We start from the raw sequence: 57,671 nt of genomic DNA on the forward strand, positions 1-57,671 counted from the left end.
GTTGATGGCGGACGATCTGGAAAAACTGGTTTACGCGCTCAGACTTGCCCGGCGCAATCAGCAGGTAGTTAATCAAAACCTTGTTCTGTCAGCAGTCGTCATTACGGTTCTAGTGATCGGTGCCGTGGGCGGTTTCTTCTCGCTTCCTGTCGCGGTGTTGGGCCATGAAATCAGTGAGTTTGTGGTTATTGGCAGCGGGCTTCGTATGCTGCGATTTTAACGTCCAGATTTGTGCCGGTGAGCTACCACTGACAATAGCCGCGTTAGCCACTCCGAAGGCGCCTCGAAGATCATTCGATTTAGGACCATTCGGTTCCGTTCGCACGTCGAGCTTTGGCTCTCAACTTAAGCGCGAGTTTTTCCACATCGGTTTCTACTTTGGGGCTTACAAAAGACTGTGATGCAGGGCGTCGCCGTCCGGCACAAGAGTTGCTCTCAATCAGGTTGGAACCATCCCCACAGGAGGAAATATGCAAGTACAACGTGCAAAGCACCAAAAATATGGTCTCAGCCGCAAAATCAATGCAACATTCGAGGAGGCGACTGAGCGTACTCGCATCGCCCTCGGAAAAGAGGGCTTCGGGATTCTTTCCGAGATACGGATCGACGAGAAGCTAAAGGAAAAGCTCGGTGTGGATTTTCGCCCTTATTTGATACTGGGCGCATGCAATCCGCCGCTTGCTTACCGGACGCTGCTCCAGGACATTGAAGTTGGGCTGCTGCTGCCCTGCAACATTATCGTTTACGAAGCGGACGATAAGAATAGCTCCGTGGTCTCGGCGATCGACCCCATAGAAATGATGTCGCTGATCGACAATCCAGCGATCCATGAGGTCGCTAACGAGGTGCACGAGCGCCTGCAAAAGGTGATCGCAATGGTCTAAGATCGGTCGCACCGTCCTAATAAACGCGATCTTCCTCTGGTGGTGGAGCGATTCTGCGTTCGCCCTTATCACAGTCCCGATTGTCGCACCTGAAGGCATCGAAGCCCATCGCGGCGAGAGACGCGACGATTGTCATTGACTTTTGTGAGAGCCAAGGAATATATTCAAACGTGATGGTAAAGCGGATCACATTGCTTTTCATACTCATCGCTCTGGTAGGTGGGGTTGTGTCGGGGACACCGCTGCATTCTCCAAACGATAAAATGATGAAATGCTGTGATAAGGCTCGAAGCAAGGATCATTCACCTGCGGCGGAGGCGACCCGTCTTTGCTGTGCCGTTAATTGTTCCGAGTCTATTCCGACCCCGTCAGGCATCTCATTCAGTTTTTACCCGTCAAGCAAGACTGTTTCGCAGTCTATTGCCGAGCAGATAGCGGCTCTGTTTCCAACGAGAACCGTTCAACCTTCTAAATCGCCGCTCTATTCGCGTCTAGCTCTAACGCGAACATTTCAACCCAGATACATCCAACATAATTCGTTTTTGATCTAGCTTAATAGGAGTAGTGCGCCGATTTTTGGTGAACTACGCCTTTTTTGCTGCGCAATACCGCGCCTTTTTGCGGCTTCCTTTGGAATACGCGAGGCTCGAAATCAAATTTACTTTTAGGAGAAAACAGTATGAAGAAGACTTTTTTAATTATTGGTTCAGTTACGCTTTTTTCCATCATCGTTTCTATTGCGGCCTGTGGTTCAGGTTCCAGTTCTGTTAGTGTCCCTTCGGGAAAGTCAATTGCTACCGGCCCGGCCGGAAACAATCTGACTGCTACGATCTCGAACGCAGACGGCTCATTGAAGAAAGGTCAACAGGAATTCACATTAACGTTCACGGACGCGTCTGGTAAGCCGGTAGATGTTGGCTCGGTAGCTCTTAACTATCGCATGGCTGCCATGGGCAGTATGGCCGAAATGAACAACGGCGCGACGTTTACAACCACCGGTACATTGGGGATGTATAAAGGCAAAGTAAACATTGATATGGCAGGCGCATGGCAGGCTCAGATTACATACGAAGGGCCAGCCGGAAAAGGAGCCTTCAGTTTGCCGGTAACCGCTAGGTAGCAAACCATGATCCACAAGATTATCGAGTGGTCGTTAAAAAATCGCGGCATCGTCATCGTGTTTTATCTTGCGGTGGCGGCGGCGGGATATTGGGCGCTTGTTCACACGCCGATAGATGCGATTCCTGATCTTTCAGACAATCAGGTAATTGTCTTTACCGACTGGACAGGACGTTCGCCACAGGAAGTCGAAGATCAGGTGACTTACCCGCTCGTTACCAATCTTCAGGGGCTTCCCGGCGTCCGCGTGATCCGCGCCAACTCAGCATTTAGCTTCTCGATGATAAATATCATCTTCGAGGATAATGTTGATCTTTACTGGGCCCGAACCAGAGTTCTGGAACGTCTGAATCTCGTTTCAAAGCAATTGCCTGAGGGTGTTGTTCCGACTCTAGGGCCTGACGCAACAGGCGTCGGACAGATATTTTGGTACACGCTTGAATCCGGTGATATGAATATGCGCGACCTGCGCACGGTTCAGGATTGGTTTGTGCGGTATCAACTTAATTCTGTTCCCGGCGTTGCCGAAGTCGCATCCGTTGGCGGTTATGTTCAGCAGTACCAGATAGACATTGACCCGAATAAACTGCGCGGGGTGAATTTGCCGGTTTCGACGGTTGTAGAGGCAGTTCAAAGATCGAATAACAATGTCGGTGGAAACGTGGTTGAGCAGGGTGGGCAGTGGGCAGTCGTTCGCGGCATCGGTTTGATCGGCTCGATGGAAGATGTCGAGAACATAATGATCGGCTCGTCGAATGGCACACCTATCTATGTCAAGAATGTCGCTGAGGTAAAGCTCGGCAGTGCTTTTCGCACGGGAGCACTCGATAAAAATGGAAAAGAAGCTGTCGGCGGAGTGGTCATCGCCCGCTACGGCGTTAATACTCTCGAAGTCATTGACGCTGTAAAACAAAAGATCGAAGCATTGCAACCCGGGTTGCCTCCGGGCGTTCGGATCATGCCGTTTTATGACCGAACGCAGCTTATCAATCGGGCGACAGACACGCTAAAGCGTTCACTGATCGAAGAACTACTCCTCGTTACTCTTGCACATATTATTTTCCTCGCACATTTCCGCTCGATCCTGATCGTCACGATTCCGCTTCCGCTTGCGGTGTTGATGTCCTTTCTTTTTATGTATTTCATGGGCATCAGTTCAAATCTGATGTCTCTGTCGGGAATTGCTATTGCTATTGGTGTCCTTGTCGATGCGGGAATTGTCGTTACGGAAAATGCCTTTCGGTTTATGGAGTTGCGTAATGTGGATCCAAAGGACCGAAAGGCCGTTTGGAAGATCGTTCTTGAATCGACCAAGCTTGTTGGGCGTCCCGTTTTCTTTTCAATGGCGATCATCATTCTCGCCTTTATCCCCGTTTTTGCTTTGATCGGACAGGAAGGAAAACTCTTTCACCCGCTTGCCTTTACAAAGACGTTTGCAATGGCCGGTGCAACACTGCTTGCGGTGACGCTAGTGCCCGTGCTTTGCACGTTTCTTATCGGAGGTAAGGTTCATTCCGAGGGACATAACCCCGTAATGCGATTCCTCAGGCGTCTTTATGAACCCGTTTTGACACTCGCCCTAAGACATCGTTTGATCGCCGTTTGTGGAGCCTTGACGTTATTTCTGGGAGCACTCCTGTTGGCTGCAGGAATAGGAAGTGAGTTTATGCCGCCCCTTAACGAGGGCGATGTTATGTTTATGCCCGTAACCGATCCGGCGATCTCAATCGACGAGGCACGCAATATCATGTCCAAACAGGATGAAATGCTAAAGGCATTTCCCGAAGTCGAATGGGCAGTGGGCAAGGCTGGTCGAGCAGAAACCTCAACCGACCCGTCGCCGATAAATATGAATGAAACCATCATTCATCTAAAGCCACAGGGCGAATGGCGTCCGGGAATGACGCGCGAATCTCTTGTCGCCGAAATGGACGACAAGCTGCGTATGCCCGGTGTCACGAATATTTGGACGCAGCCGATAATCAATCGCATTGAGATGTTGACCACAGGAATTCGGACCCAGGTTGGTATCAAGATATTCGGCCATGATCTGAAGCAGCTTGAAGCAATCTCGCGGCAGGTAGCGGAAGATGTCAAGAAGATACCAGGTGCAGTCGATGTCTATCCTGAACAGATCGGTGGTTCACCATACATCGACATAAAGATCAACCGTCCAGCGGCGGCAAGATACGGAATAGACGTTGCCGTCATACAGGACACGATAGAAAAAGGTATCGGCGAAACAAATCTATCTGTAACTATAGAAGGCCGGCGACGTTTTCCCGTCCGTGTTCGCTATGCGCCGCAATTTCGCGATACGCCCGATGCGTTGGGACAAATCCCGATCGCGATGGCAAATGGCGGCACAGTTCCGCTCGCCCAGGTCGCGGATGTTCGCAAGGTCGAAGGAGCAACCATGATTCAGAGCGAGAATGGCTTGCTTCGCGGCACGGTGCTGTTGAATGTCCGCGGCCGCGATGTCGGAAGTTTTGTTGACGAAGCGAAACAGTCCGTAGCAAAAAATATCCAGCTTCCAGCCGGTTATTACGTTGCGTGGAGTGGACAATATGAAAATCAGCAACGCGCAAAAAGCCGCCTGCTTTTCGTCGTCCCGATCGTATTGATAGTGATATTCGGATTGCTTTATTTAACTTATCACTCTGCACTCGAAGCGGCTCACGTTCTCATGGCCGTGCCGTTTGCCTTGACCGGCGGGGTTTATCTTGTCTGGCTTCTGGGCTATAACTTCTCAGTCGCGGTCTGGGTAGGCTTTATCGCCCTGTTTGGGACCGCAGTACAAACAGCGGTTGTGATGGTTATCTATCTCAATGAGGCCGTTCATAAAAAACGTGATCAGGCAGGGCGACAATTGACGCGCCAGGAACTTATGCAGGCCGTCATCGACGGAGCTTTGCTCAGGCTCAGGCCAAAGGTAATGACCGTTTCGACAGTCGTTGCTGGCCTTTTGCCGATCATGTGGAGCGCGAGCGCCGGTTCCGAGGTCATGAAGCCGCTTGCGGCACCGGTTTTGGGCGGGATGATTTCGAGCTTGCTTCATGTTTTGATAATCACGCCAGTGATTTTTTATTGGCTGCGTGAACGAGAACTAAAAAAGGAGAGCGAAATATGAAACTGAAACTTATCTATTTAACCGTTGCATTAGCCGCTGTATTCTTGACGGCTCTAACGGCCGTTGGCCACGATGACCACGATAAAAAATCGCCCTCGCCTACTCCTCAGATTGCAAACACGGAATCAAATTCGGCGCCGCCAGCCAGGACAACGAACGAACATGCCAACATGACAATGACCCCGATGAATATGGTTGAGGATTTTCCTAACTATCATCCGCTCGTCGTTCATTTCCCTATTGTTCTGCTGATCTTTGCCGGCTTGTTTCAGGCGCTCGCATTTTTTGTTTACAAAAAAGAACTTAGTTTTGCAGCGTTGCTGCTTTTATTTGCCGGGACAGTGACAGTTTGGCTCGCGTCAAACACCTTTCACGCTCATCCGACGAATTTGCCCGAACATGTCAATTCGATTTATGAGACGCACGAGTTAATGGCTGAATACACGTGGTGGCTTTCACTCGCGGCTCTGGTGGCAAAAGGCATTTCACATTTCTTTCTGAACAGGAAATTGTGGAGCGAAGCAGTCGTTCTGATCTTGCTCATTGGGGCATCGATAACAGTTTCAATAGTGGGTCATCATGGAGCACAGCTAGTACACATGGGTGGCGTTGGGCCTCAAGGAAAATATCTGGAATCACATTAAGTTGGAAGAGATAAAGGGAAACAAATTATGAAAACACTTCAAAAATTCGTCTTTGGGATTGTCACGGTGGGACTGTTGGTTTTTGTGTTTAATGCTCAGTCATACGCGCAGAAACGAACATCACAGGCCAAACCAAAAGCACAAACGGCGAAGGTTTTAATCAACGAACAAGGGTATTCGCGGACAAGCATTATTCTTCGTCGTGGTGTTCTGACACGAATTACATTTTTGAGACAGACGGATTCCACTTGCGCTACAGAACTCGTTATTTCTGAATATGGAATCACCCGAGCCTTGCCGTTAAATACGCCGGTTGTAGTTAGCTTTACCCCAAAGCGCTCAGGCGAGTTCGGCTTTACATGCGGGATGAATATGATGCGCGGCAAATTGATCGTGCAGTAACAGCATGTCTATAAAACGACTAAAAATAATTCTGCTTGTCGCGTTAGCGGTTGTGGCACATGTGTTTTCACAGACACAGCCTTTAGCCGATGGTGCGGCACGTTATCTCGATCAAGTGGCTGGAATGACGGCTGACCAAGCCGTTGCTCTTTCTCTGGAAAACAACGGAGAACTACAGGCGTTCCGTAAGGAGGTTGAAGCATCGAGGGCAATGGTAAAGCAGGCCGCTTTAAGACCAAATCCGAAGGTCACGACAAGCGGAGCAAAGCAGATCGGCGGTGCGGACAACAATCAGATGGCCGAAGTGATGCTGCCGCTTGAACTTGGGGGACGGCGTTCTGCAAGGATCGCGGTCGCTCAAAAGGAATTGGAAGCCCGCGAGTTGGAGCTTGCTAATCAAGAACGCCTCCTTGCGTCGGATGTTCGATTGAAATTTGGCGAAGCCCTCGCGGCTATCAAGAAACTTGAAGTTGCCGAAAAAACTCTTGCAGTTGCAAAACAAGGTTACGATCTCGTCACCACGAGAGTTACGGAAGGAAAGGTCGCTCCGCTGGAACAGAACATTTTTCTTGTCGAAGTCAATCGTTTGCAGTCGATCCGTGAATCTGCCGAGGGCAAAGCTGAGACTGCAATGTTCGAGCTTCGCAATATGATAGGAATGAAGCCCGAAGAACCGCTCAGGCTTCGAGGTGATTTTACAGACTTGATCGCACCATTGCCTTCGCTTACTACTTCGACCGACAACGCATTGCGTGATCGCCCAGATTTACAAGGTGCAAGGACAGTTGAGCAACTTGCCACGGCTAAGATCGAACAGGCAAAGTCAGAAGGCAAATTGGACGCTAGTGTTAAGACTGGCTACCAGCGAATGAATTCGAGCTTTCCATTGAGTGGTTATGATGACCACGGCGTTTTGCGGCCTATACAGGATGTCTTTCAGTTTTTCACGTTTGGTGTCGAGATCGACTTGCCTGTTCGCAATCGGAATCAGGGAGCGGTCGAAGCCGCGATTCTTGAGCAGGAAGCAGCGAAACGCCGCACCGAGTTTGGCGAGCTGACGATACGGCGTGAAGTCGCGACAGCCTTTGCAAGATACAATCGTGCCGCGCGCTCCCTGTTGATCTTTCAAAATGGTGTCCGCGATCAGGCGGACGCAAACTTAAAAGTCATTTGGCAGACTTACGAGCTCGGTGCGAGAAGCTTGCTTGAATACATTGCCGAACAGCGACGTTTCCTTGATATAGAGAATGAACTGATCGATGCCGAATTTGAGACCTATTCAGCGAATGTTGAAGTACTGCGGGCTATCAACTCACCGGAGCTAAAAAAGAAATGAACGAAGAAAATAACGACGAGATCATTACCGAAGAAACGCCGAATCGTAAGCCGCTTTATATTGCAATAGCGGTCATTGGAGTTTTAGTTATAGGTGCGTTAGGTTTTTGGTTTTTCCGCAATCGCGAAACTGGCCAGATCGTTCAACCACCGCGAAGTGTTACATTTGGCGATAACACCAACGGACAGGCCGATATGACCGGCGAAGAAACGATCACCATTGCACCCGATCAAATAGAAAAGATCGGACTCAAGATAGAGACGGTCGGTGAGACGCTTTCGAGCGAAGCAATGTCTGTCGCGGCAACCGGAGTTATTCAGCCGAACTCATACAAGGAAACTCCACTAATTTCTTTGCTTAATGGAGTTTTGCGCAGCGTGAAAGGTGAACTAGGCCAAAAGGTAGGCAAAGGTCAGGCGCTTGCGGTTATTTTCAGCGATGAACTCGCTGCCTCACAATCGCGTTATCTCGCTTTGCTGACCGAAGCTCAGACCGCACGGCAAAATTACGACAGAACAGCCAGACTCGTTAAGATCAGCCCGACAAGTAACGCAGAGCTAGATCAGGCATTGGCCGCATTGAAAACTTCCGAAGCTGAAATAGCAGAACATCACAAACATCACGAACGAACAGTAAAACTTCTTGAGATCGGCGCCGTCAGCCGCGAGGAACTTGAACAGACGACCACCAAGCTAAAAACAGCCGAGGCCAATTTAGTTGAGGCGAAGAAGCGTTATGACCGTGCTGTGCAGGTAGCAGAGATCAATCCAGTCAGCCGAGGCGAATTCGAACAGGCCGCCGTTAAGCGACAAGCTGCCGAGTCCGACCTTGCAACCGCAAAGCAACGTTTGCTTCTACTAGGCTTGTCGCCTCAGAAGGTAAATGCTCTCCATTCACCTTCGCAGATCACTTCTGAGATTGCGTTGACCGCTCCGGTATCGGGGACGATCACAAAGCGGGATGTAAATGCCGGCGAAGTTGTTGAGGCGAACAAGGAATTGATGCGTGTGACGAATCTTTCTTCCGTCTGGGCGATCGCCCAGGTATATGAAAAAGACCTCGGGTTGCTTCGCACGGGAAGCGGTGCAAGCGTCACGACCACCGCGTATGCGGAGCGGCTCTTTCGCGGCCACGTCACTTACATCGACCCGAACATCAATCCTGAAACGCGGACAGCACAGGTTCGAGTCGAACTCGATAATCCGGGCCAAATCTTGAAAATTGGCATGTATGTAGATGTCGCATTCGGTTCTACGGGCGCATCCGAGCGAACAATGCCGACGATCCCTTCAACCGCCGTGCAAAATATGAATGACAAACAAGTCGTCTTTGTCGCAACTGACAAACCAAACGTATTTCTGGTGAGACCGGTGCGTCTCGGCAAGGAACACAACAAACAATTCACCGTTATCGAAGGCTTAAACGTCGGTGACAAGATTGTAACTGACGGAGGTTTTCTACTCCGGGCCGAATTGCTAAAGCAAAACCCGACACATCACTAATGAAATGACCACATTACAGTTGGATGTGCTAGAAATATTTGGAGGATACGATGGTTAAAGATACAGTCTGCGAAATGGAGATCGATGAAACAGCCGCTCGATTTTCGTTGAATTTTGAAGGTCAAACGTATTTCTTTTGCTCGGAGGGATGCCGGGCAGAATTTCAACGTCATCCGCAGGATTATGTGAAATCGGCAGGCTCGGTTCGCGATGAGACTTTAGGAGATAACGACGATGTGTAGGTTTCTCGGTTATGTGGGACGCGAGATTTTACTCGCCGACTTGATTTCTCGCCCCGTGAATTCACTCATTCGTCAGAGTTACAAATCCAAAGAACGGAGCGAACCACTCAACGGCGATGGGTTTGGCGTTGGTTGGTACTCGCCCGAGATCTCCAACGAGGCGTGCGTTTTTACAAGCATTACTCCCGCGTGGAACAACCGGAATCTGCTGAACCTGGCGGAACACATCAAATCGGGTTGTTTTTTTGCACACATACGCGCTGCATCACCGGGATCGGCAGTCTCCGAAAGTAATTGTCACCCGTTTCGCTACGGGCGTTTCATGTGGATGCACAACGGTACGATCGAAGGCTTTAGCTCGATTAAACGCCGCCTGCGTCACTCTCTGCCCGACAGGATCTACCACGCCATCGAGGGCACGACCGATTCCGAACATGCTTTTGCGGTTTTCTTAAACTTTCTCGGTGACAAAAAGGAAAACATCGGCGCAAACGATCTATCAGACTCTTTGGTAAATACTATCGGGCAGCTTGAGGAATGGGTGCTGGAGACCGGCGTCAAAAAGCCTTCAATTTACAATTTCGCAGTCACCGATGGTCAAATTATAGTGACAGTGCGCTACGTTTCCGATCCACAAATTGAGCCAATTTCGCTCTATTTTTCAAAGCGAGGTAAATTCCAGTGCTGCAACGGCAAGTCGGAAATTATTGAGTGCTCCGACGATGAGAGCGGGGTCATCGTTGCGTCAGAAAGATTGACCGACGATCGCGAAAGTTGGACGCGGGTCGCTCCAAATCACATGTTAATCGTCGGCAGCGAATTAAAAACAGAGGTTCGTTTGATGCCGGGCTTCTAAAAACACAACTATGTCAGAAAAACTCGAAATTGCAACATTTCAATTGGCGGTCCTAAGGACAGAATTGTCTAATTCCAGAACATTGCTCTCCTACACGCAGGCATCGATCGCATTGTTGGTTTCGGCGATAGCTTTCATGAACCTGTTTAATTTGTCCCAAATCCTTCATCTTGGGTGTTGGCTGTTGATAATTTTGGCAGTCGTAGTTGTCGCTCGCGGGATATTTCTGTATCGGAAGGCGAAATCGTTGATTGAAAATCAAAGAACTTCTGTCAGCGGAACGTAGCCGAAACGCTAAAGTACATTTGCTAAGTTTTATCAGATTCTCCCCGGGCCGTGGAGGGTCAGGTTGGTGCCCTATGCGGTCCGGAGGAATTCAGTTATGCCTTCCGAATTCACGGTTTACACGCCCTTCGAGAACCCCAATTTTTTGAAGTTTGGAGCACATTTCTTTTAGACAAAGGATCTCGCATTCGTCTTGCGGGCGGCTCACGTCGTCCCGGTGCAGAAGTTGAATGGCTACGACGATTTCCTCGCGCCAGTTTCGCTTAGGTGCGAAGTGAAAGGCATTATCGAACGGCTCGATCTTGTACTGGGTTTCACGCTTTTCCTTGGGCATGATCCACTTCGCGACGCTTAACAAATCGAAGTATGTCTTTCGGCATGCCGCACAACCCGGAATTGGATGCGTGCCGGAATCGATGCCTGCGTCATGTTCGTCGTTGGAACCGTACAGTCGCAAAGAATAGCCCGTGGGGATTCTGACGCTATTCACCATTTCGTGATCGTTACTCCACTCATAACAAACGCGGTGCTTTTCAACAATGTCCTTTATCGCCTCTTCTGTCTGCGGTGCGCTACTAAGTGCTGTATTCATAACTTCTCACATTTTCAACAACTAACTCTTCGTATCCGCCAGGACCGTAATTCTAGCCATCCTGACCCCAAAAGGCTTTCAAGTATATAGTCCGCCCGTTATGACATAACAATTTGTTCAGCCCTTTTCGATCATTTGTGATATTACGTCGGCAAGATGTGCTTGGCTTTTTCGCCGCGAAACCAAACTTCAAGAGCAATGCGCTCATTTGCGGCATTTCGACGTACCAGGATCTTCGATTTTTTGTTTTGATCCTCAACCTGCCAGATAGTGCACTTTACACGGGCCACCTCGTCGCCAGGCTTTTGAACTCCCATGCCTTTACCGGAACTTACCATTGGAACCTTTCTAATAACGATGAAATGCTCTCCATTTACAAATACCTGAGAGATCCGATACATTCCCGAACTGATCATTTTACCGCCAACTTTTGTCTTCGAATCAAAGTGGAATTCTCCGTCGCGGTCAACCCCAATTGTCTTTTCGTTTTGGGCAATCACAGGGAACACGAATAAACCAATAACTGCGATAAAAATTACAAATTTTAGAAACACTGCTTTCCTCATCAATTCTACCTCCTTAATCGGATTAACCTACTTTTTAAAACTTCAGCTAACTCTGAATTGTCCCATCATTGCAAAATCTTCGTGCTCGAGAATGTGACAATGGAAAACGTAATCGCCGGTATTGTTGGTAAACTTCCCGATAACCCGAACTGTCCCGAGAGCCGGAACAAGAAAAGTATCTTTCCAACCCAAATCCCAAGCCGGCGGCGGCGTACCGTTAATATCAAGAATTTGCCAGGAAATATCGTGAATATGAATCGGATGATCCATTGAAGTTGTGCTACGGAAAACCCAGATTTCAGTTGCATTCAATTGCGGATTTGCATCTATTCGAGTTGGGCTGAAAGGTTGACCATTAAAGGAAAATGTAGGTCCTCCCATTCCCATCGTTTGGTTTAATGTAAAATCTCTGGTTACAGTTGCCGATGATGCCGGAATTCGGTCAACTTGCCGCAATACCGCCGGAATTCTCGAATTATCTTTACCATAGTGCCACGGCATTATCCGAAACTGCATTACTTCTGCGGTGGCTCCGGTTCCGCGAAGATTCTGCAAAGTTATGTTTGTTCCGTGATTTGCTTCAGCAAAATCAATGATTACATCGGCTCTTTCGGCGGGTGCGAGAACAATGCTCGAACGCGAAACCGGTGCGGAAAGCAATCCGGCATCCGACCCGATCTGGACAAACTGCTGGTTGTTGCTTAAAGCAAATTCGTAAATACGAGCATTTGAGCCGTTAAGCAGGCGGAAACGGTATCTTCGCCTTTCAACATAGTGATATGGCTGAGTCACGCCGTTTGTTAAAAGCTTGTTGCCTTGAAATCCGTTCATTCTGGTCATTCCGGAATTACTATAAAAGAGCGAGCCGTCAGCATTAAATGTTTTGTCCTGGATCACCAAAGGTATTTCATAACGTCCTTTAGGAAGCGGCAAGGCATCTTCAAAATCATCAGTCAAGATATAAAACCCTGCCAAGCCGTTATAAACATTTCGTCCGGTAAAATCCATCGTATGGTCGTGATACCACAAAGTTGCGGGAAGTTGATCATTCGGATAAACATAATCCCTAAAATTTCCCGGTGTGATTATGTCAGTAGGATGCCCGTCCGAATTCGCGGGCGTATGTCCGCCGTGAAGATGTACCGATGAATTTACCGCCAAATTATTGGTTTGCCGGACAACAACGCGGCGATTTCGCCGAGCCTTAATTGTCGGACCGGGATAAGTGCCATTGTAGCCCCAGATCGTTGTATTAAGGCCCGGAACAATTTGTTTAGTTCCCGCTTGCATTGAAACGTTGTAATAATCTGTGGATTCGTCCACCGAGGTTGGCGATAAAATAGACGGAAGAGCTAGAGGCTGGCTAAACGTAGATGTTTGCCCCTTAGCAGTTCCCGGCAGGATTAATGCCGCACTTCCCAACAACCCTATTTTTGTAAATTCTCTTCTGCATAATTTCGTAGCCATACTGTTACCCTTATTTCTGAAAAAAGAGGAAATATGCCACGACATCAAGACTCAATACAGCGACTACTGCCATTGCTGAATAATGTGTTGCCTCTTGATTCGTGATGCTCGGATCGTATATGTCCACCTCAACAGACTTTTTGAGCGCAAGTATCGTGCCATTCAAACAAGTAATTTTTGCTAGGTAGTAACGATACCGGGCCCATGTAATGTCTTTCGGTATGGAAAAGATCTCGCATTTGGCGCGAAAAATTTCTTACTACTTAATCGTGGGCATTCGTCGAAGATACGATCGCAACTGCGGGCAAGTTGCCTTCTTCGCTCTGAATTGCTAAAACAAGCACCCATAACCGTTAGTATGATGCTAAGTTTAGTTTGCCTCGCATCGATGAAGTTGCAGAAAACTCTAAATTAAGCGAGAATTAGACGAAAGCGAATGAAAGTTTTTTGTTTCAGTTTTATTGTCTATATCGTGTTGCTCCTGACCCAACCTTGTCAGGATTTTGCAGCGACGGTCAATGATTTTGTTTACAATAAGTCTCCTTATTCGCAACAACACAACCCCTCAAATCACAACTCTCAGTCGGATGAATGTTCGCCGTTTTGTAATTGTTCATGCTGCAGCCTTTCAGTGGCGGAGCATTCGACCCGCATTACGACACGGGTAGTGCAAGTGGCTCTCGCGACAACGCCCATAGACTACAAAACTCCCAACACGTCCACTTACCAAAACTCCATTTGGCAGCCGCCAAAATCCTAATCAAATAACCACAATTGCGCCTTTGTTTCGTCGTAGCCTTTCGTACGTCGTTTAGCGTTACTTGTTTTAGTTTTGATTAGGAATTTATGTACAGGTTTATTTCGTTTGTTGCCGTCGTTTTGATGGCACAAAGCAGCTTCGCACAGGCGGTGGCCACGCTTAGGCCACTTACGTCTGATGATCGGCGACTGCTCTATACATCGGTTGTCAATAGTTACCACAGTCAGGTTGAGGGACTTTCACTCGCAGAGATCGTCAAACGAGCGTTTGAGAATAATGGCGAAATTAAGATTGCTCGTCTCGAAGTCGAAAAGGCTCAGGCCCGTTTAATACAGGCACAGCTTCGGCCAAATCCAAACCTTGAGATCGAGCAAAGCACTGGAAGGCTCGTGGGTTCACCTGGGGACCGAGAGTTAAGCGTTGGCGTCTCTGTCCCATTAGATGTTTACGGACAGCGTAACCGTCGGATCGATTTGGCGAAAGCTGAGATCACGATTAAAGAAGCCGAAGTTGCGGCTCAACAACGGGAATTGGCGGGTCAAGTTTTCGAGACATATGCCGAAGCACTTGCAATGTTGCGAGAGGTTCAGGTTTTAGAGGAGCTTCTGGATCTTGATGGTCGAACTGTTCAGTTTGTTCAGATACGGGTTAACGAGGGAGATACGGCACCGCTCGAACTCAATCTTCTTCAAACCGAAGTTGAACGACTACGTTCTCGTCGTCAGTTAACCGAAGGGAAATTACAAGCGGCAATTACGAAACTAAAATTCTATGCCGGATTGCCTTACGAGCAGACATTAAAGCTCACTGAGGATATTTCAGTTGCTACGTTTCCGTTACTACCGACTTCAATCGAAACAAGCGTAGCTGTTGGATTAAAAAACAGGCCGGAGATTAGGCTTGCAGAACTTGACGAACAGCTTGCCAGCGCCGGACTTCGCCTTATACGTTCTCAATCTCGCCCGGACATATCCGCTACCGCACGATACACCCAAGGCCGAGCTGGATTAGACGATCCGCGAGGTGAATTCTTTCAAAGAGATCGAAGCCTAACTTTTGGAATTTCTATCGGACTGCCAGTTTTCAACCGAAATCAAGGAGCAAAGGCCGAGGCCGCCATCGCCATCCGACAGGCACAGGAACGACGAGCGTTCTCAGAGCAGATAGTTAAGAACGAGATCATAACTGCCTTCCAACGAATCGAGGCTGCGAGACGAGCGCTTTTGACGTTGGAAACAGCAGTTTTGCCGCGTTCACGCGAGAATATCGAAACCATTCAAAAAGTTTATGAGATCGGAGAACTAAAGATCACCGACCTTATCGCGGAACAGAGACGCCTACTCGAAGCAAATCGCGATCTAACCGAAACCATGACCGAACGATACCGCGCCCAAGCCGACTTGTTTATTGCTTTGGGTCTTATATTGGAGAAATAAGAAAATCATGTCCGAAAAATATATTGCAGAAGATACCAAGCATCACGAGGAAGATGCCTCAGAATTGGACCGGCTCGAATCAAATGCCGAACGGGACTCAAATAATGACACAGCGGAGACGCCCAAGAAGAACGCCGTACCGTGGATAATTGCTTTTGCCATCATAGGTCTAATTGCATTCGTTTCGCTGGCTCTAATCGTGTTCAAGCAAAGCGGAAAATCGGAGTTAAAGAAAGATGAGGAAGCGGCTACCGAGAAAGACAACGAGTCCAATGAAGTAAAACTTAGCCCCGAGGTCCTAGCTTCTGCGGGTATTACGACGGAATCAGTGACTCAGCGACCGGCTGTTGCATTGATCACGGTTGCTGGAACCGTCGAAACGAATCCGCAACAAACCCAGCAAGTGACTTCACTTGTAAACGGACGTGTTGAACAGGTTTTGGTTTCCATCGGCGACCGCGTGGCCGCAGGGGAAACTGTCGCCACCGTGATGAGCCCCGAAGTTGCAGAAATGTACGGGAAATGGCGCGATGCAGTTACACGAGTCGATCTTGCCCAGAACAGCCTCAATCGGGTAAAGCAAGCTGAAAACCAGTCGGCCATTCTTCAGGCAAAAGCCCGGCTTGACGAGGCGGACGCTACTTTGAAACGAACCAAACGGTTAATCGAACTAGGAGCCGGTGCGGGAAAAGACATGGTTTCTGCTGAAACCAATTACAGAACTGCGAAGGCTGAGTACGATTTCCAACGAAATATTCCGTTGAACAAAGAGATTCAGGAAGCCGAGTCCGCATTGAAATCGGCCAATGTAGATGCCGTTCAAACGAGACAGAGCCTTCAGGCGCTGGGTGTGAATGTCAGTTCTCCAAACGCGGAGGTCAAAAGCGTCGCTTCTGTCCCGCTACGTTCACCCGTTTCTGGGATTGTAACGGCGCGAATGGTGAGCGGCGGAGCGGGTGTTCAGACAGGCACTTCGCTTTTCACTATTTCAAACATCTCGACAGTATGGGTGATCGCAAACGTGCCGGAAAATCAGATGCCTTCGTTGCTTGAAGGAACACCCGCCGAGATTCGGATTGCGGCTTTTGGGAAGGGGGTTATCAACGGACGTGTCAGCTATATTGACCCGCAGCTTAATGAAGAAACTCGAACAGGCCGCGTTCGTATCGAGGTAGCTAATGCCAACGAACGGCTAAAGGCTGGTATGTTTGTCGAAGTTGGGTTTCAGGCCGGAACCGGTTCGGCTACAGGTGAGGAACTTGTTGTTCCTTCGAGCGCCGTTCATAAGATCGGAGAGAAAACCATAGTCTTTATTCCGAAGGCTGATGAGGCCGGAGCCTTTGAGGTTCGCGAGATCGAAATAGGCAGCGCCGTCGAGGGCTATCACCGCGTTCTTGGCGGCCTAAAACTTGGCGAAAAGGTTGTCACAAAAGGCAGCTTTACGCTAAAGACGCAGATGCAGAAGGGAGAATTGGGCGAGGAGTAACCAAACAGATTTATGATCAACGCAATTATCAAATTTGCGGTGACACAGCGTCTTTTGGTGATGCTGCTCGTTGCCATAATGGTCGGTACCGGACTCTACAGCCTTCAAGGACTGCCGATAGATGCCGTTCCCGATGTAACCAATGTTCAGGTTCAGGTTTTGACTGCCGCTCCGTCGCTTGCGCCGCTTGAGATCGAGCGACAAGTGACGTTTCCTGTTGAAACTGCTATGTCGGGCTTACCCGATCTGGTTGAGATTCGATCTATTTCAAGATTTGGGCTGTCAGCCGTGACGATCGTTTTTGACGATTCAGTGGACACATATTTTGCACGTCAGCTCGTTCTCGAAAGGCTGTCCGAGGCACGAGATACGATCCCAGAAAATATCGGTTCACCGGAGATGGGGCCGATCTCGACAGGATTAGGTGAGGTTTATCAGTATGAGTTAAGAGCAACGGACGGAAAATTCGACCAGACGCAGCTTCGAACGATTCAGGATTGGAGCGTTCGCCGACAGCTTCTTGGCGTTCCAGGCGTAACGGAGATCAATAGCTTTGGCGGGTTGGATAAACAGTACCAAGTTCGTCTCGACCCGGCGAAGCTACAATCCTACGGTCTCACTCTGAGGGATGTCCTGAAGTCAGTTACCGAAAATAACGCAAACGTCGGCGGTGGGTACATCGAACACGGTTCAGAGCAGTATCTTTTGCGCGGCATCGGTCTTGCCGAAAAACCGGACGATATTGCAAGCATTGTCGTAAAGACCGGAAAAGAAGGCGTGCCGATATACGTTCGCGATGTTGGCGAGGTTGTTCAAGGTGCGACGATACGTCAAGGTGCCGTAACCTCTGACGGTGAGGGCGAGATAGTGTCGGGTATCGCTCTGATGCTGAAAGGCGAAAATTCCCGAACAGTCGTCGAGGCCATCAAGGAGCGCGTTGAGTCCATCCGCAAGACCCTGCCAACGGGTGTCGAACTTATTCCTTTCTATGATCGGACGGAACTCGTTGCTCGCACAATTCACACAGTAGGAAAGAACCTGATCGAGGGTGCATTGCTGGTAGTGGTAGTGCTTATCTTACTTTTGGGAAATTGGCGCGGTGCGATGCTTGTAGCGTTAGTAATTCCGTTATCCATGCTTTTTGCGGCAATCCTGATGCGGATCTTCAACGTGTCGGGCAATCTTATGAGTTTAGGATCGCTCGACTTCGGATTGATCGTGGACGGAGCGGTGATCGTTGTAGAGAACACAGTCAGACGCCGGGCCGAAGCACAGCATGAAAACTCCCACGAACCACCCGAAAGAACCATTCTCGAAGCTTGTCAGGAAGTTGGCCGTCCAGTCGTGTTCGCGGTTGGCATTATCACAATAGTTTATCTTCCACTACTGAGTCTCACGGGCATCGAAGGCAAAATGTTTAAGCCGATGGCTCTCACCGTGGTATTTGCTTTGTTAGGTGCATTGGTTCTTTCGCTTACATTCGTTCCCGCCGCTTTGACCTTTATTTTGAGAGGCAAAGTTGCCGAGACAGAGAGCATTTTCATTCGTTGGGCTAAAAAACTCTATGTTCCCGCTCTCGATTTTATTTTGCGTTATCGCGGTCAGACTCTTGCCATCGTGACCGCAGTGGTAATAAGCAGTTTTGCATTGTTCCCGTTTCTTGGCGCCGAGTTCATACCGCGACTTGAGGAAGGGTCTCTAGCCGTGCAGATCCAGCGATTACCGAGCGTTTCGTTGACCGAATCGGTCACTATTGCAACCAATGCCGAAAAAGTTTTGCGAGGCTTTCCCGAGGTTTCAAAGGTAGTATCAAAAACCGGGCGGGCTGAAGTTGCAACCGATCCGATGGGTGTCGATCTATCGGACGTATATGTTGAGTTGAAGCCGCATGGCGAATGGAAAAGTGCATCAACCCGTGAAGAATTGGTAGAAAAGATGTCAAAAGCCCTTGCCGATAATGTGCCGCAAGCAAATTTTAGCTTCTCACAGCCTATCGAGCTTAGGGTTGCCGAACTTATTTCCGGTGTCCGTTCCGATATAGCCATTAAACTGTTCGGAGACGATCTGGATCAATTAAAAACAACCGCAGACCAAATCGTCGCTACCGTTAGCAAGGTAAATGGTGCCGCCGACGTAAAGGCAGAAAAGATCTCCGGCCTGCCTCAATTGCAGATCAAACCCGACCGTGCCGCAATCGCGCGTTACGGGATAAACGTGGAAGACGTAAATGATGTTATCGAGTCGGTCATCGCCGGCAAAGAAGCCGGCCAGGTTTACGAGGGCGAACAGCGATTCAATCTTGTAGTTCGTCTTAGTGAGGATTCTAGCAAGGATGTAGAGACGATCCGCAATTTGCTTGTTCCTTCACCTACCGGTGCGAGAGTTCCGTTGTCACAGCTTGCACAATTGCAGATCGTGGAAGGCCCCGCACAGATCTCCCGCGAAGATACTCGAAGAAGGATCGGCGTCGAGCTAAATGTTCGCGGTCGCGATATTGCCAGTTTTGTAAAAGAGGCTCAGACTGCAATTGAAAAAGACGTCAAGGTGCCCGCAGGATATTATCTGACCTGGGGCGGACAATTTGAGAATTTGCAGAGGGCAACTTCACGGCTATTAATTGTCGTGCCCTTAGCGTTGTTCCTTATCTTTGTACTATTGTTTACGACGTTTAATTCGGTTCGGCAAGCGATCCTGATCTACACGAGCATTCCGCTCGCGGTTGTGGGAGGCGTTCTAGCCCTCTTCGTGGTTGGATTGCCTTTCTCGATCTCAGCAGGTGTGGGGTTTATCGCCCTTTTTGGAGTCGCAGTTTTGGACGGCGTGGTTATGGTCAGTTACATCAATCATCTCCGCGAAGAAGGCCGTTCTGTTCTTCAAGCCGTGCGTGAGGGGGCCGAAGCGAGGTTAAGGCCGATACTTATGACAGCGACCGTCGCAACACTCGGTTTTGTTCCAATGGCGATTGCCACTGGAGCCGGTGCCGAGGTCCAGCGTCCACTAGCAACCGTTGTTATCGGCGGGCTGCTTGTTTCGACCGTATTGAAACTTCTCGTTCTGCCAATGCTCTATAATTGGCTGGAACGCGACCCCGAAGGAGAATTTGAAGGAGCGTAAATATGAAACTGATAGTTGCCGTCGTGCGGCCGTTCGTGATTGACAGGCTAATCGTGGCGTTTGAGGACATGGAACACTTTCCCGGCGTGACCATCATCGACACCGAAGGCTATGGCCAGCGTGTCAAAACGGCGGAAGATGCTATTAACCCGTTCAAGCCAAACAAGCGGATCGAGATCGTAGCAGAGGAAGAAATGGTTAATCCGATCATTGCGTCGATTAAGGAACACGCCCACACTGGCCGAAAAGGCGACGGCTTTGTTGTCGTTTTGAATATTGAGGATTCGACTTTAATTTGAGCAATATTTTAGATGTTTTCCCAACGCCAAATTCAAATGTTTTTCGGGGTATTGATCGGAGCTGGGCTGCTGTTTGGGCTAGCCTGGTTGATGCTTTATTTGAACAAACGAGGGATCAGAACATATCCAGGTGAAAAAAGGGTCAGGGGCTATAAGCAGCGAGGACGGGCCAAGGCAGAAAAAAGACGAACCAATCGAAGATTCAGATTCTAAATAAGTAAATAAATAGATGGGCCACGGACATACACACGAGATTTCAGCGTCGGGCAAAAACAAAAAGCCTTTGATAATTGTCTTAGGCTTGACGACGCTTTATATGCTAGCCGAGGTCGTTGGCGGACTAATGACAAACAGTCTCGCGTTACTTGCGGATGCCGGACACATGCTCACTGACGTCGGCGGATTGGGACTTGCCTTACTCGCGATATGGTTTGCCGAGCGACCCGCAACGCCGGAAAAAACCTACGGCTATTACCGCATCGAAATCCTCGCCGCGCTTACAAATGCAGTCGTGCTTGTCGGCATCTCGATGTTTATTCTCTACGAAGCTTACGACCGCTTTCGTAGTCCGCCCGAAGTTCAAAGCGGAACGATGCTTGTGATCGCCGGAGTCGGCCTTGTGATAAATGTCGCCGGTGTTTTTATTCTACGTTCCGGCTCGAAAGAAAGCCTCAATCTAAAAGGCGCGTATTTCGAGGTTTTATCAGACATGCTTACGTCCGTTGGAGTCATTATCGCGGGCGTCATTATGATTACGACGGGTTGGTATTATGCTGACCCGCTGATTTCGGCGGGCATAGGTTTATTCATTTTCCCTCGGACATGGGCTTTGCTCAAAGATGCAGTTGCCGTCCTGCTCGAAGGGACGCCGTCTGACGTTAATATTACCAGCGTTCGCGAGAACCTTGCCAAGATTGAAGGCGTTGCCGAGATCCACGATCTTCATGTTTGGTCGCTTACTTCCGGCGTAAATGCTCTGAGCGTTCACGCCGTACTTGCCGCAGAAGCCGAACACGACGAAGTTCTGACCCGCGTTCACGATTGCTGCACACATGAATTTAAGATCGCTCATGTTACAGCCCAAACTGAACGCGAGGGCTTTGCATGTCACGAAACACATTTATAGTTGGGAGTTTAAATGAGCAATTTCGAGCGAAGTGGAAAACCCAATCAAGTCTGGCTCTACACTGCATGGGGCATTGCGTTGCTATCCGTCGTTGGCAGTCTTTTCTTTAGCGAGGTAATGTTGCTGCCGCCGTGTGTTCTTTGCTGGTATCAGCGGATCGCGGCTTACCCCCTTGTTCTCATCATTGGAACGGGAATCGTTTTGCGTGACAGCCGCATGAAGTTTTACGCCTTACCGCTTTGCATTGCCGGACTTATCATCTCGATATATCACAACTTGCTCTACTATGGATTCATTCCTGAAAGTATTACACCATGTGCTGAGGGCGTTCCTTGTAACGCCGTTCAGATTGAATGGCTCGGATTTATCACCATCCCTTTAATGGGACTTGCGGCATTTGCCGCGATCACTTTGTGTCTGGTGCTTTATAAGACACGGGAAGGACGTTTATGAAAAAACCACTGCTTATCCTTGTTGCCATCGCGCTTGTTGTCATCGTTGCCGCATATGTCGGCTCAAGATACTACTATACCTCCGTCGAGAAGGTGCGAATACCGGCAAATGACGCAAATGCGGGAGCCACCCCGGCGGCACCGCTTGTGCGTCCCGAGAACTGGAAACTCGGCCCTGCGGACGCCAAGATCACTCTGGTCGAGTTCTTCGACCCAGAGTGTGAATCCTGCGCTGAGTTTCATCCTATACTCAAGAAGATACTCAAAGACTACGAGGGCAAGATCAGACTCGTCTCGAGATATATGCCGCTCCACCCGAACTCAATGACTGCAGCCACTTTTCTTGAGGTTGCTGGCGAACAGGGCAAGTACTGGCAGGCGCAGGAGATGCTTTTTGAAAAGCAGGCAGAATGGGGCACAAAACACGGAGCGCCTCCCGACGCGACGGAGCCAAGCATCAACCAGATATTCGACAAGTACGCCAAGGAGTTGGGCATTGACGTGAACGCCGCTCGGCAGGCGGTGAACGAACGACGTTTCGACGCAAAGATCCAACAGGACAAAAAGGACGGCCAAGACCTCGGAGCGCGGCGGACGCCCACTTTTTTTGTTAATGGACGAATGTCGGCTCGCTTTGGCGAGGCGCCGTTGAGAGCGTTGATAGACGAAGAGCTACAGAAATGAGGTAAGTCTCGCTGGATAACCAAAAGTGTATATGGGCAATATAGGGATCGCCCCTTCTCAAAAGACCTCCATTTGGCAGGATAAAAAGTTTCGCTGGATGATATTCAGCGTAGCGATCGTTGCGGTCTTTGAGATCTTTTCGTTGACGAAGGTCGATGTTTTCAAATATGCCGTAGGCGAGAGCTTTTCCGGCCCGGTTGCGGCGGTGTTTTTTGCGTCGATCATCCTCGCGATCGGTTGGCGGACGCTCTGGAACGGCCTTAAAGCACTCACCAAGCTTAATTTTAAGAGCATCAATCTGCTGATGACGATTGCTGTCCTCGGGGCCTTTTATCTCGGCGAATACCCGGAAGCGGCAGTGGTCGTGGTGCTTTTCACGTTAGGCGAGACACTCGAGAAATTCGGAATTGCGACGAGCAAATCGGCCCTTCAGGCTCTGGTTGACCGCGCACCGAAAATGGCCTCGATCAAAACTGCGGACGGGCAAGTCAGCGACGTTCCGCTTATAGAGATTAGCATCGGCGACATTCTGGTCTTAAAACCGTCTGACATGATCCCCATGGACGCCGAAGTCGTCTTCGGCTCGTCGTCGGTTGACGAATCAACGATCACGGGCGAGCCGCTTCCCAAGGACAAACACGAGGGCGACCTTGTCTTTGCGGGAACGCTGAACCTGCAAGGTTATCTGGAGGCAAAGGTCACAAAGCTCGCAAAGGATTCGACCCTTGCCAAGATCATTGAAACAACATTTGCCGCAACTAAGACAAAGGCCGAAACACAGAAATTTATCGAAACCTTCGCCGGTTACTACACGCCTTCCATAATTTTTATCGCCGTTCTGCTAGTCATGATCCCAAGTTTGCTGTTGGGACAGCCGTTTAATCCGTGGTTCGAACAAGCGATAACAATTCTGGTCATCGCCTGCCCGTGCGCTCTTGTGATCAGCACCCCGATCTCGATCTACGCCAGCATTGGGAACGCATCGTCCCGCGGGGCATTGATCAAAGGCGGGAAATACATCGAAGAGATCGGCCAGGTCAAAGCCATTGCGATGGATAAAACCAGGACGCTGACCTATGGCCGGCCGAAAGTGACCGACATTATTCCATTTGGCAACAATACCCGCGAGCATTTGCTTGCGTGTGCGGCCGGCATTGAGGCCTACTCAGAACACCCGTTGGCACAGGCTATCGTGGACGCTGCTACGTCCGAGAAACTTGAGATCCATGGCGTGGAGAACTTTCGGGCCGTTATGGGGAAAGGTGCTCAGGCGGACTGTGTCGTCTGTTATGACAAGCACCACTGTATCGGGAAACTCCCTTTTATATCCGAAGAACACTCCGTGCAGGATGAAGTTGTCGCTAGAGTAGATGCTCTTCAATTGGAGGGGAAGACATCTATCGTCGTAAGTAGTCATGGTGGAATCGAGGGGGTGATCGCTCTCACGGACGAACTGAAGCCGGAAAGCCGGCAAACGGTTACCGATCTACGGGAGTTAGGCATCGAAACGGTAATGCTGACCGGTGATAACAGAGCCCCGGCCGAGGCGGTCGCGAAGATGGTAGGCATCACTAATATTCGCGCTGAGATGCTTCCCGATCACAAAGCCGACGCTATTAAAGAACTGCTGCAGAAATACGGAGCGACCGCTATGGTCGGCGATGGCGTCAATGACGCTCCCGCGCTCGCTCTCTCAAATGTCGGGATCGCTATGGGAGCGGCCGGCAGCGACACAGCCATCGAGGCTTCGTCGATCGCGATCCTCAATGATCGTCTAGAGCTGATTCCTTTTCTGGTGCGTCTTGGACGCAGGACGATCGCAACGATTCGCCTCAACACGTCGGCGGCCGTGTTGACCAAATTGCTTTTTGTCATACTGGCCGTGCTGGGTCTGAGTAGCCTTGCTCTCGCTATCTTCGCGGACGTCGGCGTGACCGTGTTGGTCATACTGAATAGTCTTCGGCTGCTAAAGTTTGAAGGGGAGGCTATTGATTAAGAAGGAATTTGAGAAAGAAGCAACGGCAAGGCCCTGAACTTAAGACGAAGGACGTTCTGGAGCACTTGTCGAAGACCGCGCAGGCCCGAAAGATATTTTTCCTTTTCAAAAGGATATGGAACAGTACCTAAGAAAAACAGAAATCCTTGACTTTGACAGCAAAGCCATATTGCAGCTTGTAGATAAGAGAGGCTGGCGGACGCTTAGCCAGAAAGAGAAGATTGCGGCCCTATACGTTTTTGTTCAAAACGACATTCCATTCGGATACAATTCGTCCGACAATATCAAGGCCTCCAACGTGCTAGCAGACGGCTTCGGTCAATGCAATACGAAAAACACTCTTTTTATGGCGCTCCTCAGGGCGGTTGGAGTTCCTTGTAGACTGCACGGATTTAGGATTCACAAGAAACTGCAAAAAGGGTTGATAAATGGGCTCGCTTATCTGATCGCCCCGGCAGAGATCCTGCACAGTTGGGTCGAAGTTTTTTTCGACGAAAAGTGGTATCGCTTGGAGGGTCTCATACTTGATGATCGTTATCTTAAGGGCTTAAAGTCAAAATTCAGAGAAAAAAAAGGGCCATTCTGCGGGTTCGGTGTCGACGTGAAAAACTTTGACAACCTCGAAACAAATTGGGACGAATGCGATACCTTCATTCAAAATGAAGGGATTGTTCGGGATTACGGTGTTTTCGATTCGCCGGATGAGTTTTATGGTCTTCACGGAACTAATCTTAGTGGCATTAAGAAATTCCTTTATCAGAATTGGGTCTCTAAGATAATGAATGACAATGTTAAGAAAGTCAGGCTTTTAGATCAGTTTATAAGCACATCTGTGGGTGAAGGCCGAGCAATTTTGACGGCAGGATCAAGCGGGCCTATGGAGGGTAAGAAGTGATGGCTATTGCTAAAAAAAAGAGATTGCGAAATTCTTTTGTGATGCCGAAGCCTTCCACGCTTTTTCAAGCGCAGTAATTTTGATCTCGGGCCTGGACATAACCATCTTTGGAATTCAATTCACGCCAATCTGGTATGTCGTTTCGATGACAGTGTACATTCTTATTGCTCTGGCGCTGGCAAGCTACGGATGGGGAATATTCGGACGCCGGGCGCAGGCCGGTAGAGTTAACGACTAAAACATGGGATGCGGACACGCACACGAAATATCGGCATCTGGCAGGAATAAACGGCCGTTGACGATAGCTTTGTGTCTGACCACGATATATGTGTGCTAGCCGTGGTCATCGGCGGACTGATAACCTCGACGCCATTGACTCTTCTAATCCTACCGACACTCTTCGCATGGTTTTAAAAAGAACGCGGTATAGAATAGAAAAGTGTGAAATAAGATTCTGATGGACAGCGTATTAAACCATATAGATCGCGTGAGGAAGGGCAGGTTTCTGGCCTTTCTCACGATCATCTGGAACTCTGTCGAAGGCATCATAGCTGTTTCGGCAGGCGTTCTTGCTGGCAGCGTCGAGGGTGTCGACGCAATTCGCGGCAAGACCTGCTGCGACACGAACGAATGCCATTAAGCCATTTTCTTGCCAAACCAAGACGCTTAATGATACTTTTCCCAAACGATGATACCGACCGTCAAAGAATTAGTTATTTATACGCCTGCGAAGGATTTTGATGTGTCGAAAAGGTTCTATTCGGCGCTTGGGTTTGATCTGACAGAGGGATGGAGCGATACGATGGACTGCAGGCTGGGGGGAGCGGTTTTTCGCCTTCAAAATTATTACGTTAAAGACTGGGCCGAAAACTTCATGATGAAGTTTGAGGTCGAATCAGTTGACGTCTGGTATGATCATGCAAAAAAAGTCATTGACTCAGGCAACTATGGATATGCTCGCTACGACGAACCCGAAGCAATCGGTGATACAAAGATATTCCACGTTTGGGACCCGTGCGGCGTCCTTCTTATATTCATTCAGTAAATTCTCAATTTCATTTCCGCTTGACTCTGGACTCAGGTCAAGGGTGTAGAATACTCCTTTATGCAAGGTGAGTTTCGCATTGGTGAGGTTGCAATGCGTTCTGGTGTCAGTATTGACACGGTGCGTTATTACGAACGTCGCGAGCTATTGCCCCTCGCTCCTCGAACGGCGAACGGTTATCGAATTTTCACACCGGACACCGTTGACCGTGTTCTTTTTATCAAGCAGGCGCAGGATCTGGGTTTTACGCTTGACGAGATCGGCACGCTTTTGACGACAAACGGCATGAGCGATTGTTTGCGTGTTCACGACTTACTCGATGCAAAACTCAAGGAACTCGACGCTCGAATGAAGGCAATGCGCGAATTTAGAGATAAGCTGCAACATTACGTCGCCGAATGTGAAGAGGAACTGAAAAAGCATCCCGATTCCGTTGATTGTCCGGTCGTGATTGAGATCGCGCACGCGGAACGAAACTAATTTATGGCAACAAATATTCTTGACAAGGTCGGTTCAATTGGCGCGGTGGTCGCGGGCGCTGCGGTTCCGTGTTGCTTTCCGTTCCTGAGCCTTATCGGGTCGATCCTCGGGCTGACATTTCTTGCACCATACGAGAAATATATTCTTTACGCGATGCAAGTCCTTGTTGTTGTCGCGCTCGCCGGAACGGTCATCGCATACCGCGGGCATAAGAAAGTTCTGCCCCTCATTCTAGGTGTTTTATCAACCGCTGCGGTGCTCTACGCTCTGAACACCAACATGAACGTCAAGATTCTTTACTCCGGACTCGCGGGCCTTCTGATTGTCGCTATATGGAATTCCATCGAGGCCAAACGCTGTGCCGACGCTTGCAAAGTCAATGAACAAAACTAACGAATCAACTCTTACATGTCCAAAGTGCGGCTTTCAGAAAACCGAGGAAATGCCGACTGACGCTTGCGTGTTCTTTTGGGAATGCGAAGACTGCAAAGAAATGCTCAAGCCGCTTTCAGGTGATTGTTGCGTTTTTTGTTCCTACGGTTCGGTCGCGTGTCCGCCAAAGACGAGCGGAGCAAGTTGTTGCTGAGGTGAATCCATGACAAAGCGAACCAAGATCAAACTTATTGTCGTTGCTGCCGTGCTTATCGGTTTCGCCGGACTCGTTGCTTATCAGTTCACCGGCGGTCACGAATACTCCACCAACATCGCCGACGTAAAGCGTGACTTTAACCGCGATAAGGGCAAGGTGCGGCTCGTCACCTTGCTCTCGCCTACCTGAGGGCACTGTTTATTCGGTGCATCCGAAATTCGCCAGGTCTTGGCGAACACACAAGGGCAGGACGTAAAAGTTTATTCGGTTTGGGTGCCGATCCTTCCGAGCGACGCACAGCTAACCGTCGGCCGTGCGACAAAGAATCTCTCCGAATCGCGCGTCGCGCATTATTGGGACGGCGGCAACGTGCTTCCAACAGGTTACGCCCCCGTTCTGGGCATCGACGGCGACGCTTGGGACGTTTATCTGCTCTACGACAAAGACGCCGAATGGAACGACACGCCGCCAAAACCGGTCTATTGGCAGGAACAACTTGGCATTTCAGACGAAACAAAACTCGACCGGGCAAAACTGACAACCGAGATCAACAAACTTCTTGCCGCCGGAGTCAAATAGCGAGGAAGACCGTTCATACCATTCACAGTCAGTCCAGAAAAAATAAACTTGGCCTGCCAAAGACTGCTGATTTGTAATTGCTCGTACGCCTTTTTCAAGAGACGAAAGTATGTCTTGTCGTTGAGCATCAAACATGTCGTATTGGCTTTCTAGTTGTCAGCTGTAAGAATTGTCAATACCGCGTTGTAGCTGGGCAGAAAAATTGAATCCTCCCAGAGCTTATTCTTTCCTGAAAGCCCATCGCCCTGAAGCCAGCACTCAGCAAACACCCTGCCTTCCGCTTCTCGCTCGCCGGATTTCATCAGTTTAAACGCGAGTGACTGCTCGTCCAGAGCTCCCGACTCCAGAAACCCCCAGAAGTTGTCGTTCCTCTTAAACCATGTGACCCTACAATCAGCGCTCCACACCAGAACACACGCTTCTTCCGTCAAACATACGATTTTGTAGGCTGCGGCTGTAAGTGATGTGTTGAAATCCTTGCTGACCGACTTCGCTAGAGCGATGGTTGCTTTCTTCTTGACAACAATCGGATAGAGGATGCGCGTGGGAAGAAGCAATTCAGAGGCGAACCGATTTGCATCAATTTCTTTTTGTGAGGATCGTCCACCCCAAGATTCAATTTCATTTGAGCGGCATTCAGACGCACCGTGCCCTGGAAGAACGTAATGCCCTACTTCGTGACACACCGTGAATAGCCTTCGCCCTTCCTCCTGAATCGCCGTACTCACCGCAATTGCGCCTTTCGAGCGATCCTTACGACAAATCAGCAGCCCTTCGAACGATGTCATTTTACTTTCTCTAAGGGTAAGTCGCAGCGGTCGCAGGCAAGCCTCGAGTTGATCGAGCCGATCACGTTCAAGCGCTCGTAGGAGTTGACGGGCGTAGTCCTCAGGCTGCGGTGGTTCTATCATTCGTCATCATTCACTTCTGCTTCCATTTCGTCGATCAATTTGCGTTCGTCGCCTGTGGGGTCATCATCTTTCCGTCCTCGATATGCCCTCGCGAGCTGACCGGGGAATTGACCTTTGTTAGTGTTTTCAAGCAGACTCTTTATCCACGTCTTTGGTTCAACTGATTCCGGTGCTCTCGCCTTTTGATATTTGGTCATGTCACGAGCAAAAAAATGAAGATTCTTCAGTTCTTCCTCATGGCCACCAGCTTCTGTATATACCTTAATGCGTTTTAGAAGTGTCTCTTTCAACTCAGCGACCACATTCTCTGTGTCTATGCCGCGCGAATGAAGAATCTCTTCAACCACTTCATCGTCAACTTCAAGATCATGGCCGAGCAGGGCCTCGATTCGTGGGTCAGCAGGTGGATCCAAATCACTTAATGTTATTTTTGAATCACTCATGTCTTCAATGAATTATCATTCTCTCCTTTTTTTCTCTTTCTTTAGATACTTATAGTTCAACCGCCGTTGCCGGTTGGTTACTTCTTGCGCGGAGACCCCGAGAATATCCGCAATTGCTTCCCGTTTATATAAACCGAGTTCGACTACTGCATCGATATAATCCTTTAGCTCCTGGTCGTCGCCTGCAATCGCGTAAAACTCTTTTATGACGTCGGCATCTTCAAGTTCTTGGAGCTGCTTCTCAGCTTCGCCAAACTCTTCTTCTCTTTCGCTCTCTTGTTCATCAAGGCGTTCGCGAGCCCGATACTCTTTCGTCTTTACAAGATCAAGAAAATCGTGCCACATGATCCTGTGAGCCATTTTCAGAAATTCTTCCTCGGTACCGGTTTTTGAAAGTTCTGCATACTTTTCAATTACCTCGACAACGGCTTCCTGCGCAAGGTCTCCGGGACTTATGCCCCGAATAATAGGGTCGTTTCGATCCACACCTCGCTTATTGACCATCCACCGCATCGCAGAATAGGTGAGTTTGCCTATGACACGTTGCCAGTTAATTGAAGGTGGCGAATTGGCCATTTTTTCGATTCGTTACTACTTATGCGAACTAGGTCGCAAAAAATTACGAAGGAGAAACATTTTTTTTCGTAATTTTTGTGGGGTTCAGTCGCTTATCGATATAGGACGAGAAATATTCACTTTCCACGCTCCAAATTCAGTCAAAACTTGAGGGAAGTAACAGGGACAGGGTATATCACGTTCAATTTAATTTAAAGAGGAAAATTATTTATTTATGGAAACTCAAAATACAGCAGCGGCGGCGAGCCGCAAAGACGAACTTGCGATCATCGTAAATGGTCGCGAGGTCATATGGGGCGAGAGGAAAATCTCGTTCGAACAGGTTGTCAAACTCGCGTTTGGCACCATCGTTAATAGCGACACCACGATTTACACCGTCACCTATAGCAAAGGCCCCGCGGAAAACCCAAAGGGTTCGATGGTGAAAGGTAATGTAGTAAAGGTCAGGGACGGGATGGTGTTTAATGTCACAAAAACTGATAAATCATAGTCCCGACCTCAAGCGTCTTCGTGATGAGGGTTATGTCGTGCGAATTCTGGATGCGTTTCTCATTGTAAACACCATCCCGTACGTTAACGCTCAGAAAGAAGTCAAATACGGAACTCTCGTCAGCCACCTCACGGTGGCTGCGGGAGCCGCCGTAAATCCTGTCGACAATCATGTAGCATTCTGGATTGGCGAACATCCTTGTAATAACGACGGTTCCGAGATACTTGCGATAAAGCATTCAAGTGGCGAACAAACGCTCGCCGACGGACTGCTTGTTGGGCATTCATTTTCGAACAAGCCCGAGGGTGGCTATCCCAACTACTTCGAGAAGATGAATACCTATGCAGAGATCATCTCAGCCCCCGCGGCATCGATCGATCCCCGTGTAACGCCAAAATCATTTCGCGTCGTGGAGAGCGATGACGACAACAGCTCCGTTTTTCACTATCCTGACTCAAATTCGAGCCGTGCCCACATATACGAGATTTCGCAGAAGCTAAAACCACATAAGCTGGCTATCGTAGGTCTCGGTGGAACTGGTTCGTATTTGCTCGATTTAATCGCGAAAACCCCAGTAGCAGAAATTCACTTGTTCGATGGTGATTTATTCTGTCAGCATAATGCCTTTAGGTCACCTGGAGCACCTTCAGCCGAAGATCTGGATCGACCGCAGCAAAAGGTTAATTACTTTGCCGAGCTTTACGGCAAGATGCATAAGCGGATTATCGCCCATCCTGTCCACGTTACCGCCGCGAATGTCGATGAGTTGGAAGAGATGAACTTCGTATTTCTTGCAATGGACGGTGGAACCCACAAGGCTACAATCATCAATAAGCTGGAGCAGAGCAATGTTGCGTTTATCGACACGGGGATCGGTCTAGATGTCACGACCGACGAACTTATTGGCCAGATACGCGTCACGTGCAGCACTGCGAATCACCGTGGTCATGTAAAGAACCGCATCGACGTGTCCGATGCCGATCCTGTCGATCTGTACCAAACGAATATCCAGATTGCAGAGCTTAATGCAATGGCCGCCGTATTAGCGGTGATCAAGTGGAAGAAGATGGCGAAGTTCTTTCAGGACCTGGGCGAGGAGCACAACAGCATCTACGCAATAAATACAAACGAGTTGATAAATGAAGACTCTTGAATACGCATTCGTTAGGAATATTCCTGCACGACTGGAAGGAAACACACTTTACATTTCGGTGGAGTTCGCGACCGCAGTTCACCTGTGTGCGTGTGGATGCGCTGAAGAAGTGGTTACACCGCTGTCACCGACGGATTGGAAATTGATTTTCGACGGTGAAACAGTTTCGCTAAACCCTTCGATTGGCAATTGGAGTTATGATTGTCAATCACATTATTGGATCAGGAAGAATAGTATCGTCTGGGCTCCGAAGTGGTCGAAGGAAGAAATCGCTGCTGGTCGCGAAAAGGATCGTGGTATGAAAGATGAATTTTACTCAACGTACCGAATTGACCGTAGTGAGACGCAGGATAATTTCGATAGAGAGCCATTTTGGCAGCGTATCCGACGTTGGTTTCACGGCAGAGAATAGGAGATTTGAAGGGCGGTTGGATAAAGTAAGGCCTTGTCGAGTGACGAGGCCTTTTTTTGCGGGCTAAAGCATGGACTCAAACTCGGAAATTACATGCCCATGCCTCTCAATTTATCGCTTCAGATATCGAATCACCAGTAGGTTGATTCTTCGCAAGATAGCCATCGAGATTTGAAGCAACTTTGTTAGTTGTTTCCGGCGTAATGTTTAGGTAGCGTAAAAAAGTTTTTAATTGAGAATGTCCAGTGACCTTCATTACCTCGGTATGTGGAGTACCGGACGCGATCATTCTTGTCGTCGCAGTATGTCTGCAATCATGAAACCTAAAGTCTTCAATAGATGCCTCTTCACATGCGGACTTAAATGCATTTTTCACGGTATTGACAATTCCAAAGACAGTAGTAGTTGGATCCTTTGAGGAGGCGCCCCATAAAATTTCTAATTCTTTTCTCAGCCGCACGGTGATTCCAACCACTCTTGCAACCTCCGTTTTCGTATTTGTTTGCGGTATATATATTTCCCTTTTTGCAAAATCAATATCTTGCCAACGCATCTTTAATATCTCTCCTCGCCGCATCGCCGTATCCAGGGCACAGATTAAAAGTGACCGTAAATGAGCTTTTCTGCCAACACAAACCTCCAAAAGTCTTTGTTCCTCCTCAAACGAAAGGATACGATCGCGCTGAGCTTCGGCTGCCTTGGAAATTACTCCCTTTGCCAATACGAAAGGATTTTTGATCAACCACTCATTCTGAATCGCGAAGTTAAGAATTGTTCTAAGTAGTTCAAGTTCGCGATTGACCGTCGCGATCCTTCGTTGACGCGTGCGGATCACTTTTCTAATCTCTGTCTTTGGCCTGCCAGTTTTCTTATCGATAACCTTTATTTTTTGATTTACCTCTATCTCGACCGGTGTGTTTAGGCGACTGTCTTTATAGTTCTTTATATCGCTGGGTTTGATCAAACGAATCCGTTTATTACCAAAATATTGACGTAAGGGTTTGGTCGCTGAAAGAACCGGAGGAATCGATCTTCTCCCTTTAACTTTTACTCCAGATTGAAAGGTTGCTTCTGTGAGCTCGCTCTTTTCATACATGTCCATCAACTGTTCGATAGTGAGTTTTTCGCTATTGAATAACTCTTCCCCGTGTACAAGCAGTTCCCGCCTCATACCCTCGACAACACTTCGTGCTGTTCGTTTATCAGAGATTGGTTTGTACTTGACCTGATATTTGCCCCGCTCATTCTTATACTGGAATCTGGCGTATAAGCGGCCCTTTATCTGAATCCAATATTTTGGAGCCGATCGTTTTCGTTTTTTCTGTTGCGTTGTCACACTCCTATATCTAGCAGTTATCTAAATATTTATCTAGTATCCGCATGATATTTCGTGCTATTCTATGATATCGGATGAGTGACAACAGAATCAATAATGCCCCAAAATAAAGGGGTTATGTAACCTTTTCATGCGTTGAATGATATCTGGTGATATCATACGTTACAAAGTGAATCTGGCTGTTAACCGAAGGGTTGTAAGTTCGAGTCTTACCTGCGGAGCCAATAAATACGGGCATTTCACGCGCATTGTGAGATGCCCGTTCTGTCTATCTCACCTAAGTCGGTTCAATAAACGCCTGCAGACCTAATCTGCCCAGTACCTGCGGAGAAGCAATAGTGGTTCGGTTTCTGGTTGCTCCAAGGAGGTGTATGGAAACGCGCGAGGCGGACCCGTTACGCTCACCACCTAAGTTGATATTGAGTTATCTTTAGAGTATTGTAGTACGAACGTTCGTTCGGGTATTGTTGTTCTTGCCCATCCCGAACGGGAGAAACGCGATGCACCCAATCAGAGCCTACGGCGAATATCTTGTTGCAGCCGGTCAGCCATTGGAGAGGCGCGAGTTCGCTATTGATTCTGTCGCGCCGGATCATGTGGTTGTAAAGGTTGCGGGCTGCGGCCTCTGTCATACTGACATCGGATTCATCACTGGAGCGGTCAAGACAAAGCACGAACTTCCGTTGGTAGTTGGCCATGAGATCAGCGGTAAAGTCATCGCTGCCGGCGAGCAATATGCATCGCTTTTGGAGAAGAATGTCATAGTTCCCGCGGTACTGCCTTGTGGCCAATGTGAGCTTTGCAAGGCCGGGCGCGACAACATTTGCCAACGGCAACTTATGCCGGGTAATGACTTTCACGGCGGGTTTGCCAGTCACGTCTCAGTTCCCGGACAATTCCTCGCACAACTTCCAGATGACTTGGGCGATCTTGATCTGGCTCAGCTTTCAGTCATTGCCGACGCGATCACAACACCGTATCAGTCATTAATCCGCAGTGGATTAAAGAAGGGAGATCTGGCAATTGTCATAGGGGTTGGCGGCATCGGGCTCTACTTGGTGCAGCACGCGAGAAATGCCGGGGCTAAGGTCATCTCGCTGGATATTGATGCAGTGAAGGTGGGTAGTGCATTAGAACACGGATCCGATTTTGGTATTTGTACACTGAACATGGATGAGCGTGATATCAAGACGCAAATACGGGATCTGGTCAAGGAGAACGATCTTCCGAAGAATCAATGGAGGATTTTCGAGACTAGCGGGTTCGCAGCAGGTCAAATCACCGCATTTTCGCTATTGAGTTACGCGGGAACGCTCGGCATCGTTGGATTTACGATGGAAAAGGTGAATCTCCGGCTGAGCAATATTATGGCGTTTGATGCTGACGTCTTCGGAAACTGGGGGTGTCGACCTGTCTATTATGCAGATGTAATTAACGACGTTCTCGCTCGAAAGATCAACGTGGTAAACAACGTTCAGCAGTTTCCACTATCGGATATCAATCGTGTGGTTACGGAGGCATTGGAACACCGACTTACGAAGCGAGCTATCTTGGTTCCTGATCCACAGCGGCATTAGGAGTGAAATCAGCAATTTGAATCTGGCGATGAAGACTACGCTCACCGTGAAACAACTTGTTTGAAAGGAATATCAATGAAGAATCATCACATTTTGGATGGCTACGAATACCAAAGCATCAATGTGGAGAAGCGACCATTGCTGGATGACAGCGGTGAGCTCGTCAATGGTCTATATAATTTCTGGATCATTCTGAACAATCCGTCTCAACTCAACTCTTATACCACTTTGGCGATAAAGGAAGTGATCCTCGCCTTTCGAGAAGCATCATGCGACCGAAGCGTGGTCGCCGTTGTCTTTACCGCGGTCGGTGAAAGAGCATTCTGCACCGGCGGTAACACAAAGGAGTATGCAGAGTATTATTCCGGTAATCCTCAGGAATACAAGCAGTACATGCGGCTCTTTAATGACATGGTCACAGGTATCCTACTGTGCGACAAACCGGTAATCAACCGAGTCAACGGTCTAAGGGTTGGCGGCGGGCAGGAGATAGGGATGGCATGCGACTATTCGATCGCCGCAGATACGGCCCGCTTTGGACAAGCCGGCCCCAAGCATGGTTCGGCACCAGACGGTGGTTCGACGGACTTTCTGCACCTGTTTGTTGGCATCAACAATGCGATCGAGTCGTGCTCGTTATGTGAACTGTGGTCGGCTCATGCTGCGGTTCGGTTGGGCCTTGTCAACAAGATCGTTCCGGTTATGAAAGATCGCAACGGCAAGTTTATCTCAAACCCGCTCGTGTGCACCGAAGCGTATGACACATGGGGCAACCCCTCGTACGGGGCATTTAAGGTCGGAGAGGAAGGGCAAGCGGCCAAGAAGATCGCATCTGAATGTGAGATCGACCTGACATTGTTGGATCAGGAAACCGAAAGGTTTGCGCACCGATTATCGCTGACAATGCCAGATTGTTTGACCAAGACATTAGAGTCTTTACGAAAGAAAAAGCTCGAGCATTGGCAACGGAACAGCGAGACGAATCGCTCATGGCTCGCTTTGAACATGATGACGGAGGCCAGAGCCGGATTTAGAGCCTTCAACGAAGGGCCAAAGAACAATCGGGAAGTTGATTTCCTGAAATTACGCCGGGCGTTGGCGAATGCCACGCCGTGGGATGATGCACTGATCAACGAGATCATGCCAGTCTGACCAACATGATAGGTAGGACTTAACTTTGAGCTTCGAGACCATAAGAATCAATGAGAACTATGACGGTCAGGTGATTGAGTTGGCACTCAATATGCCGCCCGCGAATATTCTTTCCGCCCGTATGATGGGTGAGATATCGCGCTTCATGCGCCAGCAACGACACAATGACAAGCTCAAACTAATTGTTTTCAAGGGAGATGGCAAAGATTTCTGCTTTGGTGCTTCTGTCGAAGAGCATACAGCTGATCAGGTAACAGCGATGCTGCCGAAGTTTCACAATACGATCGGGGAGATCCTTGGGTATCCCGTGCCGACCCTGGCCCAGGTTACCGGCTATTGTTTGGGCGGTGGTTTTGAACTGGCACTGGCCTGCAGTTTCATTGTTGCAGATGAGACTGCGAAGTTTTCGGTACCTGAGATTCGTCTTGGAGTCTTTCCTCCGGTTGCCGCTGTATTGTTGCCATATTTGGCCAAGAGTGCGGTCACCGTGCGAATGATAATCACCGGTACTATGCTCGACGCCGTTGGGCTGAGAGAGGCAGGACTTGCAGCACTCGTTGCCGACAAAGGCGACATTCAGGCAGCGGTTGACGCATTTATCAAAGAAGAGATCGTACCCAAGAGTTCATCAAGTTTGCGTTTTGCTCATCAAGCAGCGAGGTTGTCACTCGTACGCCACTATCGGGGACTGATAAAGGACATGGAGAAGCTGTATCTGAATGAACTAATGAAGACCCACGATGCGAATGAGGGGATTCATTCATTTCTCGAAAAACGCAGCCCCGTTTGGACGGGTAATTGATTAAGTGATTAAAGGAGAGAATTTCGGGTGTTGAAGAGAGCACGGGATCAGCGGTTGACGGCGAAGAAGGTGTCTGTTAATCGGAATGGAAACAACAATTTGGATGAGATCCTGAAAAGATCCGCAGAGCTCATGGCAAAACAAGGGTATCACGGGACCAGCATGCGTGATCTAGCGGGAACCACAGGACACAGTTTGTCGGGCCTATACCACTACCTAGAGAGTAAAGATGATCTGTTGTTCAAAATAAACGAACGTGGATTTACGGCTCTTTTACAGAGGGCGCGAAGCATATCGCAACAGGACACTCTTCCGGGGGAGAAGCTCGAAGCGATTATCCGCAACCATATAGAGTTTTTCAGTAACCATCTGAATGAAATGCGGGTGATGATGTTCGGTACCCAGGATATTGATAGAAAACGCGGTAGGATCATTGGCAAACTCAAGGATGACTATGCATCGATCGTTACTCAGGTGGTTGCGGGGTATCTGGAAAGAGCGTCAGAACGAAGGTTTACGGCGTCCGAGATCAGCCGGAAGACTTATCTGCTATTTGGAATGATGAACTGGATCTACGGCTGGTATTCGAAGAACGAGCATGGCCCGGCCAACGAACTTGCCACCGATATTTACACCACCTTTACAAAAGGGTGTGCCGGAAACGGCCCGCACGGCCAAGTCGCAAACGCTCAGAAAGGGACAGGAGAACACTCAGATGCGAGTTGACGAGATCATCAATCAATGTGAAACCCTCTATCACGATCTCGATCTGAATTATGTCAAGGATTGGAAGGCGAGGCATGGTTCAAAGGCGATTGGCTATCTGCCGGTTTATGTGCCCAGGGAATTGGTCCATGCTTACGGCATGCTGCCGGTGGGTATTATGGGTGGCGGAGACAATCTCGAAATTATTCGGGGCGATGCATACTTCCAGTCGTACATTTGTCATCTACCACGTTCCGTGATCGAACTTGGCGTTACAGGCAAACTCGATTGTCTCGATGGCGTGTTATTTCCGGCAATTTGTGACGTTATCCGGAATCTGAGCGGTATGTGGAAGATGGAGTTTCCTGACAAGTATGTCAAGTATCTGGATTTTCCACAGAATTTTGCAAGAGCGGGAAGAGACTACTACCTGAGCGAGATCGGACAGATATCGCAGGACTTTGAGGAGATTTCCGGTAAATCGATTACTTCGGACGATCTTAATAGGTCGATCCGCATTTATAACGAGAATCGTCGTGCGATCCGGGAACTCTATGACCTTCGTTCAGAAATGCCGCATCGGGCTTTGACTGTCGAGGTCTATTTGCTGGCCAGGGCCGGAAACATCCTTGAAGTTACCGAACATACAAAACTCCTGAGGGAGTATATCAGCGCCGTGAGAGATTGTGACCGTCCGCACCTTGATAACGTCAGGGTGGTCGTGACGGGGGCATTCTGCGAACAGCCGCCTTTGTCGCTTGTAAGGGCTTTGGAGAATAGCGGCTGCTACATCGTCGATGATGACTGGATGTTATGCAATCGCTATCAGACATGTGATATTCCGGAAACCGATGAGCCGTTGCGGGCCATCGTTGATAGCTACTTGAGTAATACGGTTTCTACCGCTTCCCGTTACGATGATAGTGAGGATAAAGGAAAGTATCTCGCCGATATGGTTCGCGACCGAGAAGCCGAGGGGGTTGTTTTTGCCGCTCCCAGCTTCTGCGATCCCGCGCTATTGGAGAGACCAATGCTTCAAAGTGTATTAGGCCGAGAGAATATTCCGTACACTGCCTTTAAGTATGCGGAGAATACCGGACAAATTCAGGTAATCAAAGAGCAGACCGGCACCTTTGCCGACTCGATAAAGCTCTGGGGAGGCGAATAATGGAAACGACAGCAACTGAACGCCGGGAAGTTCAAAAGGAACAGAGCATGGTGCTCCAGAAGAAGATGATCGGAGAGCACTTTGTAAAACTGGCAAATGCCAAAGAGGAGGGCAAGAAGGTGGTCTATACCTTCGTGCCTGGAAATCTTAACGAACTGATCTATGCCTTCGACATGGTGCCGGTCCACCCCGAGATCAATGCCCTACAGTCGGGAATGCGAAAGAAGAGTGGCGACTATATTCAGGAAGCTGAGAAAACAGGCCATTCAAAAGACGTTTGCACTTATGTCAAATGTGATATCGGAATGATGAAGAAAGGCAATATCGGACCAACCGGAGAGAAGATCCCCGAACCGGATCTGCTGCTGTTGAGCTATACCGGGTGCTTCACTTTTATGAAGTGGTTCGAGCTGTTGAAGCAGGAGTACAAATGCCCCGTCGTGATGCTGCAGGTGCCTTATCAGGGTGACGGCGAAATTACCGACACAATGAGAGATTACATAGTCAGGCAATTGCGCGAAGAAGTGGTGCCTGCATTGGAAAGGGTCTCTGGGCGCAAATTGGACGAGGAGAAATTAAAGGTCCTTTTGGAGAGCTCTGCCAGGGCCGAAGACGATCTCGTGTGGGTTTGGAATTCTGCCAAGAACCGTCCCTCGCCCATCGATGCCTACTTCGGCGGGGTTTACTATATTGGGCCGATCTTCAGTGCCTTTAGGGGATTGCCGGAGTGTGAGAACTATTACAGTTCCTTGAGAAATGAGGTCGAAGATCGAGTTGCAAAAAAACTCGGGCCGACGACGCCTGAAGGAGAACTGAATCATCAAAGATACAGGATCGTCGTTGAAGGGCCGCCGAATTGGACCAGCTTTAGAGAATTTTGGAAGGTTTTTTCGGATGAGGGAGCAGTCATGGTTGCCTCGACGTATTCGAAAGTAGGCGGATTATATGAGCTGGGTTTTCGACACGATGCTGCTCATCCGATGGAAACCTTGGCAGATTATTGTCTCGGCTGTTACACGAATCGAAACCTGCCATCCAGGGTAGATCTGATCGAAAAGTACATTAACGAGTATCACGCTGACGGATTTCTGATCAATTCGATCAAAAGCTGTAACTCGTTCTCCGCAGGCCAATTGATGATGTTGAGAAAGCTTGAACAGCGAACGGGAAAGGCAGGTGCGTTTATCGAATCCGACCTGGTCGATCCGCGGTACTTTAATGCAGCCAACATCAAGAACCGGATGGAATCTTATTTCCAGATGATCGAAGCTAAGAGGGCGACGGTATAGGAGGGCAAGCGATGGATTGCTGTTACATCGGGATCGACTTGGGGTCAACCACAACGAAGGCTGTTTTTCTTGATGAGAATGAGAATATTCTTGGTCGAGGCATAACCAACTCACGGAGCAATTATGAGCTGGCCTGTCAGGTGGCTAGGGAGGAAGCAGAGATCAATGCCCGCTTTGAATTGCTGAAACGTAAACTTGGCGGAGATCCGCGAGTTGCTTCCCAACTCGATTCCGTAATGGACAACCTAGCCTGCCAATATGCATTGGCGCAGCACTTGAAACAACTCGAAGCATTACGCAACGAGGTCACAAGTATTGTTAAGAATTGGATCCATCACAAGGAAGATACTGATGAATATCTCGAAGCACAGGAAACCATTTTCGATTTTCTAGTCTTGCAGGCATATCAAGATTTTCTGCCTGGTGCAGAGGTTCAAAGCGACTTTTTCCGTGATCTGGCTACTAGTCTCTATTTGAAACAGGCTGACCTCGTCACCAAAGAACGACAACTCTCCTTCGAACGTCTTGTTGGTGTCTTTGATGCCGCGATTATCAGGGTCGAGAACAAGAGCTTCGCGTTGTTCTATAGGGAATACCTCGATTTCGCCCGCGATCGTGTGGTTGAGATGGAGATGTTCAAAGATCTGAAGGGCAATATCTGCGATGCGGTTCTTGATATCACAAAAAAAGAATTTAATATCCTGAACACCGTGGGTACAGGCTATGGACGCCTTACACTGCCCTTCGCCAAGGAGCAGATCCGTTCTGAGATCCTATGTCATGGTCTCGGTGCTCATTTTATGTTCCCGGATACCAAGACGGTATTGGATATCGGTGGTCAGGATACTAAGGCAATTCAAGTCGATGGCAGCGGCATTGTTACAAGCTTTCAAATGAATGATCGTTGTGCCGCGGGTTGCGGCCGCTATCTTGGCTACATTGCCGATGAGATGAATATGGGCGTCCATCAACTCGGGCCCCTTGCGATGACATCAAAAAAGGCTGTCAAAATTAACTCGACCTGCACTGTATTTGCAGGAGCTGAATTACGTGAACGCTTGGCTTACGGCGAGAAGCAGGAAGATATTCTGGCCGGGCTTCATCGCGCGATCATTCTGAGAGCGATGTCGCTGCTCGCTCGATCGGGTGGGGTAAGCTCGGAGTTTACGTTTACCGGCGGTGTTGCCAGAAATGAGGCTGCCATCGCTGCACTAAAGAAGTTGATCGATGAAAACTATGGTGAGATCAAGATCAACATCAGTTCCGACAGCATCTTCACCGGAGCGGTCGGTGCTGCATTATTTGCGAAGCGTGATCCGAAGGGGGTAATGGCCGACCTTGAGATCAGCAAACTGAAAGCGACCAACAGAGCTGCCAGGCCGGTGGCGGAACAGATCGCCTAGTTATTGGAGGAACGAAATGTATTACACGGTCGGGATTGATGTAGGGTGCGACTCCGTTAAAACGGTGGTGATGCAGTTCGACAGTGACGGTAGCGGTGAAAAACTGATACTCGACGATCTAAATAAGTTTCGTAAGCGGGATTTGAAAAAGGTCGTCAATGAGTCTTATGAGCGGGTGTTGGCTTTAAAGAAGCTGCGACATGACGACATTGCCTATGTGGCAACGACCGGCGAAGGGGAAATGGTTGATTTCCGTCGAGGCCATTTCTATTCGATGACAGCCCACGCTCGCGGGGCGATATTTCTAAACCCTGCAGTTCGCTCGGTCGTGGATTGTGGGGCCTTGCACTCGAAAGTCATGTTGATCGATGAGCGTTCAAAGGTATTGTCCTACCGAATGACATCGCAATGCGCGTCCGGTTCAGGACAGTTCCTCGAGAATATCGCACGATATCTCGGCGTAGCCATTGATGACGTCGGCGAGCTCTCATTGCAGGCCAATAACCCAGAGACTGTCTCGGGAATATGTGCGGTATTAGCCGAAACGGATGTCATCAATATGGTGAGCCGGCAGATCTCAACCCAAAATATCTTACAGGGGATCCATCTTTCAATGGCGGCCAGACTTGTCAACTTACTGCGAATGGTAAACGCCGAGGGACAAGTCCTGATAACTGGTGGCTTGGCAAAGAATATTGGTTTCGTCAGCGCGATTCAGGAGTTGTCTGACCAGGACAAGCGTCTTAACGTAAACATTGTAAGTGAAGAGGGTGCTATTTTTGCGGGAGCGATAGGGGCCGCCATTTGGGGCAGTTTCCGTCACAACGTGTTACTAGCGAAAGCGAATAGCCGACCGGTATGCGGTTCCGTCTGTTGAACGGCGATTAGATACTTGTTGTGTGAACGATGCATATAATCAGATCCGACATACATCTAGGTGAGTTCACCAGGAACGTTGGTTCGCTTTTCCTGGACAACCGCGAGCGATTGTGTGCGGAACCCGCTGCGGCTGAACGTGTCGGCGATCGTTTTCGGTATTGGACCTGGGAGCGAATTACTCAGGATGTGATCCTGACGATCGACTACCTGTTAAAAAGCGGTCTGGAACCGGATGATCCTGAAAACAATCGAGTTGCTTTTATTGCTGGTAATAGCTATCAGCGATTGGTTTGCGAGATGGCGGTGATGAGTTGTGGGCTGATCAGTGTGCCCATTTTTGCCAAATATCCTCCGCCATTGATGTCAGGATTGCTGCGTTTTTCAGATGTTAACCTGCTCATTACAGATGTGCCGGATGAGGTCGTCGGTCTTGATAACCTGCCCGAGACGATATTGGTGCTGAAATCTGAGAACTTGGCAACCCGGAATGACAAGGGTTACCAGATCGATTTCTTTGAGGACATGTTGGGACATTCGATCGATCCGGAAGCTAAGGCCCGGGTTGAATGTCTAATGCGAGCCGTTGATCCGTCAACGATGGCTCTTATCATGTATACGTCGGGCACTAGCGGTTTCCCGAAAGGTGTGCAGCTCAGCCACGGCAATCTGATGTCTCAGCAAAGGGCCTTGCAGATACTCTGGAAGCCGGAACCGGCAATGCGCTTCCTGTCTTACCTTCCCTGGCATCACAGCTTCGGTGGATTGTTTGAGAGATTCTTTGCCATTCACTCGGGTGGCTGCCTGGCAATCGATGATTCTCAGGGTAAAGATGTCGATAGATTACTCGAGAACTTCAAGCGTATTAAGCCCCACATCTATTTTAGTGTGCCGAGAATCTACCAGGAGATCGCGAACCGTATTAGATCTGGCAAGGTGGCAGAAGAAGACTTCTTTCATGACGAACTTCAGTTTGTCTTCACCGCCGCCGCACCATTGCCGATCAGTACGTCGGATATTTTTAAGGCGAAACAGATTCCTGTTGTTGAGGGATGGGGCCTGACAGAAACCTCGCCGTGCTGCACGCTTACAGGTTTTGATCTCGAACGTAAGTCGGGCGTTGTTGGTTTTCCAATTCCGGGAGTTGCTCTAACGCTAGGTGGAGACAATGAAATTCTCGTGCAGGGGCCTAACGTAATGAGCGGTTACTTTAGGAATCCCGAAGCGACGAAGAAAGCCTTCAATGAGGAAGGGTGGTTCAAGACCGGTGATATCGGTGATCTCACACCGGACGGCGTCAAGATCATTTCGCGTAAGGAACGCATGTTCAAACTCGACAGTGGCGAGAAAATATTTCCTGCCGAGCTAGAAGATGATGTGAATAACCGCTGTTGTTATATCAAGCATTCTTATGTGTTTGGTCATGGCCGGACGCATCCGTTCATGCTGGTTTTTCCCAACAAGGACTGCATTGGTGCCGAGTTTGATACGGAGACGTCGCGTAACGAATGTTCGCATCCGCGACATCTGAATGCACTGTCAAATTGCTTGGGCAAATGTATCAGGCACTTAAACGAGAGGAGGGATACGACCTTTCTGAATATTAAGGAAGCTCTACTCATCGACCGCGAATTAAGCCTTGAGAACAATGAACTAACCCCTTCGTTTAAGCTGATTCCCGGCAGTATTGAGGAGCATTTCAGCGACTACATCAATGCGATGTTGGAACGCAGGTATGATGATCTCCCAAGCGATGCACAGGTTATCGCGATCGAACCGTTGCCTTGTGAACGGCTAGAAGGTCATCTTTTGTCTAAGGCTCAGCAAGTAGCGATCGAAAATCTGCATTATGCCGTTATCGGAACTGGTCCGGTAGGGAGGGTTTTGGCGGCTCACCTCCACAAATCAGGCCGTCAGGTGTCGGTGCTTTGCCATTTCGATGAGCAGAAACGCCAACTCGATCACAGGCCGATCTTTGTATCGGGAGAACTCCAGGCTGAAGAACAACTGCACAACGTTTACACGGATCTTGCGCAGCTCATTGCCAAGAAACCTGATGTTGTCCTTATTTGTACAAAGAATGTTGACTCTGCGGCGCTGTTGGAACAGATCAAGACATTGGACGTACCCGATGAGATGTTGTTTGTCTCATGCCAGAACGGACTGGACGTCGAGGAACAGATCATAAGACTGTTCGGGCCGGGAAGGGCCCTTCGTATGGTTCTGAATATGGGGTGTGGATTGATCGATGAGAGTGAGATTCGCGTGAGTTTCTCGATGAAACATTTCATTTCAGATGTTGAGTCGGTCAATTCACATCTGATCCAGCAGATCGCAAAAGATCTGTCGAGCGCTGATTTCCCCATGGAGGCAGACGAAACTTACCGTGTGTGGGTGTTTAAGAAGGCCCTGCTGAACTCATCGCTTGGCAGTGTCTGCGCTCTGACACGCCAAACCATGGGTTTTGTGATGGGCCAGCCAGACTTGAGAGAACTCGTCAGACAGATGTTGGATGAGGGCATCAGGATCGCAGCCGCAATGGACATTCCTATCGGTGCGGAGTTCATTCAAGAAGCCATGGCCTATCTAGACAGTGGGGGTGAACATAAACCGTCAATTCTGATCGATATCGAGAAAGGCCGGAAAACGGAGAATGATTATCACTGTGGAAAATTGGTTGAATACGCCAAAAAGTATGGCGTCAATATTACGGTGACCCCGATCGTATATTCGCTAATTAAAACCTTGGAGATCAGACGATGAGATCAACTGCGACGGTTGGTGTTGTGGGTGCTGGTACCATGGGTTCCGCCATTGCCCAACATTTTTTAATGAAGGGCCTGAGTGTCGTTCTGGTCGATCGGAGTGAAGAGTTCGTTTCAAAGGGCTTGGGGCATATTCGGTCAGGTCTGGATGAAGCCAAGGATCGACGATTGATCAACGATGATGAATATGAACGGGTAGTTGCAGGCATTACCTGCTCAACCCGCTTAGCTGATCTTTCGAACGTAGGATTCCTCGTCGAGGCCGTCTTTGAAGACCTCAGCGTAAAGAAAGAACTCTTCAAAGAGCTCGAAGCTGTCGTATCGGACAAGTGTATTCTAGCTACGAACACATCCTCCTTTCTGGTAACTGATATCGCGCGAAATTTGAGGCACCCTGAGCGGGTTGTAGGAGTTCACTATTTTTATCATGCCGCAAAGAACAAGTTAGTGGAGTTGATAGCCGGTGAAGATACAGACGCTGAGATATTGACAAATCTTGAGAACTTCTATGCTCGCAACGGTAAGATCCCAATCATAATCCAAGATTCTCCCGGCTTCGCAATCAATCGGTTTTTTGTACCGTGGCTAAATGAAGCTGCTCGCCTTTATGAGGAAGGAGCCGGAAGCGTGAGCGCTATTGACCAAATAGCGTGTGAGGCGTTCGGTATTGGAATGGGGCCGTTCGCCTTGATGAATGCGACTGGTGTCTCAATAGCGCAGCACGCAGCAAGAGGACTCGCCGAGAAACTAGGGCCATTCTACGCACCGGCCGACATCTTGACTCAACAGGTTGAGTCGGGGGAGAACTGGAGCCTTGATGATAAAACGGTCCTGCGTGGAGGAAAGAACAATGAATCTGAGGTCAGGCAACGTCTATTGGGTACTGCACTTGGCATAGCGTCGCAAGTGGTAAGTGAGGATGTAGTTGACGAAACCTCTGTCGACCTAGGATCTCGGACTGGTTTGCGGTGGCCTCTGGGCCCGTTTGAACTGATAAACAGGCTGGGTCTTGAGAAGGTGAGATCGATGGTGGCCTCTGTATTCGAGCCCTGGCGTATGCCGTTGCCAGATATTCTTTCTTCACGTGGAAAGGCCATTACGCTTGATCTGGTACAGGCGAAGATGTTCGGAAAAAGCGGCTTCATTATCCTTAATATTCCCGATCGCATGAATGCGTTGGGTGAGGAAGTCATGTCTCAGCTTGGCGAATGCTTTGACTCACTTGATGCAGGAACTGACATTGAAAAGATATTTATCGTTGGAAAAGGTAAGGCCTTCATCGCGGGAGCCGATATTAAATTCTTTCTCGAGGCGATAGCGGCTGCTGATCTGGATCGTATCCAAAGATTCACGGAATCTGGACAGAACATTCTTAACAAGATCGGCAGTTCTACTAAAGCAACCTATGCGTATCTTGACGGATTGACGTTGGGTGGTGGTTTTGAGGTGGCCTTGGCCTGCAAATATCGGATCGCGACGAGAAATACGGTCCTTGCCTTCCCGGAAACAGGTATAGGTATCTATCCGGGATTAGGCGGAACGCAAAGAACTCCACGCCTTGTCGGTAAGCCGTTAGCAAAAATGTTGATCGCTACGGGCAAATTCGTAAATGCGGATCAGGCCGTTGTGTTCGGGTTGGCCGATGCCGTGATTGAACCGGTGTTTGACTATCGGGACCTGGATTCATTCTCTGTCGGGCCGACACAGGAAGGAACTCGACAGACGGATGATATTGGAATTGCGTTCTCGGATTTTGACGGAATCGTTGATGATGAGTTGTTCAAGAACTCCGCGTTCGGAGTTTATGAAAAGCAACTCCGCGCAAAGGCGCCGATCGCATTGAAAACGGCAATGAGATTGGTAGACGAGGGCGGAGAACTGGCCTTAGAGGATGCCCTGAAGTTAGAACTCAGGGGATTGAAACAGATTTTTTCAACAAAGGATGCCCAAATCGGCCTGTCAAGCATTATTACCGGAAAACGGCCCGAGTTTATCGGTTGTTGATTTCAACTGAGGCGGATAAGGGAAGTACCTATGGCAGCAACTATCGCTGGATTTCGATCAAAGGATGGCGGCAACGGAGCGCTCTTTGAAGATGTATATCTTGTTGAAGGTAGACGAACACCTTTCGGCAAATTGTCGGGCAGTTTGTCGACCGTTTCGCCAACCGATCTTGGAATCTTCGCTTCACGGGCTGCAATAGAAGCGGCTCAGGTTCCTGCCTCCGATATCGATCAGACCATCGTCGCAAATATCGGCCAAGCAAGTGCAGACTGTTTCTTCTTGCCTCGACATATAGGGCTTTACAGCGGCGCACCGCTGGCGAGCCCTGCCTTAATGGTACAGAGGATCTGTGGCTCGGGGATAGAGGTTTTAGGCCAGGCGGCAGAACAGATCGCGATTGGCAAGGCAGACCTTGTTTTGGGCTGCGGAACCGATACCATGAGCCGCTTTCCTGTCGCGTCCTATACGACACGCCAAGGTTTTGCATTGGGACAGCCTGGCTTTATCGACTTGCTATGGGAGGCACTGGATGATACCGCGGCTGTGCCGATGGGACGAACGGCGGATAATCTTGCGAAGAAATATGAGCTCTCACGTGAGGAGGTTGACGCATTCGCAGCTCGGAGCCAGCAGCGTTATTCTGACGCCTTTGCCGCAGGGTTCTTTGACCACGAGATTGTTGCGTTCGAAGGATCGAGTGGAATTTTTGAAATGAACGCGCTCGAAACACGTAAGTTCAGGCTGAAGGGACCTGAAGGGTTGTCTCAGGATGAGCATCCACGCCGAACGACAACGGAGCAATTGGCAAAGTTGCCGCCAGTCTTTTCGGAGACTGGCCCCACGACAGCCGGAAGTGCATCCGGGATTGTCGATGGGGCGGCAGCCATGATCGTGGCGTCGGGCGACTACGTCAGGGCGAATGGCCTAACCCCAATTGGAAAGATCAGGGGCTATATGTCGGTGGGTGTCGAACCGGACATCATGGGCATCGGACCCGTACAGGCAATTAGGACGCTGCTCGTACAGACAGGGCTGTCCATCAATGACATTGATCGCTTTGAGGTCAATGAGGCTTTTGCTGCTCAATGTCTCGCAGTTGCTAAGGAATTACGGCTCGATGAAGATAGGCTCAATGTAAACGGTGGCTCTATTGCGATGGGACATCCTCTTGCCGCGACTGGTGTGCGCCTCGCACTGACCTGTCTTAAGACTCTGCATCGTGATGATAAGCAACTGGGGATAGTTTCAGCCTGTATAGGAGGCGGACAGGGCATCGCAATGGTGTTGGAACGTGGTTGATGACAGAACGAACTCCAAACCAAGTTGCGATTGTTACGGGCGCTGCTTCAGGGATCGGCACCGCTATCGCGGAGCGGCTCTCCATCGACGGATATCGAGTTGTCCTTGCGGACATTGATAAGAGTCAGCTGGCAAGGACGGTTTTGGAAATGGAAGGGCGAGGGAGTAAGGTTCTTGCGTCCCCTGTCGATATTACCCAGAAGGATCAGGTCGGCGACATGATTGAGATGACAATGGCCCGATTCGGTACGGTTGATGTTTTGGTGAATAATGCAGGGATCATTCGCGATGGATTCCTAACAAACCTATCAGAGGAAGATTGGGATAGAGTGCTAGACGTCAATCTAAAGGGTGCTTTCTTGTGTTGTCAGGCAGTCTTCCCCGTAATGAAAGAAAAGCAGGCGGGACGGATCGTCAATATCTCGTCGCGCGCATGGCTGGGAAACATTGGACAGGCCAATTACTCGGCCAGTAAAGGTGGGCTGGTCAGCCTTACTCGAACGTTGGCTCTGGAATTTGCACGCTACCAGATCAACGTTAACGCCATCGCGCCGGGTTTGATCGATACGCCCATGACTCGTGGCTTACCCGAGAAGTCGCTGCGACGCCTTTTGCAAATGCAGCCGACGGGAAAGATGGGAAGTGTTAAAGATATTGCCGCGGCGGTGAGCTTTTTGGTGTCGGACGATGCCCGATTCATTACCGGGCAGATATTGCATGTCGATGGTGGCAAGAGTTGTGGCCTGCTGGCCTTATGATCGGCTTTATTCGGTTCTTGTTCGGGATTGATAGGTAAAAAGTTGATGTGAAAGCCTTTGTTGTCGAAGCCAAACGAACTGCAATTGGAAGATCCCATCCTGACAAGGGTGTCTTTCGAGACGTTCGGGCAGATGAACTCCTGGCGGCTTTGATAATGCGTGTCGTCGATAATGGGATTACATCCGAATATATCGATGATGTTTATATTGGCTGTGTCGGCCAGCATCTGGAGCAGGGAAAGAACATAGCCCGTCTGGCCGCATTGCTGGCCGGTCTGCCTGAAACTGTTCCTGCGACGACAATAAATCGCCTTTGCGCTTCCGGTCTCCAGGCATTCAACTTCGCGGTTTCGACGATCGAAAGCGGTCATGCAGATGTGATACTGGCCGGCGGTGTAGAACACATGCATCATGTGCCAATGATGGCCTCGATCGATTACAACGAATACCTTCTGGATCGCTATGCCTTTCCTTTTACCAACATGGGGTTGACGGCCGAGAACGTTGCTGAATCTTTTGCAATAAGCCGAAAGGAGCAAGATGTTTTCGCGTTCGAGAGCCACCAAAAGGCGATAACCGCCCAGGAAGCGGGGCGTTTCGATCGAGAGATCATCGCTATAGAGACAAGCGACGGGCTCGCTGGCACGGATCAATCACCACGGGCAACTACAGATATCGAGACGCTTGCAGGATTAAAGGCAGTCTTTAAGGATGGGGGTACGGTGACTGCAGGCAACAGTTCGCCGCTTAACGACGGCGCGAGTTTGACACTGCTTGCTTCGGACTATGCCTGTCAACGGCACGGACTGAAAAAAAAGGCAGAAGTTCTCGACTATTGTGTCGTCGGACTCGACCCATGTCAGATGGGTCTGGGACCGGTTCCGGCGATTCGAAGGCTGCTAAAGGACAATGATCTGACCGTGAAGGACATTGATCGGTTTGAGATGAACGAAGCGTTCGCCAGTCAGGCGATCGCGTGTATACGCCAACTTGGGCTACCTCCGGAACGGGTGAATCCTTGGGGCGGCGCGATCGCCTTGGGCCATCCGCTCGGAGCGACCGGAACGAGATTGATCGCGACATTATTGAATGGGCTAATCGCTGACGATCAGGAGTTGGGGATCGCTTCGCTGTGTATCGGACACGGTCAGGGCATGGCAACGCTCATTCGACGAGTGTGAGTTTACTGGGATGACTAAAATGACGGATTCGACAGACACGAGCACGATCGTCAGATTGGAAGTAAACGGGCGTCCATACAAGAAGTTGGTTCCATTCTCGATGACCCTGCTGGAGTTTCTGAGAGAAGAACTTGCCCTAACCGGTACAAAAAAAGGTTGTGACCTAGGGGAATGTGGCTGCTGCAGTGTGCTGATGAATGGCGTACCAATCCTGTCATGTATGACGCTGGCCGTCGAAGCACAGGATCGAGCTATTCGAACGATCGAAGGCATTGCCGATGGAGATCGACTTCACCCGGTACAGGAAGCAATGGTTGCTGAGGGTGCAATACAGTGTGGTTATTGCACCCCGGCGATGGTCATCAATGGCGTCCATCTCGCAGAAACGAATCCGTCGCCCACGAAGGATGAGATAAAGGCCTGCATCTCCTCCACAATTTGTCGCTGTACGGGTTACACAAAGATCGAGAAGGCAATCCAGCGAGCCGTCGATAGTGGCCGATCAGCCGTCGTCGTCGAAGACTCTGGCAAAGGGGAGCAACAATTATCCCAATATCAGATCGTTGGCCGACCCATTCCACAGATCTCTTCCGGGGAAAAGGTCACCGGCAAAGCCCTCTATACCGATGACATCCGGCTTCCAAATCCACTCTTTGTAAAGATTCTTCGCTCGCCTCACGCCAGTGCGAATATTCGGTCGATAGACGTCGCCATGGCGAGGGAGTTAGAAGGCGTCCGTGGAATTGTTACCGGTGATGACTTTATGCACACGTTCGGTGTTCTACCGATGAGTAAGGACGAGCCGGCGGTTGCCAAGGACCGAGTTCGATATGTTGGTGAACCGGTCGCTGCCGTTGCGGCCGAATCGGAAGAGATTGCCAGTCTGGCAATCACGCTCATTGACGTTCAATATGAAGTAACCGAGGCATGTCTTGACATGAAGGCGGCCTTGGAAAATACGACCGTGCCAATCCATCCTGAGCTGAAACGCTCCAACAACCTACATAAGCACGTGCTGCAGGAATTTGGCGATCTGGAACAAGGTTTTGCGGAAGCCAGCGTAACGGTTGAGAACAAATTCGAGTTTGCATCGGTGACCCATGCGTTTACTGAGCCCCATGCCACGCAGGTCGAGATCGACACGAACGGTAACCTGACCGTATTCTCTGCGACCCAAGTTCCACACTATTTGCATCTGGCGTTATCCGAGGTATTGGAAGTGCCGGCGCATAAAATTCGTGTTATCAAACCGCACTTGGGAGGCGGCTTTGGCGGAAAGAGCGATCCGTTTCCTCACGAAATGATCACTGCGAGACTGGCTCAAATTACGGGCAGGAACACGCGCCTGCGATTTACGCGCGAAGAGGTCTTTTTCAGCCATCATGGTCGGCATCCGACTGAACTAAAGATGCGCATCGGATTTCATCCTGAGAAAGGGATTACCGCGTTGGACGCTGACATTCTGATCGATGGTGGTGCGTATGGCAGTTTTGGAGTCGTGACGACTTACTATAACGGCGTACTTCTGCAGGGGCCATACCCAGTGCCAAATTTTAGGTTCGAATGCAACCGCGTTTACACGAATAAACCGATGTGCGGAGCGATGCGCGGGCACGGCGGCGTAAATCCGAGGTTTGCCAGCGAATCGCTTTTTGATATGGCCTGCGTTGCGGCCGGGGTTGATCCTTGCCAAGCCCGTATCGACCTTATTCACCGAGAGAATACACTTACTGTTAATGAATTTCGCATTACCTCCGTCGGTCTAAAGCAGGGTCTTGAAGAAGCAATGAGACGGTCGGGCTGGAGAGATAAATACGGCAAACTACCTTATGGAAAAGGGATCGGTGTGGCCTGCGGTTTCTTTATCAGTGGGAGCGCACTGCCGATCCATTGGGACCGGATGCCGTCATCGACGGTAAGGCTCACGATTGATCGGGACGGCGGCGTGACTATCTACTCCGGGGCAGCCGATCTCGGACAGGGTAGCGACACAATCTTGGCGATGATAGTGGCCGAAGTACTTGGGCTTCCGATGGATTATGTCCGAGTGATCGCAGCCGATACGAAAGTAACTCCCGTGGATCTGGGAAGTTACAGCTCGCGGGTGACCTTTATGGCCGGTAATGCCGCGCGAAACGCGGCAATACGAATGCGCCGGCTGTTGCTTGAAACAGCCTGCAAGATGCTCGAAGTCGAAATACCACCCTATCCAAAAGTCATGGATGCAGAAAGCTTCTTTCGCCAGGGTCGACGGAGCCCCGATTTCACAAACGACTTCCTCGGGCCAAATCCCGACTATTGGGACGACTTCACGTTTGTGGATAGAACGGTTTGTTATGCGCATGATAGCAGTGTTTTGGATTACCACGCAGTCGTTGAGGCAGGTCTGCAGGAACGCGGCATATTGCAGACAACCGGCATTTATGAATCTCCAAAGTTAGGTGGCAAGTTCAAGGGGGCGGGGGCCGGTCTGAGCCCCAGCTACAGCTTCACGGGCTTTATTACGGAGGTTACTGTTGATCCCGAAACGGGTAAAGTGTCTGTTGATAAGACGACGTGCGCCCATGATTGCGGATTCCCTATCAACCCTTTGGCTGTAGAGGGTCAGATCGAAGGTAGTATCCACATGGCTCTCGGGCAGGCCTTGATGGAAGAAGTGCTCTATACAGGCGGTGCAGTACAAAACCCGTCATTTCTTGAATACAAGATACCGTCTGCCTTTGACCAACCCGAGATAGACATCGTTCCAACACCGAGTGATGAAAGTGAAGGCCCGTTCGGAGCTAAGGAGGCCGGTGAAGGCGTATTGGCCCCCTTCATTCCTTCGATCGCGAATGCGATCTATGATGCCGTTGGTGTCCGATTGACCCAGGTCCCGATGCGTCCCGACCGAGTGTTAGCCGCTATCAGGGGACAAGGAAAGCGCGAAGGAGCAACACGATGACGACGCTTCTTGCACCATTCCAGTACAAACAGCCGAAGACTCTGGATCAGGTCTTTCACCTTGTTCGCCAATTACAGAGTGAGGGCCGTACATTCATCTTCTCGGGTGGCGGAACCGATGTTATTTCTTTACTGAAGCATCAGCTCAGCGATCCTCAGACCGTGATCTCTCTGTCGGAACTGCATTCTCTCAAACAGATCAAGATGCTCTCGGCAGACAGAATCCAAATAGGAGCTCTGACGTCGCTTGCCAGCCTCATGCATGATAGTAAAGTGCAGGAATTGGTACCGGCGCTTGCGGCTGCGGTTGGACGCGTTGCGAGTCCCCAGATCCGTAATCAGGCAACGATCGGCGGAAATATCCTGGTCACAAATCGATGTATCTTCTTCAATCAGAGTGAACTCAATCGCGAATCTCACTCGGCGTGCTTTAAGGCCAAGGGCGAGATATGTCACCTAGTCAAGAGCGCAAAACGCGGAAGGTTACCACTGTGTCAGGCGCGTTTCGTTTCCGATACGGTACCGGTCTTATTGTTGCTCGATGCGGAATTGGTGTTAGTCGGGCCTGAGCGAGAGCGACGTATTGCGGCAAAGGATCTTTTCCTGCCCGACGGTATTGACTGTAAGAACATTCAGGGTGATGAAATACTCTTGTTTGTCGAGATCGATGTATCTTCGGAGAGGAGGATACATTATGAAAAGCTGACGGTACGTGACACTCAGGACTTCCCGTCCCTTGGTATCGCGGTTGGCATCGAAGTTACGGATGAGGAAATAAACGATGAGAATGCGTGTTTGAGTGTTGCTATGACCGGTATTAATACTCGCCCGGAGTTGATGGAGTTTCGATTCAAAGACTATGGCTCGTATGGTGAGATGGTAAACGAGGCATGCCATCAGGCAAACAAGAAAGCCCTGACCTTTCAGCAGGATCTTTTCCCGCGTGGTTATCGAAAGAAGCTGGTTGAGGTGTACATACGTAGGGCCGTCAAACAGCTGACAGGAGATTTATGGATCTGAAGCAAATCATGCAGAACTATTTCCTTGATCTGGATGCAGCTGCGAAAGATCCAGATCGCAAGGTTGCCTGGTGTACATCCGTAGGCCCGGCAGAAATATTGCGAGCAATGGGCTTTGACGTGTATTTCCCGGAGAATCACGGAGCTATGCTGGGGGCAACGCGTCTGTGCATGGAGACTATCCCTGTTGCTAACTCAAAAGGATATTCTCCTGAGATCTGTAGTTATCTAACATCAGATATCGGAGCTTACCTGAAAAATATTACTCCTCTAGCGAAGGCTTATGGCGTAGAAGATGTTCCAAGGCCGGATGTTTTAGTTTATAACACGAATCAGTGCAAGGACGTGATGCACTGGTTTGAGTTCTACGCGAGAGAATTTGATGCACCCATCTTTGGGATACACTCTCCGGCACATTTGCCGGAAGTAGAACCGGAGCATATTGCCAATGTTGTTGCCCAATTTAAACAGCTGATCCGTTCTCTGGAGGAAATTACTCAAGAAAAGTTTGACCCCAAAAAGCTGGAGCGCTGTCTAGCCCTTTCAAGCGGGGCGACGAGCCTTTGGTCGGAGGTCCTAAAAACGGCAATAGCAGATCCGAGCCCATTTAGCTTTTTTGATGCAACTATCTTTATGGGGCCTATCGTGGTATTGCGCGGTACGGAAATAGCGAGAGATTATTATCGGGACTTGTTAATGGAACTGGAGCAGAAGGTGGCAACTACGCGCTCTCGCGAGAATGCTGTTCAGAAACGGGTCTACTGGGAAGGGATGCCGATTTGGGGACGATTGCGACATCTTTCGGAGTTATTCAAGCGTAACGATACCTGCGTAGTCGCTTCGACGTACTGCAATAGCTGGATTTTTGCTGATTTTGATCCGCATGATCCGCTGCCAAGCATGGCGCTGGCCTATCTGCAGATTTTCATCAATCGTAACGATACCTATAAAGAGAAGTATATTTCCGACATGGTCAAGATGTATTCTGTGGACGGTGTGATATTCCATGCCGCTAAAACTTGCCCTAACAACAGTAACAGCTATTACAACCTGCCTGGACGGCTGAAGCGGAATGGAATTCCGACTATCGTTATTGATGGTGACCTTTGTGATCTGCGTTGTTTCTCGGATGAGCAGTCAACCAACGTGATCGAGGCATTCTTGGAAACTCTCTAAAATGAAAGAACCGTCTGCTCAATTAAGCGAGAACGCTCGGTATTATTGGGGCGTCGATTGTGGCAGTTCTGAGATCAAAGTAGTGCTCTGCGATGCGTCGGGAAATATTCTTCATAAAAAGAAAGGAAAAACCTTGTTTCCACTCTATCAGAACGTCTATAACGCTCTGAATGACGGGGATGCAACCCCATTCGTGGAGAACAGCCCTATAACAAAGGATAATCATAAGATTATTGCGACCGGATATGGCCGTCACCACCTTCAGTTTGTCGATGACAAATTAACCGAGATCAAGGCTCATTTTCTCGGTGTTCAGCATCAACTCAAACTCGATGTCCCTTACACGATCATAGATATTGGGGGGCAGGACGCAAAAGTGATCACCATCGATAACAGCAAGGTGGATGAATTTGCCATGAACCGAAAATGTGCTGCCGGCACAGGGGCTTTTATTGAGGAATTGGCCCATCGGCTCGAAGTGCCCATCGGCGATATGACGAAGCTGGCGAATCAGCACGATAAGGAATTCATGCTAAACAGCTTCTGTACGGTCTTTTCCGGTCAGGAAGTAATTAAGACATTGATGAATGGTGAGCGGATCGAGAATCTTATTTTCGCCCTTTACCGATCTGTGGTTAAGCGTGTTCTTGAAATGACTGTCGTGAGTACCGACATAGTCGCTTTCTCAGGAGGCGTTATCGCTCATCACCCATTGCTGGTCGAACTATTCGGCCAAAAATTGAGCGATAAGGAGATGGTCCTTACACCTGAGACTCAGTATTGTGGAGCTCTTGGTGCTGCAGTTCACGGAATGTCGGTGTAATGAAACAAACATTCATGTGATCTTAGACGAGTGAGCTCAGGATCCTTTTGGCACATCAAGACACGAAAGACGATCCTGAAGATCACTCTGCGTGTCTACGTCGAAACTCGCCTCGGGGAGCCCGATTCTCAAGGTGTTTTTATGGTTTCTGATAATATCCCGGGCGCCTTTGTCGCCTTCGAGCTGCATCAGAAGATCGAACAATTCGCTAGAGAACAAGGCCGGTACACCCGTTATGCCATTGTATTCTGCTGCGATGACCGCAGGTGCTGACCGATAGAATTCTGTGACAAAAAGATTGATTTTGTCAGTCGTCACATGCGGCTGGTCGCAAAGGGTAATCATGAGGCCCGAGAGCTTAGGCTCGATATGCAGTAACTCGTCTAGTCCGGTCCGAAGCGATGAACTCATTCCTGTCTCCCAGTCGCGATTTATACATACATTGACATCCAAGTCTGCGATCTCTCGCATTGATCTGTCGACTTCGGCTCCAAGAACTACCACCACCGGCTCACATTTGGACTCGGCCAAGGACTTGGCTGCATGGCGTAACAGCGTTGTTCGGTAATATTGGACAAGCTGCTTTGGTGGGCGCAATCGGCTTGAGCCGCCGGCTGCGAGTAGCAGTCCTCCGATCTTGGCGTTCTCAATCACGGTCATAGATCGGGCCCTGGCGATGGCGGAGTTGGCCGCCCTTACGATTTGCGAGAACACTCTGGATCTCACCAACGATCGAGAGGGCAATGGTCTCGGGTGTACTAGCTCCGATATCGAGGCCAGCCGGAGCGTAGAGCCGGGCAAGCTGTTCGTCCGTGAAAGAACTTCCGTTTGCCGTCATCTCCTCAAGTATTTGTTCGGTACGGCGTTTGGGGCCGAGAACACCGATATAAAAGGCACTTGACTGGAGTACGGCGGGTAAGAGAGATCGGTCACGCAAGTAGTTGTGGGTCATAATGACCACAGCTGTACGCTCATCGAAGTGGCTTGGGCTCAGCGGCTCCTCGAGATTCTGGAGGATGAGTTCTTGGGCCATTGGAAATCGGTCGCCGGTCAAAAGTGCCGGTCGGTGATCGTGTACCCTTACTTGCCACCCAACTTCTGTGACGATCCGCACCATTGGCGCTGCATCGGCTCCGGCGCCGAACAGCCTAAGCGAGATCGGCGGCTCTATGTTCTCCAGTACGAATTCGAAGGTGCCTTCTTTGAGACCGAATGTCTGAGATCTACAGACTTCATTTGAAATAAAAAACTGGGAGCAGGTATCGTGCAGTTGCGATAGAGTTGCAAGGAACGGCGGCAGACCACTAGTTCGGAACCCTGAGTGTGCGTCATAAAACGCCCGCCCGCCGATACTCTCATTCTTTGCAGAGTCAGTCGAAACCACGGTCGCGATGGTCAGTTTTGCACGTGCGTGATCTACTGCCAGGAGTCTGTTGATGAGAAC

General features: G+C 49.5%; 55 protein-coding genes (2 of these 55 cut by a window edge). 46 read left to right on the forward strand and 9 right to left on the reverse strand.

Annotated elements, in window-relative coordinates:
• The 11 genes from IPM59_03655 to IPM59_03705 all read left to right on the forward strand — a co-directional run.
• Positions 1 to 220: the 3' portion of a heavy metal translocating P-type ATPase gene (locus IPM59_03655; protein ID MBK9214681.1), read on the forward strand. The gene continues 1,871 nt to the left of window position 1, outside the view; 220 of the gene's 2,091 nt are visible here — the last part of the coding sequence; its start codon lies beyond the left edge, outside the window; the stop codon is at positions 218 to 220.
• Between the two features lie 250 nt (positions 221 to 470).
• Positions 471 to 884 (forward strand): DUF302 domain-containing protein, encoded by a 414-nt coding sequence (locus tag IPM59_03660; protein ID MBK9214682.1) that lies wholly within the window; start codon positions 471 to 473, stop codon positions 882 to 884.
• A 679-nt stretch (positions 885 to 1,563) separates the two neighbouring features.
• Complete coding sequence (locus tag IPM59_03665; protein ID MBK9214683.1) at positions 1,564 to 2,004, forward strand: FixH family protein; 441 nt, start codon at positions 1,564 to 1,566, stop codon at positions 2,002 to 2,004.
• Positions 2,005 to 2,010: 6 nt separating this feature from the next.
• Positions 2,011 to 5,133 (forward strand): efflux RND transporter permease subunit, encoded by a 3,123-nt coding sequence (locus IPM59_03670; protein ID MBK9214684.1) that lies wholly within the window; start codon positions 2,011 to 2,013, stop codon positions 5,131 to 5,133.
• Complete coding sequence (locus IPM59_03675) at positions 5,130 to 5,777, forward strand: hypothetical protein (protein MBK9214685.1); 648 nt, start codon at positions 5,130 to 5,132, stop codon at positions 5,775 to 5,777. The genes IPM59_03670 and IPM59_03675 overlap by 4 nt, the downstream gene beginning before the upstream one ends.
• A 27-nt stretch (positions 5,778 to 5,804) precedes the next feature.
• Positions 5,805 to 6,179 (forward strand): cupredoxin domain-containing protein, encoded by a 375-nt coding sequence (locus IPM59_03680; protein MBK9214686.1) that lies wholly within the window; start codon positions 5,805 to 5,807, stop codon positions 6,177 to 6,179.
• 61 nt (positions 6,180 to 6,240) lie between these two features.
• On the forward strand, positions 6,241 to 7,515 hold the full coding sequence (locus IPM59_03685) for a TolC family protein (protein MBK9214687.1): 1,275 nt from the start codon (positions 6,241 to 6,243) through the stop codon (positions 7,513 to 7,515).
• A complete protein-coding gene (locus IPM59_03690; GenBank protein ID MBK9214688.1) occupies positions 7,512 to 9,017 on the forward strand; it encodes an efflux RND transporter periplasmic adaptor subunit in 1,506 nt (501 codons plus the stop codon). The genes IPM59_03685 and IPM59_03690 overlap by 4 nt, the downstream gene beginning before the upstream one ends.
• 74 nt (positions 9,018 to 9,091) lie before the next feature.
• Positions 9,092 to 9,259 carry a YHS domain-containing protein gene (locus tag IPM59_03695; protein ID MBK9214689.1) on the forward strand — a complete coding sequence of 56 codons (168 nt, stop codon included), beginning with the start codon at positions 9,092 to 9,094 and terminating at the stop codon, positions 9,257 to 9,259.
• Between the two features lie 13 nt (positions 9,260 to 9,272).
• Complete coding sequence (locus tag IPM59_03700; protein MBK9214690.1) at positions 9,273 to 10,115, forward strand: class II glutamine amidotransferase; 843 nt, start codon at positions 9,273 to 9,275, stop codon at positions 10,113 to 10,115.
• A gap of 10 nt (positions 10,116 to 10,125) precedes the next feature.
• Positions 10,126 to 10,401, forward strand: coding sequence for a DUF202 domain-containing protein (locus tag IPM59_03705; GenBank protein MBK9214691.1), 276 nt, complete (start codon positions 10,126 to 10,128; stop codon positions 10,399 to 10,401).
• Between the two features lie 90 nt (positions 10,402 to 10,491).
• On the opposite strand, the gene IPM59_03710 is transcribed toward IPM59_03705, so the two are convergent.
• The 3 genes from IPM59_03710 to IPM59_03720 form a co-directional block, all read right to left on the reverse strand.
• Positions 10,492 to 10,992, reverse strand: a complete 501-nt coding sequence (locus IPM59_03710) for a hypothetical protein (GenBank protein ID MBK9214692.1) — start codon at positions 10,990 to 10,992, stop codon at positions 10,492 to 10,494.
• Positions 10,993 to 11,135: 143 nt separating this feature from the next.
• Positions 11,136 to 11,558, reverse strand: coding sequence for a hypothetical protein (locus IPM59_03715; GenBank protein ID MBK9214693.1), 423 nt, complete (start codon positions 11,556 to 11,558; stop codon positions 11,136 to 11,138).
• Positions 11,559 to 11,600: 42 nt separating this feature from the next.
• Positions 11,601 to 13,025, reverse strand: a complete 1,425-nt coding sequence (locus tag IPM59_03720) for a multicopper oxidase domain-containing protein (GenBank protein MBK9214694.1) — start codon at positions 13,023 to 13,025, stop codon at positions 11,601 to 11,603.
• 846 nt (positions 13,026 to 13,871) lie between these two features.
• Between IPM59_03720 and IPM59_03725 the strand changes: the two genes are divergently transcribed.
• The 15 genes from IPM59_03725 (at position 13,872) to IPM59_03795 (ending at position 27,966) form a co-directional block, all read left to right on the forward strand.
• Positions 13,872 to 15,221 (forward strand): TolC family protein, encoded by a 1,350-nt coding sequence (locus tag IPM59_03725; protein MBK9214695.1) that lies wholly within the window; start codon positions 13,872 to 13,874, stop codon positions 15,219 to 15,221.
• A gap of 7 nt (positions 15,222 to 15,228) precedes the next feature.
• On the forward strand, positions 15,229 to 16,707 hold the full coding sequence (locus tag IPM59_03730) for an efflux RND transporter periplasmic adaptor subunit (GenBank protein ID MBK9214696.1): 1,479 nt from the start codon (positions 15,229 to 15,231) through the stop codon (positions 16,705 to 16,707).
• Between the two features lie 12 nt (positions 16,708 to 16,719).
• Positions 16,720 to 19,821, forward strand: coding sequence for an efflux RND transporter permease subunit (locus tag IPM59_03735; GenBank protein MBK9214697.1), 3,102 nt, complete (start codon positions 16,720 to 16,722; stop codon positions 19,819 to 19,821).
• A gap of 2 nt (positions 19,822 to 19,823) precedes the next feature.
• On the forward strand, positions 19,824 to 20,120 hold the full coding sequence (locus tag IPM59_03740; protein ID MBK9214698.1) for a P-II family nitrogen regulator: 297 nt from the start codon (positions 19,824 to 19,826) through the stop codon (positions 20,118 to 20,120).
• 229 nt (positions 20,121 to 20,349) lie between these two features.
• Complete coding sequence (locus IPM59_03745; GenBank protein ID MBK9214699.1) at positions 20,350 to 21,246, forward strand: cation transporter; 897 nt, start codon at positions 20,350 to 20,352, stop codon at positions 21,244 to 21,246.
• 12 nt (positions 21,247 to 21,258) lie between these two features.
• Positions 21,259 to 21,699, forward strand: coding sequence for a disulfide bond formation protein B (locus IPM59_03750; GenBank protein MBK9214700.1), 441 nt, complete (start codon positions 21,259 to 21,261; stop codon positions 21,697 to 21,699).
• Positions 21,696 to 22,382, forward strand: a complete 687-nt coding sequence (locus IPM59_03755) for a thioredoxin domain-containing protein (GenBank protein MBK9214701.1) — start codon at positions 21,696 to 21,698, stop codon at positions 22,380 to 22,382. Before IPM59_03750 ends, IPM59_03755 begins: the two co-directional genes overlap by 4 nt.
• Positions 22,383 to 22,452: 70 nt before the next feature.
• Entirely contained in the window at positions 22,453 to 24,378 is a 1,926-nt protein-coding gene (locus IPM59_03760) for a cation-translocating P-type ATPase (GenBank protein MBK9214702.1), read from the forward strand.
• A 115-nt stretch (positions 24,379 to 24,493) separates the two neighbouring features.
• Positions 24,494 to 25,273 carry a transglutaminase family protein gene (locus tag IPM59_03765; protein ID MBK9214703.1) on the forward strand — a complete coding sequence of 260 codons (780 nt, stop codon included), beginning with the start codon at positions 24,494 to 24,496 and terminating at the stop codon, positions 25,271 to 25,273.
• 457 nt (positions 25,274 to 25,730) lie between these two features.
• Entirely contained in the window at positions 25,731 to 25,913 is a 183-nt protein-coding gene (locus IPM59_03770; protein MBK9214704.1) for a hypothetical protein, read from the forward strand.
• A gap of 48 nt (positions 25,914 to 25,961) precedes the next feature.
• Positions 25,962 to 26,318: a hypothetical protein gene (locus tag IPM59_03775; protein MBK9214705.1), complete on the forward strand. Its 357-nt coding sequence runs from the start codon at positions 25,962 to 25,964 to the stop codon at positions 26,316 to 26,318.
• Between the two features lie 60 nt (positions 26,319 to 26,378).
• Complete coding sequence (locus tag IPM59_03780; GenBank protein ID MBK9214706.1) at positions 26,379 to 26,798, forward strand: heavy metal-responsive transcriptional regulator; 420 nt, start codon at positions 26,379 to 26,381, stop codon at positions 26,796 to 26,798.
• Between the two features lie 3 nt (positions 26,799 to 26,801).
• Complete coding sequence (locus tag IPM59_03785) at positions 26,802 to 27,191, forward strand: MerC family mercury resistance protein (GenBank protein MBK9214707.1); 390 nt, start codon at positions 26,802 to 26,804, stop codon at positions 27,189 to 27,191.
• A gap of 202 nt (positions 27,192 to 27,393) precedes the next feature.
• Positions 27,394 to 27,576: a hypothetical protein gene (locus IPM59_03790; protein MBK9214708.1), complete on the forward strand. Its 183-nt coding sequence runs from the start codon at positions 27,394 to 27,396 to the stop codon at positions 27,574 to 27,576.
• 39 nt (positions 27,577 to 27,615) lie between these two features.
• Positions 27,616 to 27,966, forward strand: coding sequence for a hypothetical protein (locus tag IPM59_03795; GenBank protein ID MBK9214709.1), 351 nt, complete (start codon positions 27,616 to 27,618; stop codon positions 27,964 to 27,966).
• 149 nt (positions 27,967 to 28,115) lie between these two features.
• On the opposite strand, the gene IPM59_03800 is transcribed toward IPM59_03795, so the two are convergent.
• The 3 genes from IPM59_03800 to IPM59_03810 form a co-directional block, all read right to left on the reverse strand.
• Entirely contained in the window at positions 28,116 to 28,754 is a 639-nt protein-coding gene (locus tag IPM59_03800) for an ImmA/IrrE family metallo-endopeptidase (protein ID MBK9214710.1), read from the reverse strand.
• Positions 28,755 to 28,873: 119 nt separating this feature from the next.
• Positions 28,874 to 29,320: a hypothetical protein gene (locus IPM59_03805; GenBank protein ID MBK9214711.1), complete on the reverse strand. Its 447-nt coding sequence runs from the start codon at positions 29,318 to 29,320 to the stop codon at positions 28,874 to 28,876.
• 15 nt (positions 29,321 to 29,335) lie between these two features.
• Entirely contained in the window at positions 29,336 to 29,896 is a 561-nt protein-coding gene (locus tag IPM59_03810) for a hypothetical protein (protein MBK9214712.1), read from the reverse strand.
• Positions 29,897 to 30,110: 214 nt separating this feature from the next.
• Here IPM59_03810 and IPM59_03815 point away from each other — a divergent pair, with 214 nt between their 5' ends.
• Genes IPM59_03815 through IPM59_03825 form a run of 3 tightly spaced genes read left to right on the forward strand, consistent with a single transcriptional unit; the run spans position 30,111 to position 31,951 of the window.
• Positions 30,111 to 30,386, forward strand: a complete 276-nt coding sequence (locus IPM59_03815) for a multiubiquitin domain-containing protein (GenBank protein ID MBK9214713.1) — start codon at positions 30,111 to 30,113, stop codon at positions 30,384 to 30,386.
• Complete coding sequence (locus IPM59_03820) at positions 30,361 to 31,539, forward strand: ThiF family adenylyltransferase (GenBank protein MBK9214714.1); 1,179 nt, start codon at positions 30,361 to 30,363, stop codon at positions 31,537 to 31,539. The genes IPM59_03815 and IPM59_03820 overlap by 26 nt, the downstream gene beginning before the upstream one ends.
• The gene (locus IPM59_03825) at positions 31,526 to 31,951 is read left to right on the forward strand and encodes a hypothetical protein (protein ID MBK9214715.1); all 426 of its coding nucleotides are present in this window, start codon (positions 31,526 to 31,528) and stop codon (positions 31,949 to 31,951) included. The genes IPM59_03820 and IPM59_03825 overlap by 14 nt, the downstream gene beginning before the upstream one ends.
• Before the next feature lie 106 nt (positions 31,952 to 32,057).
• On the opposite strand, the gene IPM59_03830 is transcribed toward IPM59_03825, so the two are convergent.
• A complete protein-coding gene (locus IPM59_03830; GenBank protein ID MBK9214716.1) occupies positions 32,058 to 33,287 on the reverse strand; it encodes a site-specific integrase in 1,230 nt (409 codons plus the stop codon).
• A 551-nt stretch (positions 33,288 to 33,838) separates the two neighbouring features.
• Here IPM59_03830 and had point away from each other — a divergent pair.
• From had to IPM59_03915, 17 genes are all read left to right on the forward strand, one after another.
• Positions 33,839 to 34,864 carry a 6-hydroxycyclohex-1-ene-1-carbonyl-CoA dehydrogenase gene (gene had, locus IPM59_03835; protein MBK9214717.1) on the forward strand — a complete coding sequence of 342 codons (1,026 nt, stop codon included), beginning with the start codon at positions 33,839 to 33,841 and terminating at the stop codon, positions 34,862 to 34,864.
• A 75-nt stretch (positions 34,865 to 34,939) separates the two neighbouring features.
• Entirely contained in the window at positions 34,940 to 36,016 is a 1,077-nt protein-coding gene (gene oah, locus IPM59_03840) for a 6-oxocyclohex-1-ene-1-carbonyl-CoA hydratase (protein ID MBK9214718.1), read from the forward strand.
• A 25-nt stretch (positions 36,017 to 36,041) separates the two neighbouring features.
• On the forward strand, positions 36,042 to 36,818 hold the full coding sequence (locus tag IPM59_03845) for an enoyl-CoA hydratase/isomerase family protein (protein ID MBK9214719.1): 777 nt from the start codon (positions 36,042 to 36,044) through the stop codon (positions 36,816 to 36,818).
• A gap of 99 nt (positions 36,819 to 36,917) precedes the next feature.
• Complete coding sequence (locus tag IPM59_03850; GenBank protein MBK9214720.1) at positions 36,918 to 37,544, forward strand: TetR family transcriptional regulator; 627 nt, start codon at positions 36,918 to 36,920, stop codon at positions 37,542 to 37,544.
• The gene (gene bcrC, locus IPM59_03855; protein ID MBK9214721.1) at positions 37,534 to 38,691 is read left to right on the forward strand and encodes a benzoyl-CoA reductase subunit C; all 1,158 of its coding nucleotides are present in this window, start codon (positions 37,534 to 37,536) and stop codon (positions 38,689 to 38,691) included. The genes IPM59_03850 and bcrC overlap by 11 nt, the downstream gene beginning before the upstream one ends.
• Complete coding sequence (gene bcrB / locus IPM59_03860; GenBank protein ID MBK9214722.1) at positions 38,691 to 39,980, forward strand: benzoyl-CoA reductase subunit B; 1,290 nt, start codon at positions 38,691 to 38,693, stop codon at positions 39,978 to 39,980. The genes bcrC and bcrB overlap by 1 nt, the downstream gene beginning before the upstream one ends.
• Positions 39,981 to 39,991: 11 nt before the next feature.
• On the forward strand, positions 39,992 to 41,383 hold the full coding sequence (locus tag IPM59_03865) for a benzoyl-CoA reductase subunit A (protein ID MBK9214723.1): 1,392 nt from the start codon (positions 39,992 to 39,994) through the stop codon (positions 41,381 to 41,383).
• 16 nt (positions 41,384 to 41,399) lie between these two features.
• The gene (gene bcrD / locus IPM59_03870) at positions 41,400 to 42,260 is read left to right on the forward strand and encodes a benzoyl-CoA reductase subunit D (protein MBK9214724.1); all 861 of its coding nucleotides are present in this window, start codon (positions 41,400 to 41,402) and stop codon (positions 42,258 to 42,260) included.
• Positions 42,261 to 42,289: 29 nt separating this feature from the next.
• Complete coding sequence (locus IPM59_03875) at positions 42,290 to 45,022, forward strand: 2-dehydropantoate 2-reductase (protein ID MBK9214725.1); 2,733 nt, start codon at positions 42,290 to 42,292, stop codon at positions 45,020 to 45,022.
• Positions 45,019 to 47,028, forward strand: a complete 2,010-nt coding sequence (locus IPM59_03880) for a 3-hydroxyacyl-CoA dehydrogenase/enoyl-CoA hydratase family protein (protein MBK9214726.1) — start codon at positions 45,019 to 45,021, stop codon at positions 47,026 to 47,028. Before IPM59_03875 ends, IPM59_03880 begins: the two co-directional genes overlap by 4 nt.
• Before the next feature lie 30 nt (positions 47,029 to 47,058).
• On the forward strand, positions 47,059 to 48,327 hold the full coding sequence (locus IPM59_03885) for a thiolase family protein (GenBank protein ID MBK9214727.1): 1,269 nt from the start codon (positions 47,059 to 47,061) through the stop codon (positions 48,325 to 48,327).
• Positions 48,327 to 49,085, forward strand: coding sequence for a 3-oxoacyl-ACP reductase FabG (gene fabG, locus IPM59_03890; protein ID MBK9214728.1), 759 nt, complete (start codon positions 48,327 to 48,329; stop codon positions 49,083 to 49,085). The genes IPM59_03885 and fabG overlap by 1 nt, the downstream gene beginning before the upstream one ends.
• 47 nt (positions 49,086 to 49,132) lie before the next feature.
• Positions 49,133 to 50,266, forward strand: coding sequence for a thiolase family protein (locus IPM59_03895; GenBank protein MBK9214729.1), 1,134 nt, complete (start codon positions 49,133 to 49,135; stop codon positions 50,264 to 50,266).
• A 100-nt stretch (positions 50,267 to 50,366) separates the two neighbouring features.
• A complete protein-coding gene (locus IPM59_03900) occupies positions 50,367 to 53,210 on the forward strand; it encodes a molybdopterin-dependent oxidoreductase (protein ID MBK9214730.1) in 2,844 nt (947 codons plus the stop codon).
• Positions 53,207 to 54,229, forward strand: a complete 1,023-nt coding sequence (locus IPM59_03905) for an FAD binding domain-containing protein (GenBank protein ID MBK9214731.1) — start codon at positions 53,207 to 53,209, stop codon at positions 54,227 to 54,229. The genes IPM59_03900 and IPM59_03905 overlap by 4 nt, the downstream gene beginning before the upstream one ends.
• Positions 54,220 to 55,404, forward strand: a complete 1,185-nt coding sequence (locus tag IPM59_03910) for a 2-hydroxyacyl-CoA dehydratase (GenBank protein MBK9214732.1) — start codon at positions 54,220 to 54,222, stop codon at positions 55,402 to 55,404. Before IPM59_03905 ends, IPM59_03910 begins: the two co-directional genes overlap by 10 nt.
• 1 nt (position 55,405) lies before the next feature.
• Positions 55,406 to 56,227 carry an ATPase gene (locus IPM59_03915; GenBank protein MBK9214733.1) on the forward strand — a complete coding sequence of 274 codons (822 nt, stop codon included), beginning with the start codon at positions 55,406 to 55,408 and terminating at the stop codon, positions 56,225 to 56,227.
• Between the two features lie 36 nt (positions 56,228 to 56,263).
• On the opposite strand, the gene IPM59_03920 is transcribed toward IPM59_03915, so the two are convergent.
• Positions 56,264 to 56,887 carry a nucleotidyltransferase family protein gene (locus tag IPM59_03920; GenBank protein ID MBK9214734.1) on the reverse strand — a complete coding sequence of 208 codons (624 nt, stop codon included), beginning with the start codon at positions 56,885 to 56,887 and terminating at the stop codon, positions 56,264 to 56,266.
• Positions 56,874 to 57,671 carry the 3' portion of an XdhC family protein gene (locus tag IPM59_03925; GenBank protein ID MBK9214735.1) on the reverse strand. It continues 330 nt past the right edge of the window, so the window shows 798 of its 1,128 coding nt (coding positions 331-1,128); its start codon lies off the right edge, out of view; it ends in the stop codon at positions 56,874 to 56,876. Before IPM59_03925 ends, IPM59_03920 begins: the two co-directional genes overlap by 14 nt.

Origin of the sequence: Chloracidobacterium sp. (assembly GCA_016715795.1) — a bacterium.
GTDB lineage: Bacteria > Acidobacteriota > Blastocatellia > Pyrinomonadales > Pyrinomonadaceae > OLB17.

Coding starts and splice junctions, on each gene's coding strand:
- IPM59_03780 (MBK9214706.1), top strand. CDS start 26,379: ATGCAAGGTGAGTTTCGCATTGGTGAGGTTGCAATGCGTTCTGGTGTC.
- IPM59_03705 (MBK9214691.1), top strand. CDS start 10,126: ATGTCAGAAAAACTCGAAATTGCAACATTTCAATTGGCGGTCCTAAGG.
- IPM59_03720 (MBK9214694.1), bottom strand. CDS start 13,025: ATGGCTACGAAATTATGCAGAAGAGAATTTACAAAAATAGGGTTGTTG.
- IPM59_03690 (MBK9214688.1), top strand. CDS start 7,512: ATGAACGAAGAAAATAACGACGAGATCATTACCGAAGAAACGCCGAAT.
- IPM59_03765 (MBK9214703.1), top strand. CDS start 24,494: ATGGAACAGTACCTAAGAAAAACAGAAATCCTTGACTTTGACAGCAAA.
- IPM59_03730 (MBK9214696.1), top strand. CDS start 15,229: ATGTCCGAAAAATATATTGCAGAAGATACCAAGCATCACGAGGAAGAT.
- IPM59_03675 (MBK9214685.1), top strand. CDS start 5,130: ATGAAACTGAAACTTATCTATTTAACCGTTGCATTAGCCGCTGTATTC.
- IPM59_03790 (MBK9214708.1), top strand. CDS start 27,394: ATGACAAAGCGAACCAAGATCAAACTTATTGTCGTTGCTGCCGTGCTT.
- IPM59_03865 (MBK9214723.1), top strand. CDS start 39,992: ATGGATTGCTGTTACATCGGGATCGACTTGGGGTCAACCACAACGAAG.
- IPM59_03905 (MBK9214731.1), top strand. CDS start 53,207: ATGACGACGCTTCTTGCACCATTCCAGTACAAACAGCCGAAGACTCTG.
- IPM59_03695 (MBK9214689.1), top strand. CDS start 9,092: ATGGAGATCGATGAAACAGCCGCTCGATTTTCGTTGAATTTTGAAGGT.
- IPM59_03740 (MBK9214698.1), top strand. CDS start 19,824: ATGAAACTGATAGTTGCCGTCGTGCGGCCGTTCGTGATTGACAGGCTA.
- fabG (MBK9214728.1), top strand. CDS start 48,327: ATGACAGAACGAACTCCAAACCAAGTTGCGATTGTTACGGGCGCTGCT.
- IPM59_03750 (MBK9214700.1), top strand. CDS start 21,259: ATGAGCAATTTCGAGCGAAGTGGAAAACCCAATCAAGTCTGGCTCTAC.
- IPM59_03820 (MBK9214714.1), top strand. CDS start 30,361: ATGTCACAAAAACTGATAAATCATAGTCCCGACCTCAAGCGTCTTCGT.
- bcrC (MBK9214721.1), top strand. CDS start 37,534: ATGCGAGTTGACGAGATCATCAATCAATGTGAAACCCTCTATCACGAT.
- IPM59_03915 (MBK9214733.1), top strand. CDS start 55,406: ATGAAAGAACCGTCTGCTCAATTAAGCGAGAACGCTCGGTATTATTGG.
- IPM59_03745 (MBK9214699.1), top strand. CDS start 20,350: ATGGGCCACGGACATACACACGAGATTTCAGCGTCGGGCAAAAACAAA.
- IPM59_03680 (MBK9214686.1), top strand. CDS start 5,805: ATGAAAACACTTCAAAAATTCGTCTTTGGGATTGTCACGGTGGGACTG.
- IPM59_03810 (MBK9214712.1), bottom strand. CDS start 29,896: ATGGCCAATTCGCCACCTTCAATTAACTGGCAACGTGTCATAGGCAAA.
- IPM59_03920 (MBK9214734.1), bottom strand. CDS start 56,887: ATGACCGTGATTGAGAACGCCAAGATCGGAGGACTGCTACTCGCAGCC.
- IPM59_03805 (MBK9214711.1), bottom strand. CDS start 29,320: ATGAGTGATTCAAAAATAACATTAAGTGATTTGGATCCACCTGCTGAC.
- IPM59_03815 (MBK9214713.1), top strand. CDS start 30,111: ATGGAAACTCAAAATACAGCAGCGGCGGCGAGCCGCAAAGACGAACTT.
- IPM59_03875 (MBK9214725.1), top strand. CDS start 42,290: ATGCATATAATCAGATCCGACATACATCTAGGTGAGTTCACCAGGAAC.
- oah (MBK9214718.1), top strand. CDS start 34,940: ATGAAGAATCATCACATTTTGGATGGCTACGAATACCAAAGCATCAAT.
- IPM59_03755 (MBK9214701.1), top strand. CDS start 21,696: ATGAAAAAACCACTGCTTATCCTTGTTGCCATCGCGCTTGTTGTCATC.
- IPM59_03725 (MBK9214695.1), top strand. CDS start 13,872: ATGTACAGGTTTATTTCGTTTGTTGCCGTCGTTTTGATGGCACAAAGC.
- IPM59_03670 (MBK9214684.1), top strand. CDS start 2,011: ATGATCCACAAGATTATCGAGTGGTCGTTAAAAAATCGCGGCATCGTC.
- IPM59_03710 (MBK9214692.1), bottom strand. CDS start 10,992: ATGAATACAGCACTTAGTAGCGCACCGCAGACAGAAGAGGCGATAAAG.
- bcrB (MBK9214722.1), top strand. CDS start 38,691: ATGGAAACGACAGCAACTGAACGCCGGGAAGTTCAAAAGGAACAGAGC.
- IPM59_03735 (MBK9214697.1), top strand. CDS start 16,720: ATGATCAACGCAATTATCAAATTTGCGGTGACACAGCGTCTTTTGGTG.
- IPM59_03910 (MBK9214732.1), top strand. CDS start 54,220: ATGGATCTGAAGCAAATCATGCAGAACTATTTCCTTGATCTGGATGCA.
- IPM59_03825 (MBK9214715.1), top strand. CDS start 31,526: ATGAAGACTCTTGAATACGCATTCGTTAGGAATATTCCTGCACGACTG.
- IPM59_03775 (MBK9214705.1), top strand. CDS start 25,962: ATGATACCGACCGTCAAAGAATTAGTTATTTATACGCCTGCGAAGGAT.
- IPM59_03660 (MBK9214682.1), top strand. CDS start 471: ATGCAAGTACAACGTGCAAAGCACCAAAAATATGGTCTCAGCCGCAAA.
- IPM59_03800 (MBK9214710.1), bottom strand. CDS start 28,754: ATGACATCGTTCGAAGGGCTGCTGATTTGTCGTAAGGATCGCTCGAAA.
- IPM59_03880 (MBK9214726.1), top strand. CDS start 45,019: ATGAGATCAACTGCGACGGTTGGTGTTGTGGGTGCTGGTACCATGGGT.
- IPM59_03900 (MBK9214730.1), top strand. CDS start 50,367: ATGACCCTGCTGGAGTTTCTGAGAGAAGAACTTGCCCTAACCGGTACA.
- IPM59_03715 (MBK9214693.1), bottom strand. CDS start 11,558: ATGAGGAAAGCAGTGTTTCTAAAATTTGTAATTTTTATCGCAGTTATT.
- bcrD (MBK9214724.1), top strand. CDS start 41,400: ATGTATTACACGGTCGGGATTGATGTAGGGTGCGACTCCGTTAAAACG.
- IPM59_03770 (MBK9214704.1), top strand. CDS start 25,731: ATGGACAGCGTATTAAACCATATAGATCGCGTGAGGAAGGGCAGGTTT.
- IPM59_03665 (MBK9214683.1), top strand. CDS start 1,564: ATGAAGAAGACTTTTTTAATTATTGGTTCAGTTACGCTTTTTTCCATC.
- IPM59_03785 (MBK9214707.1), top strand. CDS start 26,802: ATGGCAACAAATATTCTTGACAAGGTCGGTTCAATTGGCGCGGTGGTC.
- IPM59_03885 (MBK9214727.1), top strand. CDS start 47,059: ATGGCAGCAACTATCGCTGGATTTCGATCAAAGGATGGCGGCAACGGA.